This is a genomic window from Bacillus sp. PK5-006 (genome assembly GCF_054161415.1).
The window spans coordinates 2,010,516-2,068,186 of record NZ_CP096414.1 but is presented as its reverse complement, the minus strand read 5'-3'; the positions used below and the strand labels follow the sequence as shown (position 1 = coordinate 2,068,186).

The following is a 57,671-nucleotide window of genomic DNA, read 5'->3' as shown; positions in this document are numbered from 1 at the left end:
CGTTCTATGTTCAAAGGGAACATATGTGAGGACCTTAGCGGTTGATATCGGGAAGAAACTAGGGTTTCCAGCCCACATGTCACATCTCATTCGTACAGGGTCTGGTGATTTTACACTTGATGAATGTATCACGCTGGATGAGCTGCGAGATATAAGCGAGGAAGGAACTGTAGATGAGCACCTTGTCCCGATCGAGCGTGCGCTCAATCATTTGCCGAAATGGGAGATAAATGATACATTAGCAAGTAAAGTGGAAAACGGTGCAGTCCTGCCAATGCCTGATGAATTTGCTCATTTCGCAGAGTCGGATCGTGTCGCTGTATTTGCTCCTTCAGGCCGTTGTCTGGCGATTTATATGAAGCACCCGACCAAACAGAACCTGATGAAGCCGGCGAAGATCTTATCTCAGGACAAGCAATCTTAAAGAAAAGGTGACATCTCGTGAAGACTATACATATTTCACACCCACATACATTGAATCAAAAGGATCAAGTCCCGTCTGTCATGGCTTTAGGGTACTTTGACGGTGTTCACCTTGGGCATCAAAAAGTCATTGACAAAGCAAAAAGCATTGCGAAAAAAGAAGGATTGGCCTTAGCAGTCATGACCTTTCATCCGCATCCATCACATGTTTTGCAAAAGGCACGGGAACCAAAAGACTTAATTACACCGCTTGAGGATAAAATTGATTTTATCGAACAGCTGGGCGCTGACTATTTATACATCGTACAATTCAGCGAGAGTTTTGCAGCTCTATCTCCTCAAGAGTTTGTGGATCAATATTTGGATGAATTGAATGTGAAGCACGCAGTAGCGGGGTTTGATTTTACGTTTGGCCGTTTTGGTGCAGGCACAATGGAAACGTTCGACGAATACGGAAAGGGCCGTATCAATGCAACCATCGTACCTAAGCTGTCCAATCAAGACAGAAAAGTCAGCTCCACTCTCATCCGTTCCGCATTAAAAAATGGGGATGTTGAATATGTGAGCGAGCTTTTAGGCAAACCTTATCAGCTTCGCGGTATTGTCATCCATGGAGACAAACGCGGACGGACGATCGGGTTTCCGACAGCTAATGTCGGCTTATCTGCTGAATACATTATTCCGCCAACAGGGGTATATGCAGTAAGAGCAGAAGTAAAAGGTAAAGTATATGACGGTGTTTGTAATGTCGGCTATAAACCAACATTTTATGAAAAACGTCCTGATCAGCCTGCCATTGAAGTAAACCTCTTTGATTTTAACGAAGAAATATATGGCCAGCCGATTAAATTACAATGGTTCAAACGCATTCGCAGTGAACGAAAATTTAACGGAATCCAGGAGCTGACGGCTCAAATCAGTCAAGATAAAGAAGAAGCGATTCAGTTTTTTCAAGATCAGCATAAGCAAACAAAAAAATCATAGAAAAACTGCTCTACCATTTGCAAATTCAGCATATTTTTAGTATGATTATTCCTGTAGCTTTAAAACCACTTACTTGGCAGGCCGACTTCACCGACGGCTGCGAGGTAGATGGGGCTAACATGATTTGGAGGTGAAACAGGATGGCAATTACTCAAGAGCGTAAAACGCAATTAATTAATGAGTTCAAAACACACGAATCTGATACTGGATCTCCAGAAGTTCAGATCGCTGTCCTAACAGAATCAATTAACAACTTGAACGAGCATTTACGTACTCATAAGAAAGATCACCACTCACGTCGCGGTCTTTTGAAAATGGTAGGTAGACGTCGTAATCTTCTTACGTATCTACGTAATAAAGACGTAACTCGTTACCGTGAGTTAATTAACAAACTAGGCTTACGTCGATAATCGTAAAAAGCGGGAGGATTCCCGCTTTTTTATCGTATAATCACTAATATTTTATGGTTAAAATGTTGAAAGAATGGCAAAAACCCTTCTACATACAGCTTTCACATTGATATGTGAAAATCATTTTGTTCATAATAAGAACTAACTAAAATTTTTCGATAAGAGAGGAGTTTTTCTCAGAATGGGACAAGAGAAACATGTCTTCACCATAGACTGGGCTGGACGTCAACTGACAGTTGAAACTGGCCAGCTTGCAAAGCAAGCAAACGGAGCGGTCCTCGTACGCTACGGAGATACGGCTGTGCTTAGCTCAGCAACAGCTTCTAAAGAACCAAAACCACTTGATTTCTTCCCGCTCACTGTGAACTACGAAGAAAGACTATACGCAGTAGGTAAAATTCCTGGCGGCTTCATTAAAAGAGAAGGCCGTCCAAGTGAAAAGGCTATCCTTGCGAGCCGCTTAATTGACAGACCAATTCGTCCGCTGTTTGCAGATGGATTTAGAAACGAAGTACAAGTCATTAGTATCGTCATGAGTGTGGATCAAGATTGTTCATCTGAAATGGCTGCAATGTTTGGCTCATCTTTAGCTTTATGTGTGTCTGACATTCCATTTGAGGGACCAATCGCCGGCGTTACAGTAGGACGAGTGGATGGAAAGCTGATCATTAACCCAAATGTGGAGCAGCTTGAACAAAGTGACATCAATCTTGTGGTTGCCGGAACAAAAGATGCGATCAACATGGTAGAAGCTGGTGCTGATGAAGTACCGGAAGAGACAATGCTTGAAGCGATCATGTACGGTCACCAAGAGATTAAACGCTTAATCGAATTCCAAGAAGAAATTGTGAAGGCAGTCGGTAAAGAAAAAATCGATATTCCTTTATATGAAGTAGATCAAACGTTAGCAGACGAAGTAAAAGCACTTGCTGAAGCTGACCTGCTGAAAGCGATTCAAGTACATGAGAAGCATGCGCGTGAGGATGCGATCAGTGCTGTGAAAAAAGCTGTAGTTGAGAAGTTTGAAGCAGAAGAACGTGACGAAGCAACGATTAAACAAGCGAAAGATGTATTAAACAAGCTTGTCAAAAACGAAGTTCGCCGTCTGATCACTGAAGAGAAAGTACGTCCAGATGGACGCGGCGTAGATCAAATCCGTCCACTTTCTTCAGAAGTAGGACTTCTGCCAAGAACGCACGGTTCAGGCCTATTTACAAGAGGACAAACACAGGCGCTCAGTATTTGTACATTAGGTGCACTTGGCGATGTGCAAATTCTTGATGGTCTAGGTGTTGAAGAATCAAAACGCTTCATGCACCATTACAACTTCCCGCAATTCAGTGTTGGTGAGACAGGTCCAATGCGCGGTCCAGGCCGTCGTGAGATCGGACATGGTGCACTAGGTGAACGTGCACTAGAACCAGTCATTCCATCCGAAAAAGATTTCCCTTATACGGTTCGCCTCGTTTCAGAGGTATTAGAATCTAACGGATCTACTTCACAAGCAAGTATTTGCGCAAGCACACTTGCGATGATGGATGCGGGTGTTCCAATTAAAGCACCAGTTGCAGGGATTGCAATGGGACTTGTGAAATCTGGGGAATACTACACAGTGCTGACAGACATTCAAGGAATGGAAGATGCACTTGGAGATATGGACTTTAAAGTGGCAGGTACATCAAAAGGTGTCACAGCCCTTCAAATGGACATCAAAATCGATGGCTTGTCAAAAGACATCTTAGAAGAGGCTCTTCAACAAGCGAAAAAAGGAAGAATGGAAATCTTAGACAGCATGCTGTCAACGATTCCTGCTTCTAGAGGAGAATTGTCTCGTTATGCACCTAAAATCTTAACGATGACAATCAATCCGGATAAAATTCGCGATGTCATTGGACCAAGCGGTAAACAAATCAATAAAATTATTGAAGATACCGGTGTGAAAATCGATATTGAACAAGATGGTACAATCTTCATATCTTCTACAGAAGAAGATATGAACCAAAAAGCGAAGAAAATCATTGAAGATCTTGTGAGAGAAGTTGAAGTAGGACAGCTTTACTTAGGTAAAGTCAAACGCATTGAAAAATTCGGTGCCTTCCTTGAAATCTTCAGCGGAAAAGATGGACTTGTTCATATTTCTGAGCTTGCGCTTGAGCGTGTGGGCAAAGTAGAAGATGTCGTGAAACTTGGCGATGAATTACTTGTCAAAGTCACTGAAATCGATAAACAAGGCCGTGTGAACCTTTCTCGGAAAGCTGTTTTACGTGAAGAAAAGGAAAAAGAAGAAAAGCAGTCTTAATGAGATCAAATAAAATGTGTTAGAAGCCAGGTATCCGTGCCAGGCTTCTTTCTTTTCTTGCGCTAACAATAGTTCTAGCTTGTTTCTCCCCGTCATAATTTGTGGTAAAGGGGAGGGACAACCATTGAAAAAAACGTTACCATTCATTGTGTTTGTATTTTTACTGCTCGTGTCATATCAAACGATGAAGCAGCCGGCTGCTGTTACATATATTGAATCAATGAAAGAGCATGCCGAGGTTGCATCTGTTTCAAAAGATATTTTATTTCAGGAAATTGAATCGAAGTCTTCTGACTATGAAGTAAAGGCGCAAAATGCTAAGATTGATAAAGTGTGGAAAAAGATGCCTGGCTTAAATGGACAGACAGTTGATATCGATGCCTCTTATGAAAAAATGAAGAAACAGGGGTCATTCGATGAAAAGCTGCTTGTTTTTAATGAAACAAAACCATCTATTCATTTACATGAGCTTGGTCCAGAGCCCATTTATAAGGGACATCCAGATAAAAAAATGAATGCATTCCTCATCAACGTAGCTTGGGGTGACGAGCATTTAATCAACATGTTAAAGACGCTGGAAAAGCATCAAGTCAAGGCGACCTTTTTCTTAGAAGGCAAATGGGTGAAAAAAAGCACAGAGCTTGCTAAAAAAATCGTGGCAGATGGTCATGAAATTGGAAATCATTCATACAATCACCCAGATATGCGCACACTGACAAGAGAACGAGCATTAGAGCAGATAACGAAAACAAATCGCCAAATTGAAGAATCCCTTGGGAAGAAACCAAAATGGTTTGCGCCTCCAAGCGGCAGCTTTAAAGAAGAAACAGTCAAGCTTGCCAAACAAGAAGGCATGGAAACCATTATGTGGACAGTAGACACCATCGACTGGCAAAAGCCATCCCCGGCTATTTTACAAAAGCGGGTGCTTGGGAAAATTCACAATGGGGCGATGATATTAATGCATCCAACAGATGCAACAGCGAAAAGTCTTGACGCACTTATCACTCAAATCAAGGAAAGAGGATATGAATTAGGGACGGTTTCTGACCTCCTAAGTGAAAAAAGACATCCGTGATGCGATCTGTTTGTTGAATAGGAGGAGCAAAACTTGGTCAAAACGTATACATGCCAAAACGGAGTAAGAATTGTACTCGAAAACAATCCCACTGTAAGGTCTGTCGCAATTGGCGTCTGGATTGGAACAGGCTCTAGACATGAGACACCTGAAATTAATGGGATCTCACACTTTTTAGAGCATATGTTTTTTAAAGGGACAAAGACAAGATCTGCACGTGATATCGCAGAATCCTTTGACCGCATTGGTGGTCAAGTGAATGCCTTTACATCAAAAGAATACACTTGCTACTATGCGAAGGTGCTTGATTCACATGCTGGCTACGCCCTCGATGTATTAAGCGACATGTTCTTTCACTCAGCTTTTGATGAAGAAGAGCTGAAAAAAGAAAAAAATGTGGTGTACGAAGAAATTAAAATGTATGAGGATACTCCTGATGACATCGTTCATGATTTATTAAGCAAAGCCATTTATGGTGATCATTCATTAGGATATCCGATTTTAGGAACAGAGGAAACACTCTCTACCTTTAACGGAGACTCACTTAGAAAATATATGGATGAATTCTATACGCCGGACCGCGTCGTGATCTCTGTTGCAGGGAACGTAGATGAGACCTTTATTCGTGAGGTTGAAAAGCTGTTCGGTTCTTATGAAGGAAAAGGGAAGAAGCAGCCTGTAGAAGCTCCAACATTTCATTATGACAAGCTCACACGCAAAAAGGAAACGGAACAAGCGCACCTATGCCTGGGCTTTAATGGCCTTCCAGCTGGAGATAAGGGCATCTATGACTTAATCGTCTTAAATAATGTTCTTGGCGGAAGCATGAGCAGCCGATTATTCCAAGATGTAAGAGAGGACAAAGGACTTGCTTATTCCGTCTTCAGCTATCACAGTTCATTTGCAGATAATGGAATGCTGACGATTTACGGCGGGACTGGAGCGAAGCAGCTAAACCTGCTCTCTGAGACCATCTTACAAACATTAGACGTCTTAAAGCGTGAGGGAATCACGCAGAAAGAACTAGAGAACTCTAAGGAGCAAATGAAAGGCAACCTTATGCTCAGCCTTGAAAGCACAAACAGCAAAATGAGCCGAAACGGTAAAAATGAACTGCTCCTTGGCAAACATCGGACACTCGATGAAATTATTGATGAAATCAACAGCGTCACATTAGATGGCGTGAATAACTTATCTAAACGCATCTTTACAGAAGATTATGCGCTTTCGCTTATTAGTCCGACGGGTGATCAGCCATCATAATGTAAACAACACGGCAGACTCAAAAAAGTCTGCCGTTTTATTGTAGGTAAAGAAGAAAGGGGTTCTGCTTTCATGGAACATGAAAAGCTGAAACAGCTCTCTCCACTTCTGACACAAGCTATTTCCTTCCAAGCCATGACATCTGGTTTTTCGGGAGATCGCACCTTTTTGGTTACAATATCATCTAGTGAAAAGCTGGTGCTTAAGTTATCAGACATTCAAACGTATTCGCGCTATAAAAGAAAAGCATCATTTCAGCGGAAGTTAAAAGATCGAGGGATTCTTTGTTCTGAAGTGATTGAGATTGGAATGAGTGCTGAACTAAACTGTACCTATCGTATTTTCTCCTTTATCGAAGGCGAGAATGCTAGAGACTCCATCCATCTACTTACAAATGAAGAGCAGTATGAAATCGGGAGGCGGGCAGCCAGAGAGCTAAGTTTGATGCATACATGCCGTGCACCTTCTCATGTTCGTCCGTGGGATGAGAAAGTCATGGCAAAACATGAACGGTATGTACATGCCTATCAATCAAGTGGCGTGACGTTTTCCAATGATCAGTTTGTATTAGATTTTATCAAGTCGAATGTTGATGCGGTAAAAGAGAGGCCTAACCAGTTCCAGCATGATGATTTTCATTTAGGGAATATTATCATACAAGGTAATCAATATGCCGGTGTGATTGATTTCGATCAATCCGACTGGGGCGACCCGGTTCATGACTTTTATAAATTGTCCTTATTTAGTCGAGAAAGCAGCATTCCGTTCTCAGCTGGACAACTGGATCAATACGTGAGTACGCAGTCCACAAACGATTTTTGGCTTCTTTTTTCCATCTATACAGCAATGAGCTGCTTTTCTTCTATCATCTGGACGCTTTCCTATGATCCGGGACATGTAAAAGACATGGTGAAACGAGTGGAGAGAATGCTAAAAGATCATAATTGCTTTCATCAACTTAAGCCTGTTTGGTATACCAACTCACATCATACATAACTTGAAAAGAGCAGGACGGTCTATTTCTTCCTTTTGCTGCATATATGATACGGAAGGGAAGTGATGCGATTTTGAGGCTGAGTGAACTGTCAGGAAAAGAGATCGTCGATATTAAAAGAGCGGAGCGGCTTGGCGTGCTTGGACAAACCGACCTTGAAATCAATGAACAGGACGGTCAAATTACAGCACTCATTATACCTTCCGTGAAGTGGTTTGGCTTTCGAAAACAAGGAAATGACATCCGCGTCCCGTGGAATCACATTCAAAAAATAGGATCAGATATGATCATTCTCGATGTGCCTGAAGAACTTCAGCCGCACGGAGAAAAAGAGCACCCGCAATAATGGGTGCTCTTTTTCTTTTCTCTCTCTGATTCGTTCACAGGCTGAATCCTCTCCTCATATGCTGAAAGGGAGATTCAGAAAATATTACAGACTTTTTTAAATAAAGAAGGTGAACGGTCAGTATGTTGAGCGGTTTAACGGTTGCGGTGATCGGGGGAGATGCAAGGCAGCTTGAAATTATTCGCAAGTTGTCACAGCAGCATGCCAAAGTATTTTTGGTTGGATTTGACCAGCTGGATCATGGATTTATCGGTGCTGAAAAGCTGAAAATGTCTGAACTTCCATTCGAACAAGTAGACAGTATGATCCTGCCAGTATCTGGGACAACGGATGAAGGCGCTGTTGCTACCGTTTTTTCAAACGAGCAGGTCTTGCTGGAAGCTAAATATTTAGAAAGAACCCCTGCCCATTGTATCTTGTACTCAGGTATTTCAAATACGTACTTAGACAATCTGGCAAAGCAGGTGAACCGGAAGCTTGTGAAGCTGTTTGAGCGAGATGATATTGCCATATATAACTCTATTCCAACAGTTGAAGGAATTATCATGATGGCCATTCAGCAAACGGACTATACGATTCACGGGTCTCATGTCGCTGTTCTCGGACTTGGAAGAACAGGACTCACCATTGCCCGCACATTTCGGGCACTAGGGGCAGACGTAAAAGTAGGGGCGGCAGACACAGCACATTTAGCGCGGGCATTTGAGATGGGGCTTAATCCATTTTCAATGGACCAGTTAAAAGAGGAAGTAACGGATGTTGATATTATCATCAATACCATTCCAAGTCTTGTATTAGATTCATCTGTCATCGTCAGCATGACACCAAAGACACTCATTTTGGATATCGCCTCACGCCCAGGCGGAACAGACTTTGACTTTGCACAAAAGCACGGAGTGAAGGCACTTCTTGCACCAGGACTCCCGGGGATTGTTGCACCAAAAACAGCAGGACAAATCATTGCAAAAGTGCTTTCCGGGCTTTTATGTAAACTTGCGGAGGAAAAAAGGGGGATGGAATCATGACAACATTAAAAGGGAAAAGAATCGGCTTTGGTTTAACAGGTTCCCACTGTACGTATGAAGCTGTTTTTCCGCAAATCGAAGCGCTTGTAAAAGAAGGGGCAGAGGTGCGTCCAGTGGTGTCGTACACGGTGCAGAGCACGAATACGAGATTTGGAGATGGAGACGAGTGGATCGAGCGGATTGAGAAGCTGACTGGATTTCAAGCGATTGACTCAATCGTGAAAGCAGAGCCGCTCGGACCTAAGCTGCCGCTTGATTGTATGGTCATTGCTCCTTTAACTGGTAACTCGATGGCGAAATTTGCAAATGCCATGACAGACAGTCCTGTTTTAATGGCTGCTAAAGCAACCATACGGAATCATCGACCAGTCGTTTTAGGTATCTCAACAAATGATGCGTTAGGTTTAAATGGTACAAATCTGATGAGGCTGATGTCGACAAAGAATATTTTCTTTATTCCGTTTGGTCAGGATGATCCATTCAAAAAACCGACCTCTATGGTCGCGAACATGGATCTGCTATCTCAAACAGTAGAAGAGGCACTCCAGCATAGACAAATTCAGCCAATTTTAATTGGACCAAACGAATAATAGATTCACTAGAAAATCATGAAAGATTCAAAAAAGATGCTTCAAGCCTTGCTTTTCTATGGTAAAATAAAATGTAAAAAGTCATAGGATGGCCATCCGAAAGAAAAGAATCATGGATGGGTCGGAAGGAGTTTTACTGATGGGAAGAGGATTGCATGTAGCTGTAGTTGGAGCGACTGGAGCTGTCGGTCAACAAATGTTAAAAACACTAGCTGACAGAGATTTTGAAATGGATACACTTACTCTACTATCCTCAAAACGTTCTGCTGGAACAAAAGTGACATTCAGAGGTCAAGAGTACACTGTTCAGGAAGCAACACCTGAAAGCTTTGAAGGAGTGAACATCGCATTATTCAGTGCTGGAGGAAATGTTTCTAAAGCGCTGGCTCCTGAAGCAGTCAAACGAGGTGCGATTGTTGTTGACAACACAAGTGCTTTTCGTATGGACGAAAACATCCCTCTTGTCGTACCAGAGGTAAACGAAAAAGATTTGCATGATCATCAAGGGATCATTGCAAACCCTAACTGTTCAACGATTCAAATGGTAGCGGCATTAGAACCGCTTCGTCAGGCATATGGAATGAAAAAAGTCATTGTCTCTACGTATCAAGCAGTATCAGGTGCGGGACATGAAGCCATTGACGAACTATACAGCCAATCACAAGCCATTTTAAATAAAGAGGATGTAACACCAGAAGTCATGCCTTATCAAATTGCATTTAATGCGATCCCGCAAATTGATAAATTCCAAGACAACGGTTATACATTCGAAGAAATGAAAATGATCAACGAAACGAAAAAAATCATGCATATGCCTGAGCTGGAAGTAGCGGCAACATGCGTAAGGCTTCCAATTGAAACAGGCCATTCAGAATCTGTCTACGTCGAACTAGAATCAAATGATGCAACAGTGGAAGACCTCAAATCAATTCTAAAAGATGCACCAGGAATTACGCTGCAAGATGATCCGTCTCAGCAAATTTATCCAATGCCTGCAGATGCTGTTGGGAAAAACGACGTATTTGTCGGCCGCATTCGGAAAGATTTGGACCGTCCAAACGGGTTCCATATGTGGATTGTATCTGATAACCTGCTTAAAGGCGCTGCATGGAACTCAGTTCAAATTGCAGAAAGCTTAAAAGCATTAAAATTAGTTTAACATTCAATGGATGATGAGGACGAACAGAAGAGAGTTAGGCATCTTTCGCCTGCTCTCTTCTGTTACGTCAGAATGAACTTGGAGTGAAAACAGTGAAAATAATTGTCCAAAAATTTGGCGGTACATCTGTCAAAGATGATCAAGGTAGAAAAAGGGCACTTGCACATATCTTATCTGCAAAAGAGAAAGGCTATAAGTCGGTTGTTGTCGTTTCTGCAATGGGACGAAAAGGTGATCCCTATGCGACAGATACGCTGCTTGGTCTGCTTTACGGCAGCGCGCAGAACATGACAAATCGAGAAAAAGACTTGCTTGTTTCCTGCGGAGAGAATATCTCAGCTGTTGTGTTTTCAAGTATGCTGAATGAAAATGGGCTAAAGGCTGTAGCGATGACTGGAGCTCAGGCGGGCTTTGTGACAGATAAGGAGCATACAAGTGCGAAAATTATTGACATGAAGTGCGAACGTCTTGAGGCAGCACTCTCTGAACATGATGTTGTCGTTGTCGCTGGGTTCCAGGGAGCTGCGAAAAATGGAGACGTGACAACAATCGGACGAGGTGGCAGTGATACGTCCGCTGCTGCTTTAGGCGCTGCATTGCAGGCGGACTTTATTGATATTTTTACAGATGTAGAAGGCGTTATGACAGCAGATCCCCGCATTGTTGAAAATGCAAAACCGCTAAGAGTCGTGACATATACAGAAATTTGCAACCTTGCATATCAAGGGGCAAAAGTCATTCACCCGCGAGCTGTCGAAATTGCGATGCAGGCAAAAGTACCAATGAGGGTCCGTTCAACATACTCTGATGATGAGGGCACACTCGTTACATCACACTACTCCGATAAAATGAGCCATGATGTGTATGACCGCCTCATTACGGGTATTGCACATGTCAATGATGTGACACAAATCAAAGTCCCTGCAAAAGAAGGTCAGTACAGCGTACAAACAGAGGTCTTCAAAGCAATGGCAAACGCACAAATCAGTGTCGACTTCTTCAACATCACACCGAGTGAAATTGTGTATACAGTGACAGGTGCAATGACTGAAAAGGCAACGTCGATCCTAAAAGATCTTGGCTATACACCAATTGTGACAACAAATTGTGCGAAAGTATCAGCTGTTGGCGCAGGCATTATGGGTGTACCAGGTGTCACATCTAAAATTGTAACAGCTCTATCCGAGCAAAACATTCCGATTTTACAATCGGCTGACAGTCATACGACCATTTGGGTGTTAGTGAACGAAGAAAACATGAGAGCGGCTGTCAATGCCCTGCATGAAGTGTTTGAACTTTCAAGATAAATGTGATTGAATCATGATGAGGTGAAAAAAATGAATTTCGGAAATATCGCAACAGCTATGATTACACCTTTTGATAAAAAGGGCAACATCGATTTCCAAAAGCTATCAATTCTCATTGATTACTTGTTAAAAAACGGCAGTGACTCCTTAGTCGTTGCAGGGACAACAGGCGAATCGCCAACTTTATCGAATGAAGAAAAAGTCGCTCTTTTTCAGCAATCGGTCAAATTAGCAAATGGTCGTTGTAAAATCATTGCAGGAACAGGCAGTAATAATACAAATGCGTCTATTAAACTAACGAAAAAAGCAGAAGAAGCGGGCGTTGATGCAGTGATGCTTGTCGTACCTTATTACAACAAGCCATCACAGGAAGGCATGTACGCACACTTTAAAGCCATTGCCGAGTCTACATCTCTTCCTGTCATGCTTTACAATGTACCAGGAAGAACGGCAGCTTCATTAGCACCAGAAACAACGATTAAGCTTGCGCAAATACCTAACATTGTTGCCATTAAAGAAGCAAGCGGCGATCTTGATGCTATGACAAAAATCATTGCAGAGACGCCAGAAGATTTCGACGTATATTCAGGGGACGACAGCTTAACACTTCCGGCTGTATCTGTTGGTGCAAAAGGAGTTGTCTCTGTTGCGTCTCATATCGTAGGACTGGATATGCAGCAAATGCTGAAAAGCTATGCTTCAGGCCAAACAGCGAATGCAGCATTGATCCACCAAAAGCTGCTTCCAATCATGAAACAGCTTTTCTCAGCACCAAATCCAACGCCTGTCAAAACAGCCCTTCAGCTGAAAGGACTAGACGTCGGATCTGTTCGTCTTCCGCTTTTGCCTTTGTCAGAAGAAGAGAGACTGGATTTAAGCAGCGTTTTAAACAGCTGATCAAAACAAAAGATTTCGTAAGCGGTCATTCTCAGATGTCCCTGAGTATGACCGTTTTTTATACATAAACACTTTCTTAAAATGTGACTTCATCTTGTTTTCTAAAATTAGATTCAGTTATAATAGCATTAAGCGATGATGGACGGGCTTGAGACTAGGAGGATAAGAATTTTGAAAAAGAAAAATACAGAGAACGTAAGAATTATTGCACTCGGAGGCGTTGGAGAAATCGGAAAAAACCTATATGTCATTGAGATTGATTCGGACATATATGTAGTAGATGCAGGTTTAATGCATCCAGAAAATGAAATGCTGGGCATTGACGTCGTCATTCCTGATATCTCTTATTTAACAGAGCGTGCTGATCGGGTGAAAGCAATTTTTCTTACCCACGGACATGATGAAGCAATCGGAGGCGTATTCCATTGCTTGAGCAAATTGTCTGTACCAGTCTACGGAACGAAGCTGACCCTTGCGTTACTTCGAGAAAAATTAAAGCAGTATGGCTTCAATCAAAAAGCTGATTTGCGTGAGGTACATGCAAAATCAGTTATTACTTTTGAAACAACAAAAGTATCGTTCTTTAGAACGAATCACAGCATTCCTGATTCAGTTGGGATCAGCTTCAAAACCTCTCTTGGTTCAATCGTATGCACAGGTGATTTTAAATTTGATCAAACCCCAGCGCTTAACCAAGCCTGTGACATCGGAGAGATTGCGAAAATTGGAAACAACGGCGTTTTAGCACTACTTTCAGACAGTGCAAATGCTGAAAAACCAGGCTATACACCTTCTGAGGCGCTCGTCCAAGACGAAATCTCAAATGCGATGTACAATGCTGAAAATCGTGTGATTGTTGCTGTGTCTTCATCTAATATTAACCGCGTGCAGCAAATCATTAATGCAACAAATCAAAATGGCCGTAAGCTTGCCGTTGCAGGGAAAAATATGATGACAACCCTTCAGCTGGCGATCAAGCTTGGTTATGTTACAGCAGACGAAGAATTATTTGTACCCGTTCAAGAAGTGAAGAAAATGGCGAAAAACGACGTGGTTATCCTGACCGCTGGAAGCCACGGAGAGCCGCTTGCTGCTTTAACAAAAATGGCGAAGCAAAATCACAAACAGCTTCATATTGAAAAAGATGATACAGTTGTGATTGCATCTACACCTCTTCCTGGACAAGAACTCACATACTCTAAAACAGTGGATTTCCTTACAAGAAGCGGAGCACAAGTCATTTTTGCGCAAAAACGTGTACATGTATCTGGACATGGCTGCCAAGAAGAGTTAAAGCTAATGCTGAACTTACTAAAACCGAAGTATTTAATTCCGGTGAATGGCGAATATCGTATGCAAAAAGCACATTCTCGTATTGCTGAAGAAGTAGGCATGAAACGCAGTGACATTTTCTTGATTGATAAAGGAGATGTTGTTGAGTTTAGAGGACAGAATGTCAAAATCGGTGAAAAAGTTCACCAAGGAAACATTTTGATCGATGGTCTTGGCGTTGGTGATATCGGAAACATCGTGTTACGCGATAGACGTCTATTGTCTCAAGACGGCATCTTGATTGTTGTCATTACGCTCGATAAACAAAAGAAACAATTAATTTCTGGACCTGAAATCATCACAAGAGGATTTGTCTATGTAAGAGAATCCGAAGAGCTGATTGTGAAAGCAACAGAAATGGTCAAAGGGATTGTCAAAGAGCAAACGGAAAACTCAATTGTTGAATGGTCAACATTGAAACAATCCATGCGCGATGTGCTAAATCAATTCCTTTATGAAAAAACAAAACGTAAGCCGATGATCATTCCAATTATTATGGAAGTGTGATGAGAAAAGCCCAAGGAGCATAAGCTCTTTGGGCTTTTTTGATGTGGCATGAGGAATGCGGATGGAATATGCCCTATTTGTTCATAATAGGAGAAGAGTTTGAGGAAAGGATGGAGACAAATGGACGAAAAGAATGAACAGCAGCCTGAGCGAAAGCAAGAAGAAAAAGACAGCATTATGAGCAAAATACAGCAGCTTGGTGAAACAGCCGTTCCGCAGCTGCCGCAAGATACAAATATCCATTGCCTCACCATTATTGGACAAATTGAAGGCCATATGCAGCTTCCACCGCAAAATAAAACAACCAAATACGAACATGTCATTCCACAAATCGTAGCCGTTGAACAAAACCCTAAAATAGAAGGTCTTCTGATCATCTTAAATACAGTAGGGGGAGATGTTGAAGCGGGACTTGCGATTGCAGAAATGCTTGCTTCTTTATCAAAGCCAACTGTCTCGATTGTGCTTGGCGGCGGCCACTCGATAGGGGTCCCGATTGCTGTATCGTGTGACTATTCGTATATTGCAGAAACAGCTACGATGACCATTCATCCTGTGCGTTTAACAGGTCTTGTGATTGGTGTTCCGCAAACCTTTGAATACTTAGATAAAATGCAGGAAAGAGTCATTAACTTTGTCACAAGCCACTCCAACATTACAGAAGAGAAGTTTAAAGAGCTCATGTTCTCAAAAGGCAATTTGACGAGAGACATCGGAACAAATGTCGTTGGTCATGAGGCAGCAGAATACGGACTCATGAATGAAGTGGGCGGTGTAGGACAAGCGATTAAAAAGTTGAACGAACTTATCGGAGACAGGGCATCTCAAAACGAGGGGCTGATCCAATGATTTTATATACGCCTATGCCATATGAAGCCATTTACGCTGAGGAACAGGGAGAACGCAAACTCCAACAGGTAAACATTCAAGGTGTGCCAGTGATGGTTGAAATGAAAGAAGATGAAGCAGAAATCGTTCAAGTCATGAGCACCAATCCAATGGATTTTCTCAATCAAGAGCTTGCACCAGGCAAGCGATTGAAGTTACATTTAGGCACCAATCAAACCGACTCATATGAATGATTCTATGCTATAATAAAGGGAAAACTTACAACAAGATGCAGCCAAAACCAGGCTGCTTTCTTTCTGATCTTTCGGTAGGTTATATTTTCTTTCGTAGTAAGGTGATGAGTATGGCTAAAAAGAGAAAACGGAAAACGAGAAAAAAACAAAATAAACAGCTAAAACTGAAATATGAATTAAATGGGTTAGTCTGTATTGCCATAGCGATCATTGCCATTTTACAGCTGGGCGTTGTTGGACAAACCTTTGTACATCTATTCCGATTCTTTGCAGGTGAATGGTTCATTCTCTGCCTTATCGGATTATTTCTTTTTGGTGTGACGATTTTCTGGAAAAAACAAATCCCAGATATTTTAACAAGAAGAAAAGCAGGTCTCTACTGCATCATTGCGAGCATCTTGCTTTTGTCACATGTGAAGCTCTTTCAGCATCTTTCATCTGCTGGCGTCATTGGCTCTCAAAGTGTGATTAGAAATACATTTGAGCTTTTCTTGATGGATATGAAAGGTGAAACAGGATCGCCTGATTTAGGGGGCGGCATGATCGGAGCCGTCTTGTTCGCTGCTTCTTATTTCTTATTTGCACAAGCAGGCTCGCAAATCATGGCGATTGTTCTGATGCTGATTGGAATTGTCCTGATTACAAACCGATCCCTTCAGGAAATGGTGAAAAAAGTGACGATTCCTGTATCACAATTTATGGTGAGGCAGTGGAAAGCGTTTGTTGAAGATATGAAAGGAATCAGGCAGGCCAAAAAGAGCGCGTCCTCTCAGAAAACAGGTGAAAAGAAAAAACGTTCACGCATTCAAGAAGAAGACGAGGATGATCTGATCTTGATCGAAGAGGAAACGCCGTCTTCTGATAATAGCCAGCCGATTATTTCAAGCTTTGCAGACAGAGATGACATTCTCACCCCGACGGTTCAAAAAAAGCAGGCGGAAAAAGAGACAGCGCCTCTTCAGGACTCTGTGCAAAGTGCACCAGTTCAATCAGATACAGCCGATGAACCAAAAGAGGCGCCTCCGATGACATTTACAGAACTTGAAAACAAAGATTATGAATTGCCGTCACTTGATATTTTGGCAGAGCCTCAGCATTCAGGTCAGCAAACAGATAAGAAAAATATTTATGAAAATGCCAGAAAACTTGAAAAAACATTCCAAAGCTTTGGTGTGAAAGCAAAAGTCACACAGGTTCATTTAGGTCCAGCTGTGACCAAATATGAAGTATATCCAGATGTCGGCGTGAAGGTCAGTAAGATCGTCAATCTAAGTGATGATTTAGCCCTTGCCCTTGCAGCAAAGGACATTCGTATTGAGGCGCCGATTCCTGGTAAATCAGCCATCGGCATCGAAGTTCCGAATGCAGAAATTGCTATGGTTTCATTAAAAGAGGTATTAGAATCGAAGCAAAATGACCGTCCAAATGCTAAGCTCCTCATTGGACTCGGCCGTAATATCTCGGGTGAAGCTGTGCTTGCTGAAATGAACAAAATGCCGCATTTGCTTGTAGCAGGTTCGACTGGAAGCGGAAAAAGTGTGTGTATCAATGGTATTATCACAAGCATTCTCATGAGAGCGAAGCCTCACGAAGTGAAAATGATGATGATTGATCCGAAAATGGTTGAATTAAATGTGTATAACGGCATTCCGCATCTTTTGGCTCCTGTCGTAACAGACCCTAAGAAAGCATCGCAGGCCCTTAAAAAAGTAGTCAGCGAAATGGAACGCCGCTATGAATTGTTTTCGCATACGGGGACAAGAAATATTGAAGGATACAATGATTACATTAAACGGATGAATCAAACAGAAGATGCTAAACAGCCAGAGCTTCCTTATATTGTTGTCATTGTAGACGAGCTTGCAGATTTAATGATGGTCGCTTCCTCTGATGTGGAAGATTCCATTACACGACTTTCTCAAATGGCTCGTGCTGCGGGAATTCATTTGATTATCGCCACACAAAGACCTTCTGTCGATGTCATTACAGGTGTCATTAAAGCCAACATCCCATCCCGCATTGCCTTTAGCGTATCCTCTCAAACAGATTCAAGGACGATCCTTGATATGGGAGGCGCAGAAAAGCTACTGGGAAGAGGAGACATGCTGTTTTTACCTGTTGGTGCAAACAAGCCGGTTCGTGTGCAAGGCGCCTTTTTATCAGATGAAGAAGTGGAACATGTTGTGGATCATGTGATCACACAGCAAAAAGCACAATACCAAGAGGAAATGATTCCGAGCGAAGAAACGCAGGATCAGCTTGCGGCTGTGGAAGATGATCTATATGATGAAGCAGTAGAATTGATTATCGGCATGCAGACGGCTTCTGTTTCTATGCTGCAAAGAAGATTTCGCATCGGTTATACCCGGGCGGCACGTCTCATTGACGCAATGGAAGAGCGGGGCGTGGTAGGCCCATATGAAGGAAGTAAACCGAGAGAAGTTCTTCTCTCAAAAGAACAATATGACGAGCTCTCTTCATAAATTGAAGAGAGCTTTCCTGAAAAACAGTGAACAATAGTATGATTATGTTAACTGGATGTCAGACTATTTATTTATTTGCAAAAACATGATATAGTTATGTTCAACTTATCTCGGAATAGAGATTTCTCATCTTATCATTTGCATTGATTAGACGGAGGGAAAACATGTCGACCAAAACAGACAATCGCCATTTATATTTGAAAGTGATTGACCGTATTAAAGAAGATATTCAAACAGGTGTATATGCTGAAAAAGAAAAACTGCCTTCTGAGTTTGAGCTCTCAAAACTTCTAGGTGTGAGCAGAGCGACACTGCGTGAGGCCCTTCGTATATTAGAAGAAGAGAAGTATTTAATTAGAAGGCATGGGGTAGGGACTTTCGTCAATTCAAGACCGCTTTTTTCGACAGGCATAGAACAGCTGACAAGTGTTACGAAAATGATTGAGCAGGTCAATATGACGCCTGGCACCATCTTTTTATCCTCGCAAGAAGGGGAGCCGACAGAGAATGATGTCATTCGTTTTCAGTGTGATAAATCTGATGGGATTTTTTCAATGGAACGCGTTCGAACGGCAGATGGGCAGCCAGTTGTTTATTGTTTAGATAAAATTCCGGTCAAACATCTTCCCGCTTCTTTTACACATGAAGAAGAGTCTCTTTTTGAGCTGTTTGGAAGAGAACCGCACAGCGGGATTAAATATGCAGTTGCTGACATTGAACCAATTGGCTACCACGATCAGGTCTCACCGATTCTAGATTGTGACCCTGAAACGGCGTTATTATTACTGAAACAAATGCACTATGATCAGGATGATCAGCCGGTCTTATACTCCCTCAATTATTTTCGAGCGGATAAATTCAGTTTTCATGTCATACGCAAACGATTTTAATAAGCAGTCGCTTCCATAGGCGGCTGCTTTTTGTTTGCCCATACATAATACTCGTCAAACTTGCCACACTAATACGTAACAGTATATAGAATTGGGTGAATGATGTTGGGCGAGAAAACAGTCAGTAAAAAGAATATCATTGCATTATCATCAGTGCCTCTAATCATGACACTAGGGAACTCGATGTTAATACCAGTATTGCCAGAGATAGAAAAGAAACTCTCGATTACTTCCTTTCAAGTCTCTCTCATTATTACGGTATATTCGGTTGTAGCCATCTTATGTATTCCAATCGCCGGTTACTTATCAGACCGGATTGGGCGGAAAAAGGTACTGCTGCCGTGTCTTTTAATCGCTGGACTTGGAGGAGCTGTGGCAGCAGTCGCCTCAACGATCATGAAAGAACCTTATATGTGGATTCTGTTTGGCAGGGTCCTTCAAGGGATTGGTTCAGCTGGAGCCGCACCTGTCGTTATGCCGTTTATTGGAGATTTGTTTCATGATGATGAAGAGGTCAGTGCCGGACTTGGCGCCATTGAAACCTCTAATACAGCAGGTAAGGTACTAAGTCCTATTATTGGGGCACTTCTTGCTTCATGGTTTTGGTTTGTGCCGTTTTGGTTCATTCCGTTCTTTTCGATCATCAGCTTTCTCATGGTACTGTTCATGGTAGAGTCGGCGAAAAAAGAGGAGGACCCGCCTACATTTAAAGAATTTTTAAAATCAACAAAGACCATTTTTAAGCATGAGGGACGCTGGCTTTATGCCATTTTTGCTATTGGCGGTTTTATTATGTTTCTTCTTTTTGGTGTGCTTTTTTACTTATCCGATAACCTCGAGGCAGCTTATCAAATAAAAGGCGTTAAAAAAGGGCTCCTGCTGAGTATTCCGCTCCTTTTTCTATCAATCAGTTCCTACATTGCTGGAAAAACGATTGGAAAAGAAAAAGGAAAAATGAGAATCTTTATAATCGTAGGGATGGCTTTGTTATCACTTTCTTATATTTTTTTATGGTGGAATCACAGCTTTTTCGTATTGTTTATCTGTTTAAGCATTGGCGGAGTGGGCATCGGTATTGTGCTGCCTGCACTTGATGCGCTGATTACAGAAGGAATTGAAAAAGAGCAGTGCGGTACCATTACGTCATTTTATAGCAGTATGCGTTTTATCGGTGTTGCTTTAGGACCTCCGATTTTTGCCTATCTAATGGATAAAGGGGACTCCATTGTTTTTATTCTCTCGACCATTTGCAGTCTCATTTCACTATTTTTGGTCCTCTTTTTCATCCAGCCAGATGAAGAGGATGAGAGTGAACAATTGAAAACGGTTTAAATATAGAAAAAAGATGGTATTTTGCCATCTTTTTTCTTTTTTATAAATTGACATGTAAAATTTTGATAGTTAAACTAATGTATAGTAATATCTTTTAAATTATCCCAAATTGGAGGTGTTCAAAAACATTCATTTTCTGTCTTTCTTTAGGCAGAAATTGAGCTCGCGTGCTGATGATGGAGATATGCTTCTTCAACACGAAAGGACAATTGAATAGGTCATCCTGCCATTTGAAGGAGACGCAGTCAGCACTTCAGACACGCTCAAATACAGCAAATTGATTGAAGAAGTAGAAGGAGCTTGAAGCAGCTATGTTGCAAATAATTAAAGCAAGATGGATTGTATTAGTGGTGTGGATGATAACAGCTGTGATTCTGTTTATTACTGCGCCCGATTTAGAGGAATTAACAAGAGAAAAAGGGCAATTAAAGGTTCCGGAGGGGACACCAACAGCTGAGGCACTTCACCTATTGGATAAGCTGTCAGATAAGAACGGGAAGAAAGATACAGGTGTGCTTGTATTCTCCGAACAACATCTGTTCCCTGCGAAAGAGCAGGAATTAAAAAAGGCTTTAGCTGCACTCATGTCAAATGCCCCAGAACTCCACATTGACGGAATTACTTCGTATTTTCATGTAGATCCGGACATTCAAAAACAACTTTTATCAAAGGATAAAAGTACACTTCTTGTTCCATTCAAATTCGACCACTACGAAACAAAAGCTGTGAAGATTAAAGAACAAATTGAGGAAGTTTTAAAGCCCTATCATGTCTCATATGAAATAACGGGTCAAAAGTTTGTGGATTCAGATGTCATTCAAAGCTCTCAACAAGGTCTGAAGAAAACTGAACTTATCACGATGATTTTTATTTTCTTTATTTTAATCATTGTTTTCAGATCGATATTGGCACCTGTTGTTCCGCTCATTACGATAGGCATTTCTTACGCTGTCAGCCGGTGTATTGTGGCTTTTCTCGTAGAATATACACAATTTCCTCTATCTAATTTTACTCAGATTTTTATGGTAGCCATTATGTTCGGTATCGGAACGGATTATTGCATCCTGCTGTTAAGCCGTTTTAAAGAGGAGATCGGGCAAGGCCGTGATGTCAAAGAGTCGATTATCGTCACATATCAATGTGCAGGGAAAACGGTATTTTTCAGCGGCTTAGCCGTGTTAGTCGGCTTCTCAAGTATTGGATTTGCTAAATTCCAATTGTATCAATCAGCCGTTAGTGTTGCCGTTGGAGTAGGCATTCTGCTGATTGCCCTTGTCACCATCGTTCCCTTTTTTATGTCTGTTTTCGGAAAATCTCTATTCTGGCCATCTAAAAGAGAAAACATTCGGCATCCGCAAAGTAAAATGTGGGAATGGGCTGGGCGTTTTTCATTTAAAAGGCCGCTGATCAGCTTAGGGTTAGTCGCTCTTATTACGGTGCCTCCTATTCTGATGTACGACGGCACCCTATCTTATAACAGTTTAAATGAAATTGGGAATAAGTATGAGTCGGTGTCAGCATTTAATACGATATCAGAGCAATTTGGCTTTGGTGAAGCGCTGCCGCTGAATGTGCTTGTCGAAAATGATCATAAGCTGGATAATCAGGAAAACATTGTCATGATTGAAAAACTAACTCGTAAATTAAATGACATTGACGAAGTCAAAACAGTCCGCAGTGTCACGCGGCCTGTTGGGGACGGGCTGAGCCAGCTTTATGTCACATCTCAAGCGAAAGAGCTTGGAGGAGAACTCGGCAAAGGCCATGAAGGAATCGGGAAAATTTCAGATGGCTTGACCGAAACAAATCTCGCTCTTCTCAAACAAAAACCAAAAATTGAAGAATCCGCTCAAGGCATTGACCAGCTGATTGATGGAACAAAAGCAATCAAAAGCGGTATCGGAGAAGTTAGGGAATCCTTAATCTCTTTAGAAGATGGAGTGAGACGCAGTAAGGAAGGCGTCGGCACCATTCGAAGTAAAATCAAAAAAGCGAAAAAAGAATTAGAGCAAGAATATCGCAGCAGCGAAACGATGCTTCAAGAGCTAGAGCGAGTGGTGAATACACTTGAACGCCATGCGAAATCGAATCAGCAGCTGATGACAACCATTAAGAAAGTAAGGGCATCCTATGAAAATCTTTCATTTGAAGCACTAGAAAATCGTCTTCCAGAAGTAAAAGACATGGATGAATATAAAGAAATCAAGAAGGTATTCAAAGAAACAAAAGGAATGCTTGATCAAGCAGGGGATCAAATGAGTGTATATGAAGAGGAAGCCGCTCACTTTAAGCAAAAGATCAAGCAGGCAGATCAAGTGATTCAAACCTTATCAAGCAAGCAAAAAGAAGTAAGACGCCAAGTGCAAGCGCTCATGGATGGGCTTGATCAAATTTATGACGGCCTTGACCAAACAAATGAGGGCCAAAAACAATTGATTAAAGAAATGCCTAAAATCGAAGATGGTGCAGATCAGCTGACAGACGGCCAAAAAGCCATCAAAAAAGGATTTAGCCAGCTTTCATCAAAACTTACATTGTTAACAGATGGATTAGGTGAAAGTATTGAAGGGCTTGAGCAGGTCAAAAGCGGCTTCACCGAGGCTGACGGCTACTTAAAGCAGCTTCAGCAAGCGCCAGATGAAGAAATAACGGGCTGGTTTATTCCAGAAGAAGTGCTGAAACGCCAAGAATTTAAGCAAATCTTTCATACGTATATGTCTCCAGATCGTAAATTAACGACTTTTGAAGTCATCTTAAATGTGAATCCATACAGCAATGAAGCGATGAAAGGTGTCGCGAAAATTGAGGAAACCCTTGATCAATATTTACCTGTAAGTGGACTCAAAAATGCCAAATACGGTGTATCTGGTATCTCAAGCTTAAATGTGGACTTAAAAGAAACGTCTGACGGTGACTTTATTCGAACTGTTATCTTCATGTTAATTGGTATTTTTATTATTTTAATTATTTTATTACGGTCAATCGTCATGCCGATATACTTAACACTTTCACTGATTTTAACGTACTTTACATCAATCGGGTTAACAGAATGGATCTTTAAAACATTTTTTGGCTACGATGGTGTCAGCTGGGCTGTCCCATTTTTCAGCTTTGTCATTCTTGTGACGCTCGGGATCGATTATTCCATCTTCCTCATGGATCGTTTTAATGAATGGAAGGGAGAGCATGTACAAGCATCGATGATATCAGCGATGAGAAATATGGGTTCTGTTATTATTTCTGCAGTGGCCATTTTAGCAGGTACGTTCGCTGCTATGCTGCCATCAGGAGTATTATCGCTTGTTGAAATTGCAACAGTCGTACTCATTGGACTTTTATTATATGCTTTTGTTGTATTGCCCCTCTTTATTCCGGTCATGGTTCGTATTTTTGGTAAATGGAATTGGTGGCCGTTTAGAATGAAATAACGACTGGCGTCTCTGCTATGAGCAGAGGCGTTTTTATTTCCTATCCTTTCCTCTGATTGATATAATGTCTATTAAATGGCTGTTTCACGTATATATCAGCTATGTTCTAATACATAATAAATAGGATGAACAAAGGAGGTTTCTCATGACGTACTTACAAGAGAAGACACTGGACACACCGGGTCTTCATACTCATATTGTCAAAACAGAAAAATTTAAAACCGTGACAATCCTTTTTAAAATGCTTGCACCGCTATCCAAAGATGACGTCACCATGCGTTCTCTTTTCCCGCATGTGCTGTTAAGAGGAACAGAAAAGATGCCGAAAACAGGCGCACTGCGTGCCTATTTTGATGATCTCTATGGAGCAACCGTTTCGGCAGACATGGCGAAAAAAGGTGAGAATCACATCATTACCTTTCGCCTAGAAATGGCGAATGAAAAATATTTAAAGGATCAAACCCCTTTACTAGAAAAAGGGATTGCCTTACTATCTGACCTATTATTCCGCCCTTATGTTGAAGAAGGAGTGTTTAGTCAATTATATGTAGATCAAGAAAAACGCACATTAAAACAGCGAATTCAGGCAGTTTATGATGACAAAATGCGTTATTCGAACTTAAGACTCGTGCAGGAAATGTGTAAAGGTGAACCATATGCGTTGCACGTCAATGGTGAAATGGAAGACATCGAAGCAATCACACCTCACTCGCTCTTTGAAGCTTATGAGCATGCGCTTCATTCAAACCAGCTTGATCTTTATGTTGTCGGAGATGTTGACGAACAAGACATCAGCCGCATGGTCTCCCAATACTTTAAAACAAGTGAAAGAGAACCAGTCAAACAGCAGGCTGAATCAGCAAGACCTCAAAATGAACCAAAAGAAGTCATTGATGAAGAGGACGTGAAACAAGGCAAGCTGAATATTGGCTTTCGTACACATACAACGATTGCAGATAAAGATTATCCGGCGCTGCATTTGTTTAATGGCATATTCGGCGGTTTCTCGCATTCTAAGCTATTCATTAATGTTCGTGAAAAGGCAAGTCTAGCTTACTACGCTGTGTCTAGACTTGAAAGCTTTAAAGGCTTGATGATGGTCATGTCAGGGATTGAAGTCGGCAACTACCAGCAGGCAGTGGACATCATCAAAGAACAATTTGAAGCGATGCAAAAAGGTGATTTTTCAGATGAAGCGATTGATCAAACAAAAGCAGTCGTCAAAAATCAGCTGCTCGAAACGATCGATACGTCTTATGGGACAGCAGAATATTTGTATCAGCATGCCGTTGTACCAACTGGGGAAACCCTTGATTCCTTTTTAGAAGCATTAGACCGTGTGACAAAAGAGGACATCATCAATGTGGGTCAGAAAATTGAATGGGATACGACCTATTTTCTTAAAGGAACGGAGGGTGCTTCATGACAGTGAAAACAATTCATTTCGATCAGCTGCAAGAAACGGTCTATCACGAAAAAATGGAAAGCGGACTTGACGTCTATGTGCTGCCAAAGCAAGGGTTTAACAAAACCTATGCGACCTTTACAACAAAATATGGCTCTGTCGATAACGAATTTGTGCCGCTTGGCAAAGAAGACATGATTCGAGTGCCTGACGGAATTGCCCATTTCTTAGAGCATAAGCTGTTTGAAAAAGAAGATGGAGACGTGTTTCATACTTTTAGTAAACAGGGAGCATCCGCAAACGCCTTTACAACGTTTACGAGAACGGCTTATTTATTCTCAAGCACCTCAAATGTCGAACAAAACCTTGAGACACTCATTGATTTTGTTCAAGAGCCTTATTTTACTGAAAAAACAGTCGAAAAAGAAAAGGGCATCATTGGTCAAGAAATTAACATGTATGATGACAATCCGGACTGGCGTTTATTCTTTGGTCTGATTGAAAATTTATATCAAGAGCATCCTGTGAGAATAGATATTGCTGGAACAGTAGAGAGCATTGCCCCTATTACAAAAGATCATTTGTATGAATGTTATGAAACGTTCTATCACCCGAGCAATATGCTTCTATTCGTCGTCGGGCCTGTTGATCCGAAGCAAATTTTAGATCAAGTCAGAGCGAATCAGGCGAAAAAGCCATTTACAGATCAGCCGGAGATCAAACGAAAAGACATCAATGAGCCAGAAGGTGTGTACCGGAAAGAATACGAACTTCCAATGAACGTACAAGGCTCTAAATGTATGTTCGGTTTGAAAACAAAGAATCCGCATAAAAAAGGAAATCAGCTGCTAAAGCATGAGCTTGGGATGAACCTCATTTTAGAGACGCTGTTTGGCAAAAGCTCCTTACAATATGAACAGATGTATGAAAAAGGCTTAATTGATGAAACATTCAGCTACGATTATACAGAAGAGGGCGGCTTTGGCTTTACTTCAGTTGGCGGGGATACAAATGATCCTGATCAACTCGCAAAGGTATTAAAAGAAACCCTTCTTCAAGCAAAAAGCCTCATGACAGAAGAGAAAATTGAACTTGCACGCAAGAAAAAAATCGGCAGCTTTTTAAAAGCCATGAATTCTCCAGAATATATTGCGAACCAATTTACTCGATATGCATTCTTAGACATGAGCTTATTTGATGTCGTCACAATGCTGGAACAAATTCAATTGACTGATATTCAGCAAATTTTAGATGAAGAAATTGATGAAGAACGGATGTCTGTTTTCAAAGTCGTCCCAAAAACAAAATAAATGTAAAAAGACAAACTCATATCGGCAGAGTTTGTCTTTTTTATGTTCATTGAAAAAGCCGTTTTATTTGGGAGGATATTCATTGACAATTGTTTTGGTCATTAGTTAAACTCTTTAATAGTTAAACACTTAAACTAAAAAGGAGCAGCGTATGGAACAAAATAAAATTGCCCAGCTCATCCAGAGATACGCAGATGTCTATCTCATGATGGAGAAAAAAGTATCGAGTATGATCACGGAAAAGCTTGATAAAGAGCTGACGCTTGATCAATATTACTCGCTTCGATACATCAATTTACATCCAGGGTGTACATCTACGGACCTTGCTAATGTATGTAATGTAAACAAAAGTGCTGTAACATCGATGACCAACCGTCTTTTTACGAAAAACTATATTTTTCGTGAACATGATCAAGCTGACAGAAGAAATGTTCACCTGTACGTCACGCCAGAGGGCAAAGATGTGGTCAGCCGAATGGAAAAGCAGCTTCAAGACCTGGTTCGATCTTATTTTGAAAAGCTTGAAGAAAAAGAAATGGAATCATTTATTCAAACATATGAAAAGATCTATCAAGTGATCATCGAAGAGGAGGCACAAAGTACTAATGAGAGCAATCATAAAGGGTAGATGGCTGATCACGATCCTGTGGGTCGTATTAGCGGCAGTGTTACTCATCACCGCTCCTAATATGGCGCAGTTAACAAAAGAAAAAGGGCAAATTTCTGTACCAGACGGCTATCCGTCTTCATATGCCAATCAGTTATTAAAGAAAATGTCTGAAAACGGCGATACAGAAAAATCAATCGTCATTGTCTTTCAAGAAAAGAACATTGTGAAAGAAAGAGAAACATCTTTAAAAAAGGCAATGGACATTTTAGAAAAAGATCAAGATCTCCACATAGAGGACATCACTTCTTACTTTGAAGCCAATAAAGATATCAAAAAACAAATGCTCTCTAAAGATCAAACGACACTCCTTGTTCCAGTTACATATGACTCAAACAAAATCAAAGCGTCCGATTTTAAAGAAAGAGTCAATGAAAAGCTGAAAAGCTTAAACCTGAAATTTGAAATGACAGGGCAGCCGTTAATTGATGATGATGTTATCACAAGTTCGCAGGAAGGCCTGAAGAAAACAGAATTCATTACGATTGGGTTTATTCTCGTTGTCCTTATTCTTGTTTTTAGGTCAGCTGTGGCGCCTTTCGTTCCGTTAGTCGCAGTGGCACTGTCTTACTTGGTGAGTCAATCGATCGTGGCTTATTTAGTAAAATATGTAGACTTTCCGCTCTCGACCTTTACTCAGATCTTTATGGTCGCGATCATGTTTGGAATTGGAACGGACTACTGCATACTGCTTCTCAGCCGCTTTAAGGAAGAGATCGCACATGGTAAAGATAAAATTGAGGCGATTCTGATTACGTATAAAACAGCAGGAAAGACCGTCTTATTCAGCGGAATTGCGGTTCTGATCGGTTTTACATGTATTGGTCTCGCACAATTCCAGCTTTATAAATCAGCTGTTGCAGTAGCAGTTGGGGTTGCTGTGCTCATTGTGGCTCTTCTCACGATTGTGCCGTTCTTTATGGCAGTTTTAGGAAAGGTGTTATTTTGGCCGATTAAAGGCGATATTGCCCATCCGCAGTCAAAAATGTGGGAAACAGCAGGCCGTTTTTCATTTAAGAAACCGCTTTTCAGCTTATTAATTGTAGGAATCATTACGCTTCCGCCAATTCTCATGTATAAAGGAACTCTTTCTTATAACAGCTTAGATGAAATTGGTAATAAATACGAATCGGTTAACGCATTCAATACCATTTCTGATAAGTTTGGACCGGGTGAAGCACTTCCGGCAACAGTGGTTGTGAAATCATCTGACCTTTTAGACAACAATGAAGGGCTGATTGCCATCGAAAAACTCAGCCGTGCAATTGAACAAACAGATGGGGTCAGTAAAGTGAGAAGTGCCACCCGTCCTGTCGGTAAAGGGCTGAGTGATCTGTACGTGAAATCACAAGCCAAAGAATTGAACACAGGACTTGATAAAAGCAATGAAGGCTTGAAAAATATCCAAGATGCACTGACGACAATGAGTCAATCCATTGAGGATCAAACACCGCAAATCAAATCATCAGGAAAAGGCATTAACAAATTGATTTCTGGTACAGAATCTGTGCAAACAGGGATTCAAAATGTTGAAAAATCCTTAAGAAAATTGCAAAATGGCATCGACCAAAATAAAAAAGGTGTAGCAGCCATTAAAGATGAAATCAAAGGTGCAAAAAAGGAATTAATGGCTCAAGTCGCACAAGTGAATCAGCAAGTTTCACTGTATAAAAGCATTTCCAAAGAATTAAAGGCAGCATTAGCGCAAGTAGATACGTCATCCTCTGCCGCAGCAGATGTAAAAGCGTTAATCAAACAAGCAAATACACAATTTAGTACCCTTGAAAAGCAAATCCCGCAGGTAAAAGAAAATCAATCGTATCAAGCGATTAAAGCTTCGTACAATGAACTTTCTGCGACCTTGCAAGAAGGGGCGAAACAGGCAGACAGCTATGCCAAACAAGCGAAAGAAGCTAGAAAGCAGCTTGAAGCAGCTGATGCCTTTATCGCAAAAGCTTCAGAGCAGCAAAAAGTCTTGACGAATCAAATCGATGAACTCATTGCTGGCTTAGATGCAGTTGAAAATGGACTGGATCAAACGTCTAAAGGTCAAGGACAACTAGCTGATAATATGCCAAAGCTTGCAAATGGAGCGGGGGACATCATTAATGGCCAAAAGCAAATGAAAGAAAAGATTGGCGGCTTTGGGGATAACCTGACCAAGCTGACAGACGGCCTGAACAAAAGTGTAAATGGACTGGAGAAAATTTCGAGCGGCTTAATGGGTGCAGGTGACTACTTAGACGAACTGAAAAATGCACCAGATCAAGACATGGCCGGCTGGTTTATTCCAAAAGACGTCTTGAAAAATAAAGCATTTAAGCAAGTATTTGATTCATACATGTCAGATGATCGCAAGATGACAAAGATTGATGTCATTTTAGAGAAAAATCCATATGGAAATGACGCCTTGTCGACGATTAAACAAGTGGAAGCTTCTGTCGAGCGGGCACTTCCTGAAACAAACCTAAAAGATGCGTCATTTGGCGTCTCAGGTGTATCAAGTATGAATGCTGATCTGAAACAACTGTCAGACCAAGATTTCAATAAGACAGTGCTTTATATGATGATTGGTATTTTCCTTATTTTGGTTATTTTGTTCCGTTCGCTTGTCATGCCGCTTTACTTGGTAGGTTCACTCATATTGACTTACTTTACAGCAATCGGTGTAACAGAATTTATTTTCACCCATTTCTTCGGATATCCTGGCATTAACTGGGCTGTACCATTCTTTGGATTTGTCATATTAATGGCGCTCGGAGTCGATTATTCGATTTTCTTAATGGAGCGGTTCAATGAATACAAAACAAAAGACATCCAGTTTGCCATGACTGAATCAATGAAAAATATGGGGTCTGTCATTATGTCTGCTGCTGTTATTTTGGCAGGAACATTTGCCGCCATGCTTCCATCAGGTGTGCTGTCTCTCCTGCAGATTGCAACACTTGTCCTTACAGGACTTTTACTGTACGCACTCGTTGTGCTACCATTGTTCGTACCTGTAATGGTGAAATTGTTCGGATCAGCCAACTGGTTCCCATTTAAACGAAAAGAATAGGTATTCTATATAGAAAGAAGGAATCAATGTGATGAGTCGTTGGGCGCTGATAACAGGTGCCAGTGGCGGGATTGGGCAGGCAGCAGCGAAAAAGCTTGCCCAAGAAGGCTGCCATGTGATGCTCCATTATCATAAAAATGAACAGGCAGCTGTGCGCCTCGCTGCTCATTTGGATGAGGCATATTCCATTCAAACGCACGTCGTTCAAGCCGATTTATCTAAAATGGGCGGAGCAGAAGAGCTTGTCAGCCGTCTGCCGCTCTGTCCAGATATTCTTGTTTTAAATAGCGGCAGAAGCCATGTCGGCTTGGTGACAGACACAGAAAAAGACGTATTAGCCAGTATGGTGCAGCTTCATGTCACAAGCCCATATGAGCTTACCCAATCCCTTTTACCCGCCATGATTCGAAAGAAAGCAGGCCATATCATTGCGGTCAGCTCGATATGGGGAGAAACGGGAGCATCGTGTGAAGTGCTGTACAGCATGGTCAAAGGTGCGCAAAATGCGTTTATCAAAGGATTAGCAAAAGAGCTTGCTCCAAGTGGAATTAGAGCAAATGCTGTCTCGCCAGGTGCTGTCAAAACAGACATGATGAATCGTTTTACGCAGGAAGACATCGCTATGCTGGAAGAAGAAATTCCGCTTGGCCGGCTTGCATCGCCTGAGGAGGTTGCAGATGTCATTTGGTTTCTCGCGTCAAAACAGTCAAGTTATATCACAGGTCAAATTTTATCTGTTAATGGCGGCTGGTACTGTTAAAAAACGTGTATAATTCGTCTCTCCATGACAAAAGCTATGGCTGTAATTCATCTTTTCGAATGGAGGAATCGACATGTCTGTACTTGAGAACTGGGACCATTGGAAAAACTTTTTAGGTGATCGCTTAAATCATGCGCAGGATAAAGGTTTAGAAGATGAGACTATCAATAACCTTGCGTATGAAATTGGCGGATATCTAGCTAACGAAGTTGAGGCAAAGAACGAGCAGGAAAGAGTACTTGCTGACCTTTGGAGCGTTGCATCAGAAGATGAGCAGCGTGCCATTGCAAATATGATGGTCAAGCTAGTTGAAAATAATAGCTCGCACTAAACAAAAAGAGAGGTCGTTTGTGCCTCTCTTTTTATTTTAACCGTTTCACAACATTGTGCTTTCTAAAAATGTGAAAATGCTTTATGATAAAGGAAGGTAAAAATTTGCCACAATGAAGGGGGTAATATCATTTGGCAAAGCTCGAATGGTATTTTGAATATGAGATACAGGTAAACCGTCCCGGACTTTTAGGAGACATTTCTTCTCTAATGGGGATGCTTTCAATTAATATTGTGACAATTAATGGTGTTGATGTATCAAGACGCGGAATGCTTTTACGCTGTGACCACACAGATCAAATTAAGCGGCTTGAATCAATTTTAAATACAATGGAAACGATAAAAGTAACGAAATTAAGACAGCCAAAGCTTCGTGACCGCTTAGCTGTTCGTCATGGAAGATACATACAGCGTGATGCCGATGACAAAAAGACGTTCCGTTTTGAAAGAGACGAGCTCGGTCTTCTTGTTGATTTTATGGCTGAACTCTTTAAAAAAGAAGGACATAAATTGATTGGGATTCGCGGAATGCCGCGTGTCGGAAAAACAGAATCAATTGTGGCTTCAAGTGTTTGTGCAAGCAAGAGATGGCTGTTTGTATCATCAACTCTTTTGAAACAGACGATCCGAAGTCAGCTGATCGCAGATGAATACAGCCCAGATAACGTCTTTATTATTGATGGGATTGTATCGACAAGAAGAGGTTCTGAGAAGCATTTGCAGCTTTTAAGGGAAATTATGAGACTGCCGGCAACGAAGGTGGTCGAGCATCCAGACATCTTTATTCAAAATTCAGAATATACAATGGATGATTTCGACTATATCATTGAATTGCGGAATAGCGCAGACGAAGAGATTACATATGAACACGCTGAAGAACCACAAGTGTTTGATCATTCTGGTTTTTCTGGCTTCGATTTTTAATATGGTAATGGTAGGTGTTTGTTTTGACTGAATTGGGAAAACGGCTCGTTGAGGCCAGAGAGGAAAAAGGAATGTCGCTGGAGGATCTTCAGACGGTGACCAAGATCCAAAAGCGCTATTTGCTAGCAATCGAACAAGGAAACTATGATATTATTCCAGGTAAATTTTACGTCAGAGCGTTTATTAAACAATATGCCGAAGCCGTTGGACTGAATCCTGAACAATTGTTCGAAGAATTTCGTAAAGATGTTCCAAGCACGTATAACGATGAAGTATCTGATAAATTATCGAATATTAAGCCGCAAAGAGAGCTGCCAAAGCCTGCCTCGAAAGTGCTTGAACTATTGCCGACAATTTTAATTATTGGAGGCATCATTGTGGTCATCGCCATCATTTATGTGATCGTGCAGGCGGTCAATCATGATAGCGGACAGAAGAATAATCAGGCGGCCCCTCAGCAATCAGAATCTAAATATGAAGTATCTAAGGATTCATCTCTTGCAAAAGATCAAAAGAAAAAAGAAAAAGCTTCGTCAGATGATAAAGAAAAATCATCTAAAAAAGATGATTCATCAAAAGACGATGAAACTGTATCTTTAAAGGCGACGAATACAGAAGGCTCGACAACAACGTATGAAGTATCAGGTGCAGACGAAATGGAGTTAAAAATTTCTGCCTCTCAAGCTTCATGGCTGCGCGTAAGAGACGAATCTGGAAAAGTGCTGAAGATGGGTGAACTAAAAGATGGCGAATCGTTTAAAACAGACCTGGCTGATCTTTCTCAGGTCGATATCCGTCTAGGCAATGCGTCTGGAATAGATATCAAGGTAAATGACGAGACACTTAAGTACGAATTAGACCCTAAGGACACCATGACACAAAACATTGTGATTGTGAATAAAGGAAAGGAAAAGTCATCTTAAGCAAGTAGATGACTTTTCTTTTGTTCCTACTATTATATACATAATAAAATTGCATTATTGGAGGATTGGATTTCATGTTTAACTTACCGAATAAAATAACCCTTTCTAGGATCGCCTTGATCCCTGTTTTTATGATTATTATGCTTGCACCGCTAGATTGGGGTGTTGCGCGCTTTGGCGACGTCAGCATCGAAGTGACGCACCTTGTTGGAGCGATCCTGTTTATTGTTGCTTCAACAACTGACTGGATTGATGGATACTACGCACGTAAGCTTAATTTAGTGACGAACTTTGGTAAATTTTTAGATCCGCTTGCAGATAAATTGCTTGTTTCAGCTGCTTTAATTATACTTGTTCAATACAACCTCACACCGGCATGGATGGCGATTGTGATCATCAGCCGTGAATTTGCTGTAACAGGTCTAAGGCTTGTATTAGCCGGAGGCGGTGAAGTAGTGGCAGCGAATATGCTTGGAAAGGTGAAGACATGGGCGCAGATCATTGCGATTTCTGCACTTTTACTGCATAACCTGCCGTTTGAACTTGTGTCATTCCCGTTTGGTGATCTAGCGATGTGGGTAGCGGTGTTCTTCACTGTTGTCTCAGGCTGGGATTACTTTGCAAAAAACTGGGAAGCTTTAAAGAATTCTAACTAAAAAGGACGTGTACGCTTTGAAGTCAGAGAGAAAAGCAGAAATTATTGCAGTCGGTTCCGAACTATTGCTAGGGCAAATTACGAATACGAATGCACAATTCATCAGCAAACAACTAGCTGAAATTGGTGTGAATGTTTATTACCACACAGCAGTTGGTGACAATCCAGAGCGTTTAAAACAGGCCATTCAGGTGGCGCAGGAAAGATCTAATTTTATTATCTTCTCAGGTGGTCTTGGACCAACCAAAGATGACTTAACAAAAGAAACCATTGCGAGCACGCTTGGCAAAGAGCTTGTACTAAATGAAGAAGCATTTGAATCGATTCAAGACTACTTTCTAAAGACCGGACGCGTTATGTCACCGAACAACCGTAAGCAGGCACTCGTTCTAGAAGGGTCTGATGTGCTCGTGAACCGTTTCGGGATGGCCCCGGGTATGTTTGTTCAAGAAGACGATACGTTTTATATGCTTCTTCCTGGACCGCCAAGTGAACTGCACCCGATGTTTAAAAACGAGGCAAAGCCGCTGATTTCTGAGAAACTTGGCTTAAAGGAAAAGATCGTGTCTGTTGTTCTGCGCTTCTTCGGAATCGGTGAATCGCAGCTTGAAACAGACCTAGAAGATTTAATTGATGCTCAAACCAACCCGACGATTGCACCACTCGCATCTGACGGTGAAGTGACGCTAAGGCTGACTGCTAAGCATGAGGATGAAAAAGAAACAGAGCGTCTGTTAAAAGAAACAGAAGCGCAAATTTTAGCGCGGGTAGGAGAGTACTTCTACGGATATGGGGATACATCACTTGTCCGCGAAGCGTCCAAAGCTTTGCACGAGCACGGGAAAACAGTAGCAGCAGCAGAAAGCCTGACTGGCGGAATGTTCTCCGAATGGCTGACAGATCTCGAAGGAGCATCATCCATTTTGAACGGAAGTGTGGTTTGTTATACAAACCAAGTCAAGCAGCAGGTACTTGGCTGCCGGGAAGAAACATTGTCTTCTCATGGTGCTGTCAGCAAAGAGTGTGCTTTAGAGCTTGCTGAAGGGGTGAGAAAGCTGACCGGAAGTGATATTGGCATTAGCTTTACGGGTGTAGCAGGACCTGATACCCAAGAGGGTCAGCCTGTTGGAAAAGTGTTCATTGGACTATCTACGAAAGACCAGACGGACGTGTTTGAATGGATGTTTACAGGCAGCCGGTCAGGCATTCGAAAGCGCGCTGTGAAATATGGTCTGCATCACTTACTCAACTTATTAAAAGAGAGTTAATTTTGTTTTTTGTTAGGTTTACTCCTTTATAAAAGAGCGTTTTTTCTAATAGAAAACACTCTTTTCTTAAGAAATCTGCCAAGAAAAAAATCGAATATGTGTTCGTTTTTTTCTTGGCAAATGACGTAAAACAAGGTATAGTATAGATAGTGGAATTGATAAAGGAGGAAACAATAGAATGAGTGATCGTCAAGCAGCCTTAGATATGGCTCTTAAACAAATAGAAAAACAGTTTGGTAAAGGCTCTATTATGAAACTAGGAGAGCAAACAGATACACGTATTTCAACAGTACCTAGTGGTTCGTTAGCACTTGATACTGCGCTTGGAATAGGCGGATATCCCCGAGGCCGTATTATCGAAGTATATGGTCCAGAGAGTTCTGGTAAAACGACAGTAGCCCTTCATGCCATTGCTGAAGTTCAGCAGCAGGGAGGACAAGCTGCATTTATTGATGCAGAGCATGCACTCGATCCAGTTTACGCTCAAAAACTAGGTGTCAACATTGATGAACTGTTACTTTCTCAGCCGGATACAGGAGAGCAAGCACTTGAAATTGCAGAAGCTCTTGTCCGCAGCGGGGCAGTTGATATTGTTGTTATTGACTCTGTAGCTGCTCTTGTACCAAAAGCAGAGATTGAAGGAGATATGGGTGATTCACATGTTGGTCTTCAAGCACGTTTGATGTCCCAAGCACTTCGTAAACTATCAGGTGCTATCAATAAATCAAAAACAATTGCCATCTTTATTAACCAAATTCGTGAAAAAGTTGGGGTCATGTTCGGTAACCCTGAAACAACGCCAGGTGGACGTGCGCTGAAGTTCTATTCGTCTGTTCGTTTAGAAGTGCGCCGTGCTGAACAGCTGAAACAAGGCAATGACATTATGGGGAATAAAACGAGAATTAAAGTGGTCAAAAACAAAGTAGCACCGCCATTCCGTATTGCCGAAGTAGACATTATGTACGGTGAAGGGATCTCAAAAGAGGGAGAAATCATCGACCTTGGAAGCGAGCTAGATATCGTACAAAAGAGCGGTGCTTGGTATTCTTACCAAGAGGAACGTCTTGGACAAGGCCGTGAAAATGCGAAACAGTTCCTAAAAGAAAATAAAGATATCATGCTGATGATCCAGGAGCAAATTCGCGAACATTACGGTTTGGATAATAACGGAACAGTGCAACAGGAATCTGAAGAGGCGCTAGAACAATTAGAATTAGAATAAAAATTAAATCAGTATGAAATGATAAAAAAGGCTGGGTGAAAAAACTCAGCCTTTTTTATTTTGCAAAAAACTTTCGACAACTTTTTCAGTATTTCATCCGTCTAAAGTGTACAAAATGGCATTTATTTTGGGAGGAAAAACTAATGACAAGCCCGACCCGCAGAAGAAATGCAAAACACAGCCGGAAACAACCAAGTCAGAGGGGAAAACTTGTGCTTGTTTTTTTAGCAGCGATGATTTGCTTAACGATGTGGAATGTGCTTCATCGAAATAGTGAAGAGAAGAACCCGTTTCAAAAAACTGCAGTAGCTTTAGAAAACAGCCAGAATAAAGAAGTTAAAAGGAAAACCGCTAAAATATCAGAGAAACAAATCAAAACAGTGGACCGTAATCACAAAATCAGCAGTTATTTAAATGGGATCGGTTTCAGCGGAACAGCCATGATTGTTAGAAATGGAGAAATCGTAACAAATAAAGGTTTTGGTTATGCAGACCGTAAACAAAAAGTTCGAAATAATCCTTTGACATCTTTTTATGTCGGTTCGTCACAAAAAGCGCTGATTGCAACCGCTATTTTGCAGCTTGAGGAAAAGGGGAAACTTCAGACAAGTGATTCGGTAAGCACGTATTTACCTCATTTCCCTAACGGACAAGCGATTACTTTGAAAAATCTGCTGACACATACATCGGGAATAAACGGACATATTGAAGGAAACGCCGTAATTACTCCGGACGAATTAATAAAAGACATAGAACGTCAGGGAATTAATCGTCAGCCGGGTGTATGGGGCTACAAGGATTCAAACTATTCTGTTCTTGCTTATATTGTTGCTGAAGTGAGCGGTGAGTCCTATGAACAATATATAAAGAATCATATTTTTAAACCGGCGGGGATGACGCATGCAGGCTTTTACAAAACATATGAAAAAGAACCTTATCCTGCTGTCGGGTATAAGCTGAAAGGCAGCAAAGCGGTTACACCGTATATGCCCGATCTATCTCAGCTTTACGGTGCTGGAGATATTTATATGAGTGCTATAGATATGTACAAATTTGACCAAGCCCTGATAGACGGCAAACTGTATTCGCAGAAGAGCTATAAAAAAATGTTTACGCCAGGAAGCAGTTCCACATACGGAATGGGATTTTATGTTGCTCCCGGTAGCTATTCAAGCCATGGTGTCGTGCCGGGCTTTAACATTTTGAACAGCTTTAGCAAATCTGGACAAACCATCGTTGTTTTGTTCTCAAATATACAAAATAACACTAAACTGGGCCAAGTGAACAATAAAGTATATCAGCTGCTGAATCAAGAATAATTCTGATCTGCTTTTGCAAACGCTAAGATGGCTAGCTTGACAAGTATTTCCGACACAATTACAATGGGAATGTATCACTTGTTTTTCTTAACATGATTGATAACTAATTTAAACTTGACAAGGGCAGTGAGGATCTCATTCCCTGTGAAGGCCCTGTATGTTGAGACACAAAACAATGTACATGCCGACACTTTATTTGTAAAACCAAGTTCATAGCAAGAGGAGGTGAAAATATGTCGCCTACGATGTTTACGATCATCTCCATTTTGCTGAGCCTAATCTGTTTAGTTGTTGGCTACTTTGTTCGTAAAACCATTGCAGAAGCAAAAATATCCGGCGCAAGAAACATGGCCGAACAAATTGTTGAGGATGCAAAGCGTGATGCGGAAGCATTGAAGAAAGAAGCGCTCTTGGAAGCGAAAGATGAAATTCATTCGTTTCGTGTAGAGGCGGAGCAAGAAGTTCGTGAAAGACGAAATGAGCTTCAAAGACAAGAAAACCGTTTACTTCAAAAAGAGGAAAATCTTGATCGCAAAGACGAATCTTTAGATAAACGGGAGTCCCTGTTGGAGAAGAGAGATCATTCTCTGAATGAACGACAACAACATATTGAAGAGATGGAAAGCAAAGTGGATGATATGATTCGTTTGCAGAAAGCCGAGTTGGAACGTATTTCAAGTCTAACTCGAGATGAAGCGAAACAAATCATTCTGGATCAAGTTGAAAATGAGCTTTCCCACGACATTGCAGTCATGACGAAAGAATCTGAAAACCGAGCGAAAGAAGAGGCTGACAAAAAGGCGAAAAATATTCTTTCACTTGCGTTACAGCGTTGTGCAGCTGATCATGTGGCTGAAACAACGGTATCTGTAGTCAATCTTCCAAATGATGAGATGAAAGGTCGTATTATCGGACGTGAAGGACGAAATATCCGTACGTTAGAAACGTTAACAGGTATTGACTTGATCATAGATGATACACCTGAAGCTGTTATACTATCGGGCTTTGATCCGATTAGACGTGAAACAGCGAGGATAGCTCTGGACAAGCTAGTCCAGGATGGCCGCATTCATCCTGCACGAATTGAAGAAATGGTGGAAAAATCACGCCGTGAAGTCGATGATTATATCCGCGAGATGGGTGAGCAAACGACATTCGAAGTCGGAGTTCACGGTCTGCATCCGGATCTGATCAAAATTCTCGGCCGCTTAAAATTCCGTACAAGTTATGGACAAAATGTCCTGAAGCATTCAATTGAGGTTGCACATCTTGCAGGTCTCATGGCTTCAGAGCTTGGAGAAGATGCAAAGCTTGCAAAACGAGCAGGTCTTCTGCATGACATTGGAAAAGCCATTGATCACGAAGTAGAAGGAAGCCACGTAGAAATTGGCGTTGAGCTTGCGACGAAATATAAAGAGCATCCTGTTGTCATCAACAGTATTGCCTCTCACCACGGTGACCAAGAACCGACATCTATTATCGCTGTTCTTGTTGCGGCAGCTGATGCATTATCTGCAGCACGCCCTGGTGCAAGAAGTGAGACGCTTGAAAATTACATTCGGAGACTTGAGAAATTAGAAGATATCTCTGAATCTTATGAAGGTGTTGAAAAATCGTTTGCGATACAGGCTGGACGTGAAGTACGTATTATGGTGAAGCCAGATTCAATTAATGATCTTGAAGCTCACCGTCTAGCAAGGGATATTCGTAAGCGAATTGAGGACGAGCTCGATTACCCTGGTCACATTAAAGTGACAGTCATTCGAGAAACTCGCGCAGTAGAGTATGCAAAATAGAGCGGTGCGCTTAGCGCCGCTTTATTTTTTTGTGTAAATATGCAACACTGATAAGAAGATCAATTTAAAAGAGAAAGGGTTCAAAAGCGCATGAAAATTTTATTTGTTGGAGATATTGTCGGTTCACCTGGCAGAGACACACTGAAAGAATATTTGCCAAAGCTAAAGAAAAAATATCAGCCGCACTTTACCATTGTCAACGGAGAAAATGCTGCTCACGGGAAAGGTCTAACTGAAAAAATCTATCATGAGCTGCTGCAAGCAGGAGCTGATGTGCTCACAATGGGCAACCATACATGGGATAAAAGAGACATTTTCGATTTCATCGATGATGCAGCTAATATGGTCCGTCCAGCTAACTTCCCAGAAGGCACACCTGGAAAAGGTCTCACGTTTATTAAAAAACAAGGAAAAGAATTGGCGGTCATCAACCTGCAAGGACGTACGTTTTTACCGCCAATTGACTGCCCATTTCAAAAAGTAGATGAATTAATTGCGGAAGCATCCAAACGGACACCGTTTATTTTTATTGATTTTCATGGTGAAGCCACAAGCGAAAAACAGGCGATGGGCTGGTATACAGACGGCCGTGCATCATGTGTTGTTGGCACGCATACACATGTTCAAACAGCAGATAACCGCGTATTGCCAAAAGGAACTGCGTATATTTCAGATGTCGGGATGACAGGGCCTTATGATGGCATTTTAGGTGTTGACCGAGAAACGATCATTAAACGATTCAAAACAAGTCTCCCAGTCCGGTTTGAAATTGCAGAAGGCCGCACGACGTTAAGTGCAGTAATCGTAGAAATTGACGAACAGTCGAAAAAAGCTGTCAAAATTGATCGAATTTTGATAAATGATGACCATATTTTCTTTGAATAAATGTTCACATATTTATTTCAGAAAAATATTAATCAGAAAGAAGGAATATGCGCCCTCTATCGTGAATATAGTAAAAATGGTAGGTAGCCTGCTATTTTTGAAAAACATTTTGGGGATGGATTTTCAAAAAAATAGCATCATCTAACAAAGATTGTTCTAATGAACACTCACTTATCCATTGTAAATTTAAGGGGGAGCAGAAATGGAAATTTTAAAAGTTTCAGCAAAGTCAAATCCGAATTCAGTAGCAGGAGCATTAGCCGGCGTTTTACGTGAACGCGGTGCAGCGGAAATACAAGCAATCGGCGCTGGAGCACTGAATCAGGCGGTTAAGGCTGTCGCCATTGCAAGGGGATTTGTCGCGCCAAGCGGAGTGGATTTGATATGCATTCCAGCCTTTACTGACATTCTGATCGATGGAGAAGAAAGAACAGCCATCAAATTGATTGTTGAACCACGATAATTCTAATTTTATTATTTTCAACCTGCTTACATCATGTAAGCAGGTTGTTTTTGTTTACCGCTATACATTTCTTATATAACATATTCAGTTTGTGAAATAGATAAAATGACATATTAGAGCTTGCATTTTTTCACCGTGATGATAAATTAAGATTAAGTTGAATTTACTTCATCAAAAATAAATATTTAAGTAGGTGAAATAATGTTTGAAGCTTTTTTGAAAAGAGGAAAGCTTGTTTTTATTTTATTTTTTATCGTTCTCATTGCTGGCGGCTATTTATTCGCGCAGCTTCCTAAACGAGAACTTCCAGAATTCGAGGCGAATCTCGTCACGATTTCTACCGTTTTTCCTGGTGCAGATGCAAAACAGGTGGAAAGAGATGTCACCAATAAACTGGAATCAGCCCTATCAGATATCAATGGTATAGAGAAAACGAGCTCGGTTTCTGCCATTGGTTTCTCAAATATTGTGCTTGAAATTGAGGACCAAGCCGACTTTCAAAAGGTGGCAAGTCAAATTAAGAATGAAACCACAAGTGCTGCGTCGTCTTTTCCTGACGGGGTGATGGAGCCGGAAGTAAAGGATGAATTCGGCAGCGTGCCGGTTGGCTCTTATATGATTGTGTCAAGTGAATCATCGGACTTAGCAAAAAGTCAGCAATCGCTGCGTGCATTGAAGGAAAAAGTAGAGGACATCAAAGGGGTAGACAGTGTCATTATCAAAGGCTTCAATGACAAACAAGCAATATTAAACTTAGATTCAAACAAGCTCGAGGGTGAAGGGCTCAATGTAACTGATGTCACAAATGCCATCAATCAGGAATTTGACACATCTCCACTAGGCGATATTCGGGCAGGCAAAGAGAAGGTGAAGCTGTCCATCGATACATATGACCGCTTAGATCAAGTTAAACAAATTGAGCTTTTCTCAAAAACAAAAAGAGAGCCGGTCACAATTAGTCAGCTTGGCAGTTTAAAAGAAGTAGAAAAACAGAAAAGTGATATTGTGTCGTATAACGGAAAGCCCGCTTATTCATTTACTGTGAATATTAAACAAGGGCTTGATATTCCTAAAATGTATGACAAAGTCAGTGATGTCATTGAGAAAGAAAAGCAGCTGCCAAATGGGGTGGAGTGGGTAGACTACTATTCACAAAAAAGTGAAGTGGATACCATTTTCAATGATTTAATAAAAGAAGCCATTGTTGCTGTCATTGCTGTCATAATTGTTACCACACTTGGACTCACGATTGGCGGGGCGTTTATCGTTTCACTCGCCATTCCGCTATCCATTACAATTGGAACGATTCCGCTGCCATTTTTACAAGTGGACCTCAATCAAATTTCGATCATCGGCTTTATCATTGCTTTAGGGATACTTGTCGATGATGCCATTGTCGTCAATGATAATATTTTAAGACAAATGAAAAAATACGAAAGTCCGCTTAAAGGAACAATTGCAGGGGTGAAAGAAGTCGCAGGGTCCATTTTGACATCAACACTAGCTGTTGTGTTTGCCTTCCTGCCGCTTGTATTCCTATCAGGTGCAAACGGTTCATTTATTCGGGCATTACCGTCTGTTCTAGTGACGACTGTGCTTGCGTCCATGGTGATTTCTCTGACACTTGTACCGGTCTATCAATATACTGTGAACCGGAAAAGAAAGAACAAAAACAGTCAAAAAGAGCCGGGATTCCTAGGGAAACCATTAAAAAGGCTGGCTGATTTCTATGCAGACCGTGTGCTGACAAACATTGTGAAGCGGCCGCTCGTTATTGGACTAAGTGGTTTGCTCGTTGCAACACTTGCTTTTTTACTTATTTTCGTCACACCATTTGAATTTTTCCCTGCGGCGAATAAGAAAGAAGTGGTCGTCACTGTCACGCTTCCAAGTGAAACAACTTTAGACAAAACAAATGAAACATTAAAGAAAATAGAACAAGAGATCAAACAGCAAAAAGGCATTGAAGAAACGGCGATTTTTGCAGGCGGCGGTGTGCCGAACCTGTTTAATGAAAGTATTTCAAATGCAAGTGACCACACGGGTCAGGTTGTCGTGAGAGTAGACAATGATCAGATGACAAGTAAGGCATTAATAGATCGTATGACCGAGCCTTTGCGAGAGACATTCAAAGAGGCTGAAATCTTTATGAAAACCATTGTACAAGGACCGCCAACTGGAGCGCCAGTGACAGTAACGGTTGCGGGTGACTCTTTTTCAAAGCTCATTGATGTCAAAGAAACGCTGACAAATGAAATGAAAGACAAAGGAGCAAGCTTGATTACGGATGATGTCAATCAGCCGGTGAAAACGATCTCTTTTGAATTAAACCGTGAGCGGATGGCAGAGGATGGGCTCAGTGCTCAGTTTGTCAGCAGACAGCTTGGTCTTGTGACAGAAGGGATGCCATTAGGTACCTTTCAACAAGGAACGAATGATATCGATTTAGTGGTGAAACAGGATATAGGCACACATCAAAATGGTTTAAAGCTAAAGGAAATGAAAGTGCCTGTGAAGACAAATGAGGACGGTATGCCTCAACTTGAGCCGCTTAGCCGATATGTAAAAGAAAAAGAAACAGAGCAGTACGAAAGCATTCCACATGAGAATGGAGTTCCGACCATTACGCTGAAGGCGTATCCCGGCGCATCAGATTCGTTTAAAGACGATATGAAAGAAGTCGTCAATCAAGTGGGGAAAAGCGCTGCAGCGAAGGATTTGACCATTTCACAGGGTGGAGAAAATGAAAATCAGACCCAGTTCTTTATTGAAATTAGTCTCTTATTTGCAGTAGTCTTGCTGCTCATTTACGTGACCATCGCTTTCCAGTTCAATTCCTTAATGCTTCCGCTGTTAGTTCTAGGAACGGTTTACTTAGCCGTATCAGGAGCCATTATCGGACTGTTTGTCACACAAACACCATTCAGCTTTATGGCAACAATGGGGATTGTCTCATTGGCTGGTATTGTCGTTCGAAATGCGGTCGTCCTATTCGAATTTATTGAACAGCGGCGCAAGCAAGGGTTTGATCAACAGACAGCTGTCATTGAAGCAGGAAGAGCAAGGATTAGACCGATTCTCTTAACAGCATTTACGGCACTTGTTGCACTAATGCCTGTTGCATTAAGTCATGATCCACTCTTTAAGCCGCTGGCCATCTGTATTGTATCAGGTGTGTTTTTCTCAACAATACTGACATTATTCATTGTGCCAGCACTATATGTTGCCGTTTCAAAGAAACGCTGATGATGAAAGCAAATCTCCGATCGAAAGGAGATTTGCTTTTTTTTTAGGAAAATATCCAAAAAAATATGTGGGGTGTTCATTTGTCTTTTTCTGGTGGACAGTGGTATTTACGGCTAAAATAAGTCGTGTTAAAATCTGATTGGGAGAAGTTTTTTAACAAAGGGGTTGTACGTCATGTGTGGAACGATGAAAGCAATTGTTAAAAAAGAAAGCGCTTACGGAGCGGTGATGATGGAGATGCCGATTCCAGAAATCAGAGATCATGAAGTTTTAATCCAAGTGAAAGCCACTTCGATATGCGGAACAGACGTGCATATTTATAATTGGGATGACTGGGCTAAGGGAAGAGTCAAAGCGCCTTACATTTTTGGACATGAATTTACAGGGGAAGTTGTTAAAGTGGGGAAGCAGGTCTCACGAGCAAAGGTAGGGGACTTTGTATCGGCTGAGACGCATGTTGTATGTAATCAATGTTATATGTGCTTAACAGGGCAGCAGCATTTGTGCAGTGAAACGAAAATTTTAGGGGTAGACATTGATGGCTGTTTTGCTGAATATGTCAAAGTACCTGAACAAAATGTGTGGCATAATCCAGCTCAAATGCCGGTTGAGCTTGCCTCTATCCAAGAGCCGCTAGGAAATGCAGTCCATACTGTACTGCACACACCTGTATCAGGTAAATCAGTGGCGATTTTTGGCTGCGGACCAATCGGTTTAATGGCAATCGCTGTCGCAAAAGCCTCCGGGGCTGTTCAAGTGTTCGCTGTTGATAAAAATGAATACAGGCTCGATCTTGCCCGAAAAATGGGTGCAGATCATATCGTGGATATTGGAAAGGGTGATCCAGTCGCGATAATTAAGCAGCTCACGCGGATGGAAGGGGCAGATGTGATGTGTGAGATGTCAGGTCATCCAGCTGCCATTAATCAAGCACTCGAAGCTTGTGCAAATGGGGGGAAAGTCAATATACTAAGCTTGCCAGAACGGCCAGTAACAATTGATATTACGAATCAAATTGTTTTTAGGGGATTAACCGTGCAAGGGATCACGGGGAGAAAAATGTTTGAGACGTGGCGTCAAGTATCTGAGCTATTAAGAACGAATACCATTGATGTAAAGCCGGTTGTCACTCATACACTGCCATTTGAAGAGTTCGAAAAGGGATTTGAACTTATGCAAAGCGGTACGTGCGGGAAAGTCGTACTGATGATGCCATCATATCAAAGGGGGAAGAAATGATGAAAGAATTCACGTATTTACAAGATGAATTGGACACAATGAAGCAGCAAGGCACCCACCAAACTTTGAAAGAGATCGACTCAAAACAATCATCCACTGTGACATTAAATGAACAATCTGTCATACAACTCTCCTCAAATAACTACTTAGGCCTCACCTCACACCCAAGGCTGATGAAAGCAGCAAAAGAGGCAATCGATGAATTCGGTGCGGGTACAGGATCTGTACGTACCATCGCCGGCACAATGACGATGCATGAACGTCTTGAAAAAAAGCTTGCTTCATTTAAAAAGACAGAAGCAGCACTTGTGTTCCAATCAGGCTTTACGACCAATCAAGGGGTCTTATCCAGTATCTTGACAAAAGATGATATTGTCATTTCGGATGAACTGAATCATGCATCAATTATTGATGGCATCCGATTAACAAAAGCAGATAAAAAGGTATACGGTCATTCCAATATGGAAGAGCTGGAGAAGATTTTGAAAAAATCAATGAATTACCGCGTCCGCCTCATCGTTACAGACGGTGTATTCTCGATGGATGGAGATATCGCGCCACTTCCTGAGATCGTCAGGCTCGCAGAAGCATATGATGCATTTGTAATGGTAGACGATGCGCACGCCTCGGGCGTGCTTGGTGAGAATGGCCGCGGGACGGTCAACCATTTTAAACTCGACGGCAGAGTGCACATTCAGGTCGGGACACTTAGTAAGGCTGTCGGAGTGCTCGGCGGCTATGTGGCTGGTTCAGCGGTTTTAATTGATTATTTAAAGCATAAAGCAAGACCGTTTTTATTCAGCACCTCTCATCCGCCAGCTGTGACTAGAGCGTGTGAAGAAGCGATTGAAGTGCTGTTAGATGAACCGGAACGAATCGATACACTTTGGGAGAACGCCGCTTATTTTAAAGAAAAGGTCATCAGCCTAGGATTTCAAGTCGCCCCAACAGAGACACCGATTATCCCAATCATGATTGGAGACGAAGCACTTACTTTTCGTTTCTCAAAGGCATTAATAGAACGAGGCGTGTTTGCCCAAGGCATCGCCTTCCCAACTGTAGCAAAAGGCAAGGCAAGAATTAGAGCCATCATCACAGCTGAGCACACAAAAGAAGAACTAGACCGGGCACTGACAATCATTGAAGAAGAAGCAAAAAAACTAAACATACTTGATTGAGAGAGCGCAGGCTCTCTTTTTTCTTTTTGTGAAAAATGGTTATGACTAATAGGCAATTTTCATAGAAGAACCGTATATGATTTATTTTCAATTCATCACAAAATAGTCTATACTGTAGGGTGGAACTTGGTTTGAAAGGAGTACAAATTCATGAATGAAGAGCAGAGAAAAGCGAGCGGACAAGTAAGTTCATCGGACAAAAAATCCGAGAAGGACTACAGCAAATATTTTGAAGCTGTGTACATTCCGCCTTCCTTAAAAGATGCAAAAAAACGGGGTAAAGAAGAAGTCGAATACAATCAATTTCAAATTGACGAGCAGTTTCAAGGGTTAGGAAACGGCCGCAAGTTTTATATTCGCACATATGGCTGTCAAATGAATGAGCATGACACAGAAGTGATGGCTGGTATTTTTATGGCGCTTGGCTATGAACCAACAAACTCAACGGAAGATGCAAATGTCATCTTATTAAACACTTGTGCTATTCGTGAGAATGCAGAAAATAAAGTGTTTGGAGAGCTTGGTCATTTAAAAGCATTAAAGCGTGAAAAGCCAGATTTAATTTTAGGTGTCTGCGGATGTATGTCACAAGAAGAATCTGTCGTGAACCGTATTTTGAAGAAACACCCATTTGTTGACTTGATTTTTGGCACGCACAACATTCACCGCCTGCCAGAGCTGTTATCTGAATGCTACCTTTCAAAAGAAATGGTCATTGAGGTTTGGTCAAAAGAAGGCGACGTGATTGAGAACCTTCCAAGAGCCCGTCAAGGTAAAATCAAGGGCTGGGTGAACATTATGTACGGCTGTGATAAATTCTGTACATACTGTATCGTGCCTTACACGCGCGGCAAGGAAAGAAGCCGCCGCCCAGATGAAATTATTCAAGAGGTCAGACGTTTAGCGGCAGAAGGATATAAGGAAATTACCCTTCTTGGTCAAAACGTGAATGCATATGGAAAAGATTTTGAAGATATGGAATATGGTCTTGGCCACCTGATGGATGAGCTGCGAAAAATTGATATTCCGCGTATCCGTTTTACAACAAGTCACCCGCGTGATTTTGATGATCACTTAATTGAAGTGCTTGCCAAGGGCGGAAACCTTCTCGATCATATTCACCTGCCAGTTCAATCCGGAAGTTCTTCTGTGCTGAAACTTATGGCGAGAAAATATGACCGTGAGCGTTACCTTGATCTTGTGCGCAAAATCAAAGAAGCTATGCCGAATGCTTCATTAACAACGGACATTATTGTTGGGTTCCCAAATGAAACAGATGAGCAGTTTGAAGAAACACTTTCGCTTTATCGCGAGGTTGAGTTTGATGCTGCTTATACATTCATTTATTCTCCAAGAGAAGGAACGCCGGCAGCGAAAATGAAAGACAACGTGCCAATGCGTGTGAAAAAAGAACGTCTGCAGCGCCTAAATGCACTTGTGAATGAAATTTCTGCGAAAAAAATGAAGGAATATGAAGGGCAGATTGTCGAAGTATTAGTAGAGGGTGAAAGTAAAAACAACCCTGAGATCCTAGCCGGATATACAAGTAAAAGCAAGCTTGTGAATTTTAAAGCACCAAAAGAAGCGATTGGCAACATCGTCAAAGTGAAAATCACACAAGCCAAAACTTGGTCTCTTGACGGAGAAATGGTTGGAGAAGCTATCGAGGTGAATTAAAATGACACTTTATTCAAAGAAAGAAATTGTCGAGCGTGCAAGAGAGCTCGCTAAAATGATTTCTGAAACGGAAGAAGTTGATTTCTTCAAAAAAGCAGAAGCGCAAATCAATGAAAATACAAAAATTTCAACGATTATTAATCAAATTAAGGCGCTTCAAAAACAAGCTGTGAACTTAAAGCATTACGGCAAACATGAAGCCTTAAAACAAGTCGAAGAAAAAATCGATGCCCTGCAAGAAGAACTGGATGACATCCCAGTGATTCAAGAATTCAAAGAATCACAAATGGAAGTCAATTCCCTGCTTCAACTTGTAGCGCACACGATTTCGAATCAAGTAACAGATGAAATCATTCTTTCAACCGGCGGTGATCTCTTATTAGGAGAAACCGGTTCAAAAGTAAAAAACTCATCACCAAGTTGCTCCATTAAATGAGAAAACCCCGCAGATGCGGGGTTTTTATTATATAGAATATATGTTATTTGTATTTTGCTACTGCATCAACAACAAAATGTTGATGCAGTAGCCCTTATATTTCGTAAAAAATAAATATTATATTGAAGTGTTATCAACTAAAAATGAATTGATTCTACAGATTAAAAGATTTGAACTGAAGCTCAATGCTTAATCCAAAAATGTTTATTATAATATTAAATTGTTTCATAATATCTCCTCCTTATATAAAGAAGGGCTACTATCTTTATTACATCAAATGACACCATTTCAGTCAACCCCAATCTCTCACTCTCCAACTTTTCCAATTTTCAAGGCAAGTTTATGGGCGACCATGCATACACTGAAACAGAAATGAATTTAATTGAACATGAAGTTCAAAATCGTGACACACTAGACGAATGCCCAGCATAAGATAAAACGATCAAGAACAAGGAGGCATGCCGGAATGTCTGAATACAGAGAAATTATTACAAAAGCGGTGGTTGCAAAAGGGAGGAAATTCACCCAAAGCACACACACCATTTCTCCATCGCAAAAACCAACCAGCATCCTAGGTGGTTGGATCATTAATCATAAGTATGATGCTGAAAAGGTCGGTAAAACCGTTGAGATCGAAGGAACATTTGATATTAACGTATGGTACTCTTACGCCGACAACACGAAAACAGAAGTCGTCACAGAGCGTGTGAAGTATGTAGACATCATTAAACTGAGATATAAAGATAAAAATTTCCTTGATGATGAGCACGAAGTAATTGCGAAAGTATTGCAGCAGCCCAATTGCTTAGAAGTGACCATTTCTCCAAATGGCAATAAAATTATCGTTCAGGCAGAGCGTGAATTCATTGCTGAGGTAGTCGGTGAAACAAAAATTGTCGTAGAGGTCGATTCAAGCTGGAAAGAAAAAGATGATCACGAGTGGGAAGAAGAAGTGGATGAGGAGTTAGAGGATATTCATCCAGAATTCCTAGCAGGTGAGACAGAAGAGTAAGGAATGACTAGGGCGCATATCCCCCTAGTTTTTTTGTGCCTGATCTAGGAGAAAAAAGGTGATTTTTTATGCTATAATTAGAGATGGTATGAATTCGAAAGTAATATAGTGAGGGATTAGAAATATGGCAAGTTATACGCCCATGATACAGCAATATTTAAAGATCAAGGCAGATTATCAAGATGCCTTTTTATTTTTTCGCCTAGGCGATTTTTATGAGATGTTTTTTGATGATGCAAAGGAAGCGGCGCAAGAACTAGAAATTACGTTAACAAGCAGAGACGGCGGCACAATTCCAATGTGCGGCGTTCCTTATCATTCTGCTTCTGCATACATAGAACAGTTGATTTCAAAAGGCTACAAGGTCGCCATTTGTGAGCAGGTGGAAGACCCTAAAACGGCAAAAGGTGTAGTCAAAAGGGAAGTCGTTCAACTGATTACACCAGGAACCGTCATGGATGGTAAAGGTTTAAGTGAAAACGAGAACAACTTTATTGCGTCTGTTACCAGCTTTCAAAATGGGTACGGTCTTGCGCTGTCTGATTTATCTACAGGTGAAAACATGGCGGCTTTCATCGATCGATTAGATGAAGTCGTATCAGAAATTTATTCTGTCGGTGCAAAAGAAATTGTGGTGTCAAAGCAGCTGGATGAGGAAACAATCAAAACCCTTAAAGAACGCTGCCAAGCGACCATTTCATACGAAGATAGTGATCAATTATTAGATGAAGCTGAACGGCTCGTTTCCCATCTAGACGAAAAGTTAAAAACGTCATTTTTAACACTATATGCCTATTTAAGAAGAACGCAAAAAAGAAGTTTGGATCATCTTCAGAAAGTTCAAGTGTTTGAACTTGAACAAACGATGAAAATCGATCTTTACTCAAAACGAAACCTTGAATTAACAGAAACGATTCGTTCAAAAAGCAAAAAAGGCTCTTTATTATGGCTGTTAGATGAAACAAAAACAGCGATGGGCGGCAGACTGCTCAAGCAATGGATTGACCGGCCGCTCATTCGCCTTTCGCAAATTAATGAGCGTCAGGAAATGGTGCAAATCCTAATGGATCATTTCTTTGAGCGAGAGGATCTGCGCGAACGATTAAAGCAAGTATATGATCTTGAGCGTTTAGCGGGCCGCGTGGCATTTGGCAACGTGAATGCCCGTGATCTCATCCAGCTCAAAGAATCCTTAAAACAAGTACCGGATATTAAACAACTCGTTCATTCATTACCAGAGGAAATGGCGAAATCAAGAGCGAATGAGATTGATCCTTGTGGTGACCTCCTTGATTTATTAGAAGATGCACTTCATGAAAATCCGCCGATGACAATAAAAGAAGGCAATCTGATTAAAGATGGCTACAATGCAAAATTAGATGAATACCGTGATGCCAGCCGAAACGGAAAGGACTGGATTGCACGGCTTGAACAGCAGGAAAGAGAATATACCGGCATTCGCTCCTTAAAAGTCGGGTTTAATAAAGTGTTTGGTTATTATATTGAAGTGACACGCGCAAATACACATCTGCTGGAGGAAGGACGTTACGAAAGAAAACAAACGCTTGCCAATGCAGAGCGGTATATCACACCTGAATTAAAAGAAAAAGAAGCACTGATTCTTGAAGCAGAATCAAATATTAACGAATTGGAATATGAACTATTTACAGCTCTCAGAGAGCAAGTAAAAGGCTATATTCCTAGATTACAGCTGCTTGCAAAACAAATGAGCGAGCTTGATGCGCTTCAATGCTTTGCGACTGTCAGTGAAAAGCGCCGTTATATCCGGCCGGAATTCTCAGAGGATGACGTGGATGTCAAAGATGGCCGTCACCCTGTCGTTGAAAAAGTGCTGGATCACCAGGAATATGTACCGAATGACTGCCATATGGGAAAAGGCAGACAAACCTTACTCATCACTGGACCGAATATGTCAGGGAAAAGTACGTATATGAGACAAATGGCGCTCATCTCGATTCTTGCGCAGATTGGCTGCTTCGTTCCTGCGTCAAAGGCGACGCTTCCAATCTTCGATCAAATCTTTACACGTATTGGTGCAGCAGATGATTTGATTTCTGGTCAAAGTACTTTTATGGTAGAGATGCTCGAAGCAAAAAATGCGATGGTGCATGCTACGAAAAACAGCTTGATTTTATTTGATGAAATTGGACGCGGGACAAGCACCTATGATGGAATGGCTCTTGCGCAGGCGATCATTGAATTTGTTCATGATCATATTGGGGCCAAAACCCTATTTTCTACACATTACCATGAGCTCACTGTCCTTGAATCCCAATTAAGCGAGCTGAAAAATGTTCATGTGCGAGCTGAAGAGCATGAAGGCACTGTCGTTTTCTTACATCAAATCAAAGAAGGTGCAGCTGATAAAAGCTATGGTATTCATGTAGCGCAGCTTGCTGAATTGCCTGATGCCATCATTAATAGAGCCCAGACTATTTTAACGGAGCTTGAGAGCGGATCACATGACGTGACCCCAACCGTATCTACAGCACCAAAAGCAGAAAAGACTGTAGAAAAACAGCAGCTTTCTTTCTTTGAAGTAGAAGAAAAACCGCAGCCGAAAGCTGCGCTAAAACAGAAGGATCAAGCGGTCATCGACGAATTAAAGTCTTACAACCTAATGGATATGACGCCGCTTGAAGCAATGACAAAGCTGTATGAATTGCAAAAGAAATTATAATGTAAGGTGAGGTGAGCAGAAATGGCAAAGATTATTCAGTTATCCGATGACCTATCCAATAAAATTGCTGCAGGTGAAGTGGTCGAGCGTCCGGCTTCTGTTGTAAAGGAGCTTGTGGAAAATGCGATCGATGCAAAAAGTACAGTCATTGAAATTGATGTAGAAGAAGCAGGTCTTTCTTCTATCAGGATTATTGATAATGGTGTTGGAATCGATGCTGAAGATTGTAAGCTCGCCTTCCAGCGCCATGCAACGAGTAAAATCAAAGATGAAAATGATCTGTTTCGTGTTAGAACGCTCGGATTCAGAGGAGAGGCGCTGCCAAGTATTGCATCCGTCTCTCACCTAGAAATGAAAACAAGTACTGGCGAAGGAGCTGGGACACACTTAGCTTTGCAAGGCGGGAAGATTATTTCAGAGAAAAAAACCTCTGGCCGCCGCGGCACTGAGATTGTGGTCACCAATTTATTTTACAATACGCCAGCCCGCCTAAAATACATGAAAACCGTTCATACGGAACTTGGCAATATATCGGATGTTGTCAATCGAATTGCGCTAGCTCATCCCGAAGTATCGATCCGTTTGCGTCATCAAGGGAAAGTCCTGCTACAGACGAATGGAAACGGAGATGTGCGTCACGTACTTGCGGCTATTTACGGGACAGCTGTGGCTAAAAAAATGCTGCCGCTTCACGTACAATCACTTGATTTTGAAGTGAAAGGATATATTTCCTTACCAGAAGTGACGAGGGCATCACGGAATTATATGTCTTCTGTTGTAAACGGCCGATATGTCAAACATTTTCCGCTCGTGAAAGCGATCCATGAAGGGTATCACACGCTGCTTCCGATTGGCCGTCATCCAATTACATTCATTGAGATGAAGATGGATCCCATTCTAGTGGACGTGAACGTTCATCCATCGAAGCTAGAAGTGAGGCTAAGTAAAGAACAGGAACTTCATGATCTGATTAAACAAGGAATTAAGGAAGTATTTCAAAAGCAACAGCTCATTCCAAGTGCTTCAGTACCAAAAAAAGCACCAATGCCAGCTGTGAAAAATGAGCAGCAATCCTTAACCTTTGATGCGAAACAAAGGAACGCAAGCCCAGCGGAAACACCGCTAACCTATCAGCCGGAGCCGCACGAGTCGGTCGTATACGAGACAAGTCATACCGATGCATACGGAATGCCTAAACAAGAGAAGGCAGAAGCATCATCACCAGTATTTTATGAAGAAGCCTCATCTGAGCGTGTTCATTTAGAGGAATCCGCCGCTTCACTTGAATATGAAGAGACGGTACTGCATGAAGATGTGACAGAAACGATTCCTGAAAACGAACGCGTCCCTGTGATGTATCCAATTGGGCAAATGCATGGCACATATATTTTGGCTCAAAATGAACGAGGGCTTTATATCATCGACCAGCATGCGGCTCAAGAGCGAATCAAGTATGAGTATTATCGTGAGAAGGTAGGAGAGATCGAACAGGAAGTGCAAGAAATGCTCGTCCCCTTAACATTTCACTACTCTAAAAACGATATGCTGATCATTGAAGAGCATAAGGATATTCTCGCGAAAGTGGGGGTCTTCTTAGAGCCCTTTGGTTCAGGTAGCTACATCGTTCGGTCGCATCCGCAGTGGTTTCCAAAAGGTGAAGAGGCTGAATTGATCGAAGAGATTATAGAGCAAGTGCTTGATGAAAAACGTGTTGATATTAAGAAACTAAGAGAAGAAGCGGCGATTATGATGAGCTGTAAAGGCTCAATCAAAGCAAATCGTCATTTGCGTCATGATGAAATCAAAGCCTTATTAGATGAACTTCGGCAAACGAAGGACCCATTTACCTGTCCGCACGGCCGGCCGATCATCATTCATCACTCCACTTATGAAATGGAGAAGATGTTTAAACGGGTGATGTGATATAAAAAAAGCGCTCTAATCAGAGCGCTTTTTTATTTAGCATCCGCAAGGATCTGGCGGTGTGACCACAACTGGCCGTGTATTAATATCAATCGTATCTTCTGCATAAAATGTGGAACCGATGCTGATGGCTCGATTTTCTGCACGGAACGTGTATGTACCTGCAGCAGGAAGTACTTTATGTGAAAGCTTTAATGTATATTTGGAAATTCCAAGTAAATCCAGTCTGAGCGGAATACGAACGGTTTGTCCGTTGTTCAAAATATAGCTGTCTTTTAATGCTTTGCCGTTCATAATGTCTTTAGTTGTTGCCTGGAAACCCTTTGGCAGAGTGAACTCAACCGCACCAAGACTTAGAACAGAATTTGGGCTGTATGTCAGCTCAATGTCAGAAAAAGACCATTCCTGCTTACTTGCTCCTGTAATTTTTGCGTAAAGTGCAGCTGGTTTTGCATTGGTTGTTGCTTTGCCGGCTTCCTCAGCAGATGCAGAAAGCGGTACTGACAGCGCCATAACCAATGTGAGCATCCCCATCATAAGAATCGTCCATGTTTTTTTCATTTTTTCCTTCCCCCTTGTTGAATATAGGTAAATAATAGATGATTACACCCATTATTTACCTATAATGTTACCATATTACCATATGGTATTAAATGGGATATTATACCCTTATTTTGTCATTCTTTAGTAATAGCGGGGAAATAGCGCATTTGGTTGATTCATTCCGTAATAATGGCCTGGCATTTGCTGGTTTGTTGGCATCATCATATGCATATCTTGATAACCATATGGATGGTGTGGCATCATCCCATATCCACCATAATGGCCTAGATGATGGTGATCCTTCATTGGAACATGCTTTGAAAAGGTATCATGCTGATTTGGGAACGGTGAATAAACTGAATGATGATGTGGATGGTGCGCGTTATACACATCTTTTTTGCCGCTATGATAATGGTTTGGCATATTCATATGATCATGCATGTTTGGCGCGATCATATGCTCATGATTGGCTGTATACACATTTTCAAATGTGTGATAGGGATTTTCTTGGTGATAATGATTCATTTGGCTGTTCATATCGTTCATGTATATCTCATCCTTTATGTCAGGTTGCCATATCCTATGAGACAGATCTGCTTCATGAGCCTATCCATATGAAAGAAAAAAACCGGCTTTTCAGCCGGGAAAAGGAAAAGCAGGTAAAGCGTCAAGCGTTAAATTGTGTAGCTGTGTCTTCTTCTGCGACGCTTTTTACATCTGCTGCAGACACTTTTAGGAAAATAACAGGGATCGTAGCTTCGAGAGGTATCCCAAAAATCGCTCTCAAACCATTTATCTTTTTTATGACAAAACTTTTTTTCTTTACATGGATCCTCATGGCAATGATCGTCATGCTTTTTATGGCAGTGTGAGTGGGAATGTTTGCACTTGCATTTGCACATTGTCATCCCTCCTAAATGTGACTCAATGCTAGTATATGCAAGAAAGAGTCATGAGGACTGGATGCTCATGCTTCTTTTATAAAAAAAGGCTTTTTCTAAAAAAACTCAAATAAAAAGAATTGACTAGTGCTAAATTAACATGATAAAATATAAATTTTTATCCTCTGACGAAATGTGTTATAATGATATTGTGAATACTTTCGGAGGTGGCGGATTTGTTTCAAATAGGTGATAAAATTGTTTATCCAATGCATGGAGCCGGTGTGATTGAAGGAATGGAAGAAAAAGAGATTTTAGGTAAGACACAGGAATATTTCCTGATTCAAATGCCGAATATGCAGATGATGGTCCCAAAAGGCAGAATCAATCAACTAGGTATACGTCCGGTAGCAGATCAAGCAACGCTGAAAGTTGTGATGAACAATTTTGCAGAAGAAACAAACGACGACACGCTTACTTGGAAGCAAAGATATGATGAAAATCTGAAAAAGCTAAAAACAGGTGCGATCGAAGATGGTGCAGACGTTGTGAAAGATCTAATGAGACGAAATCAGAAGAAAGCGTTAAATTCAAGTGAAAAGAAGATGCTTGAAGATGCAAGAGGCATGTTAGTGAGTGAGATTTCACTTGCACAGGGACTGACGCAAGATGAAGTGATGACAGCTTTAGAGAATGAATTAAGAATGTAATGATGATATACAGAGACTAGCTGTAAACTGAAGGGGACTACTTCTTTTGTTTACAGCTTTTTTGTTTGAAAAAAAGAGTAATATTGCCATTTTTGTAGGTGGTTTTAACTAAAATTGAAATGAGGTCATACGATTTAGTTTTTACGTTCACAACAAAAATTTAAAGACCTCTGAAATACCTAGATCATATGAAAAACAGGTAACTTCTCCTGATTCATTCAAATGAGCCGGACAACCTTTGAATTTTCTAAGCCATTGATAGTAAAATATTGCGGTAAGATGACACCTAAGAGAAAAAAGGAGCGGTGAAATGAAAAGGCTACTAATATGTGGATTCATCTTTCTTATTCTGTGTACTCTTTTAATGGTGAAATGCAGCCATTCTGTTCAAGAAAAAAAAGAGCAAAAGCAGCATCATCAAGAGGTAGAAAAGTATCGAAAAGAGCGAAAACAAGGCGATCAATATGAAAGCTTTAAACAGCTCATGCGATATGAAAGAGACGGTTATGAGATAGAATTTCACGAAAAGGGCGGAAGTGATTTACTTGTATTTTCTCCTCATGGAGGTGACATTGAACCAGGAACAAGTGAAATTGTAGAAGCCTTTCAAGAAAGCTACTCTACGTATTTGTTTGAAGGTACAAAGCAAGACAATAACCGGGACCTGCATATCACGAGTACCAATTTTGATGAACCCATTTTGGTTCAAATGATTAAAACGTATCCTTTTTCAATTTCCATCCACGGCTATAAAAGTGATAAAAGACACACGCTCGTTGGCGGCACAAATGAAAAAATGCAAAGAGCAGTTGTACGAGAACTAAAAGATCGGGGATTTTCCGCAGAAATGGTACAAAAAGGCGAACGGCTTTCTGGTACAGATCCCAAAAATATAAATAATCGAAATGCGAGTGGTGAAAGCGTTCAGCTCGAAATTAGTACAGCGCAAAGAGAAGCTTTTTTTGATAATTTTGAGACGAGAAAAGGAAAGAAAAAAGCATTTAGACGCTATATTAATGCATTAAAAGAAGTACTAAGAGAATTCGATCCGTCTGCGTAAAAAAGTTTGATGGGCAAAAGTACTCTATTTAAACTTGGTAAAAAAGATAGGAATATGCGATTTGAACATAAAATATGTAATAACTTACAATTTGCCTTGAAAACATAAATTATGTAAAATAATAGTTATCAGTTTGATATGATAGAATGGGGCTGAAGTGGATGGCACACAAAATACCATCTTCCGAAGTAGGTGTAAAGATCAATCAATGGTACACGCATATTTGCAAATTTGAAGTTGAACAGGCAAAC

Annotated in this window: 49 protein-coding genes (2 of these 49 cut by a window edge); 47 read left to right on the top strand and 2 right to left on the bottom strand. The window is 41.2% G+C overall.

All coding sequences use genetic code 11. The features are described 5' to 3' along the window. The 43 genes from truB to mutL all read left to right on the top strand — a co-directional run. Positions 1 to 424 carry the end of a tRNA pseudouridine(55) synthase TruB gene (truB, locus tag M1D84_RS10715; protein ID WP_024424136.1) on the top strand. 506 nt of this gene lie to the left of the window's left edge, so the window shows 424 of its 930 coding nt (coding positions 507-930); the start codon falls outside the window, past its left edge; it ends in the stop codon at positions 422 to 424. Positions 425 to 441: 17 nt separating this feature from the next. Then, on the top strand, positions 442 to 1,407 hold the full coding sequence (gene ribF / locus M1D84_RS10710) for a bifunctional riboflavin kinase/FAD synthetase (RefSeq protein WP_024424135.1): 966 nt from the start codon (positions 442 to 444) through the stop codon (positions 1,405 to 1,407). 140 nt (positions 1,408 to 1,547) lie between these two features. Then, on the top strand, positions 1,548 to 1,817 hold the full coding sequence (gene rpsO / locus M1D84_RS10705) for a 30S ribosomal protein S15 (protein WP_008354438.1): 270 nt from the start codon (positions 1,548 to 1,550) through the stop codon (positions 1,815 to 1,817). Between the two features lie 181 nt (positions 1,818 to 1,998). Then, complete coding sequence (pnp, locus tag M1D84_RS10700) at positions 1,999 to 4,116, top strand: polyribonucleotide nucleotidyltransferase (protein ID WP_024424134.1); 2,118 nt, start codon at positions 1,999 to 2,001, stop codon at positions 4,114 to 4,116. A gap of 124 nt (positions 4,117 to 4,240) precedes the next feature. After that, on the top strand, positions 4,241 to 5,194 hold the full coding sequence (locus M1D84_RS10695) for a polysaccharide deacetylase family protein (protein ID WP_024424133.1): 954 nt from the start codon (positions 4,241 to 4,243) through the stop codon (positions 5,192 to 5,194). Between the two features lie 33 nt (positions 5,195 to 5,227). Next, the gene (locus tag M1D84_RS10690) at positions 5,228 to 6,457 is read left to right on the top strand and encodes a M16 family metallopeptidase (RefSeq protein ID WP_024424132.1); all 1,230 of its coding nucleotides are present in this window, start codon (positions 5,228 to 5,230) and stop codon (positions 6,455 to 6,457) included. A gap of 72 nt (positions 6,458 to 6,529) precedes the next feature. Further along, entirely contained in the window at positions 6,530 to 7,453 is a 924-nt protein-coding gene (locus M1D84_RS10685; protein WP_024424131.1) for an aminoglycoside phosphotransferase family protein, read from the top strand. Positions 7,454 to 7,524: 71 nt separating this feature from the next. Continuing rightward, complete coding sequence (locus M1D84_RS10680; RefSeq protein ID WP_024424130.1) at positions 7,525 to 7,797, top strand: YlmC/YmxH family sporulation protein; 273 nt, start codon at positions 7,525 to 7,527, stop codon at positions 7,795 to 7,797. Positions 7,798 to 7,919: 122 nt separating this feature from the next. Further along, positions 7,920 to 8,822 carry a dipicolinic acid synthetase subunit A gene (gene dpaA / locus M1D84_RS10675; RefSeq protein WP_149126651.1) on the top strand — a complete coding sequence of 301 codons (903 nt, stop codon included), beginning with the start codon at positions 7,920 to 7,922 and terminating at the stop codon, positions 8,820 to 8,822. Continuing rightward, positions 8,819 to 9,412 carry a dipicolinate synthase subunit B gene (dpaB, locus tag M1D84_RS10670; RefSeq protein ID WP_149126650.1) on the top strand — a complete coding sequence of 198 codons (594 nt, stop codon included), beginning with the start codon at positions 8,819 to 8,821 and terminating at the stop codon, positions 9,410 to 9,412. Before dpaA ends, dpaB begins: the two co-directional genes overlap by 4 nt. Positions 9,413 to 9,551: 139 nt before the next feature. Beyond that, entirely contained in the window at positions 9,552 to 10,571 is a 1,020-nt protein-coding gene (gene asd, locus M1D84_RS10665; RefSeq protein ID WP_024427010.1) for an aspartate-semialdehyde dehydrogenase, read from the top strand. A 92-nt stretch (positions 10,572 to 10,663) separates the two neighbouring features. Beyond that, positions 10,664 to 11,878, top strand: a complete 1,215-nt coding sequence (gene dapG / locus M1D84_RS10660; protein WP_024424126.1) for an aspartate kinase — start codon at positions 10,664 to 10,666, stop codon at positions 11,876 to 11,878. A gap of 30 nt (positions 11,879 to 11,908) precedes the next feature. Next, entirely contained in the window at positions 11,909 to 12,775 is an 867-nt protein-coding gene (dapA, locus tag M1D84_RS10655) for a 4-hydroxy-tetrahydrodipicolinate synthase (RefSeq protein ID WP_024427012.1), read from the top strand. 171 nt (positions 12,776 to 12,946) lie between these two features. After that, positions 12,947 to 14,614 carry a ribonuclease J2 gene (gene rnjB, locus M1D84_RS10650; RefSeq protein WP_012010007.1) on the top strand — a complete coding sequence of 556 codons (1,668 nt, stop codon included), beginning with the start codon at positions 12,947 to 12,949 and terminating at the stop codon, positions 14,612 to 14,614. Between the two features lie 120 nt (positions 14,615 to 14,734). Next, positions 14,735 to 15,463: a ClpP family protease gene (locus M1D84_RS10645; protein WP_206533848.1), complete on the top strand. Its 729-nt coding sequence runs from the start codon at positions 14,735 to 14,737 to the stop codon at positions 15,461 to 15,463. Next, positions 15,460 to 15,696, top strand: coding sequence for a YlzJ-like family protein (locus tag M1D84_RS10640; RefSeq protein WP_008344712.1), 237 nt, complete (start codon positions 15,460 to 15,462; stop codon positions 15,694 to 15,696). Before M1D84_RS10645 ends, M1D84_RS10640 begins: the two co-directional genes overlap by 4 nt. Before the next feature lie 110 nt (positions 15,697 to 15,806). Next, positions 15,807 to 18,179, top strand: coding sequence for a DNA translocase FtsK 4TM domain-containing protein (locus M1D84_RS10635; RefSeq protein WP_458106249.1), 2,373 nt, complete (start codon positions 15,807 to 15,809; stop codon positions 18,177 to 18,179). Positions 18,180 to 18,343: 164 nt separating this feature from the next. Continuing rightward, positions 18,344 to 19,069 (top strand): GntR family transcriptional regulator, encoded by a 726-nt coding sequence (locus M1D84_RS10630; RefSeq protein ID WP_024424122.1) that lies wholly within the window; start codon positions 18,344 to 18,346, stop codon positions 19,067 to 19,069. 102 nt (positions 19,070 to 19,171) lie between these two features. Beyond that, entirely contained in the window at positions 19,172 to 20,401 is a 1,230-nt protein-coding gene (locus tag M1D84_RS10625; RefSeq protein WP_225315495.1) for an MFS transporter, read from the top strand. A gap of 311 nt (positions 20,402 to 20,712) precedes the next feature. Then, positions 20,713 to 23,829, top strand: a complete 3,117-nt coding sequence (locus M1D84_RS10620) for an MMPL family transporter (protein WP_044330517.1) — start codon at positions 20,713 to 20,715, stop codon at positions 23,827 to 23,829. Positions 23,830 to 23,974: 145 nt separating this feature from the next. Further along, positions 23,975 to 25,255 carry an EF-P 5-aminopentanol modification-associated protein YfmF gene (gene yfmF, locus M1D84_RS10615; protein WP_458106248.1) on the top strand — a complete coding sequence of 427 codons (1,281 nt, stop codon included), beginning with the start codon at positions 23,975 to 23,977 and terminating at the stop codon, positions 25,253 to 25,255. Beyond that, positions 25,252 to 26,544, top strand: a complete 1,293-nt coding sequence (gene yfmH, locus M1D84_RS10610) for an EF-P 5-aminopentanol modification-associated protein YfmH (RefSeq protein WP_044330513.1) — start codon at positions 25,252 to 25,254, stop codon at positions 26,542 to 26,544. Before yfmF ends, yfmH begins: the two co-directional genes overlap by 4 nt. Positions 26,545 to 26,695: 151 nt before the next feature. Next, positions 26,696 to 27,172 carry a MarR family winged helix-turn-helix transcriptional regulator gene (locus M1D84_RS10605; RefSeq protein WP_044330511.1) on the top strand — a complete coding sequence of 159 codons (477 nt, stop codon included), beginning with the start codon at positions 26,696 to 26,698 and terminating at the stop codon, positions 27,170 to 27,172. After that, a complete protein-coding gene (locus tag M1D84_RS10600) occupies positions 27,150 to 30,269 on the top strand; it encodes an MMPL family transporter (protein WP_185854408.1) in 3,120 nt (1,039 codons plus the stop codon). Before M1D84_RS10605 ends, M1D84_RS10600 begins: the two co-directional genes overlap by 23 nt. Positions 30,270 to 30,300: 31 nt before the next feature. After that, positions 30,301 to 31,029 carry an elongation factor P 5-aminopentanone reductase gene (gene ymfI, locus M1D84_RS10595; RefSeq protein WP_024424115.1) on the top strand — a complete coding sequence of 243 codons (729 nt, stop codon included), beginning with the start codon at positions 30,301 to 30,303 and terminating at the stop codon, positions 31,027 to 31,029. Positions 31,030 to 31,102: 73 nt separating this feature from the next. Further along, positions 31,103 to 31,360, top strand: a complete 258-nt coding sequence (locus M1D84_RS10590) for a DUF3243 domain-containing protein (protein ID WP_024424114.1) — start codon at positions 31,103 to 31,105, stop codon at positions 31,358 to 31,360. 131 nt (positions 31,361 to 31,491) lie between these two features. Then, positions 31,492 to 32,283, top strand: coding sequence for a DUF3388 domain-containing protein (locus M1D84_RS10585; protein WP_003211480.1), 792 nt, complete (start codon positions 31,492 to 31,494; stop codon positions 32,281 to 32,283). A gap of 23 nt (positions 32,284 to 32,306) precedes the next feature. Next, entirely contained in the window at positions 32,307 to 33,206 is a 900-nt protein-coding gene (locus tag M1D84_RS10580) for a helix-turn-helix domain-containing protein (RefSeq protein ID WP_122631375.1), read from the top strand. 74 nt (positions 33,207 to 33,280) lie between these two features. After that, a complete protein-coding gene (gene pgsA, locus M1D84_RS10575) occupies positions 33,281 to 33,862 on the top strand; it encodes a CDP-diacylglycerol--glycerol-3-phosphate 3-phosphatidyltransferase (RefSeq protein WP_008358030.1) in 582 nt (193 codons plus the stop codon). Between the two features lie 16 nt (positions 33,863 to 33,878). Beyond that, complete coding sequence (locus M1D84_RS10570) at positions 33,879 to 35,129, top strand: competence/damage-inducible protein A (protein ID WP_185854409.1); 1,251 nt, start codon at positions 33,879 to 33,881, stop codon at positions 35,127 to 35,129. A 178-nt stretch (positions 35,130 to 35,307) separates the two neighbouring features. After that, positions 35,308 to 36,351: a recombinase RecA gene (recA, locus tag M1D84_RS10565; protein WP_024424111.1), complete on the top strand. Its 1,044-nt coding sequence runs from the start codon at positions 35,308 to 35,310 to the stop codon at positions 36,349 to 36,351. Positions 36,352 to 36,494: 143 nt separating this feature from the next. After that, complete coding sequence (locus M1D84_RS10560) at positions 36,495 to 37,670, top strand: serine hydrolase domain-containing protein (RefSeq protein ID WP_024424110.1); 1,176 nt, start codon at positions 36,495 to 36,497, stop codon at positions 37,668 to 37,670. A gap of 233 nt (positions 37,671 to 37,903) precedes the next feature. Then, a complete protein-coding gene (gene rny / locus M1D84_RS10555; protein WP_003211958.1) occupies positions 37,904 to 39,466 on the top strand; it encodes a ribonuclease Y in 1,563 nt (520 codons plus the stop codon). A 90-nt stretch (positions 39,467 to 39,556) separates the two neighbouring features. Next, positions 39,557 to 40,351, top strand: coding sequence for a TIGR00282 family metallophosphoesterase (locus tag M1D84_RS10550; protein WP_024424109.1), 795 nt, complete (start codon positions 39,557 to 39,559; stop codon positions 40,349 to 40,351). A 202-nt stretch (positions 40,352 to 40,553) separates the two neighbouring features. Next, positions 40,554 to 40,814 (top strand): stage V sporulation protein SpoVS, encoded by a 261-nt coding sequence (spoVS, locus tag M1D84_RS10545; protein WP_003211281.1) that lies wholly within the window; start codon positions 40,554 to 40,556, stop codon positions 40,812 to 40,814. A gap of 201 nt (positions 40,815 to 41,015) precedes the next feature. Next, complete coding sequence (locus tag M1D84_RS10540; protein WP_332284373.1) at positions 41,016 to 44,060, top strand: efflux RND transporter permease subunit; 3,045 nt, start codon at positions 41,016 to 41,018, stop codon at positions 44,058 to 44,060. Between the two features lie 174 nt (positions 44,061 to 44,234). Continuing rightward, positions 44,235 to 45,299 carry an L-threonine 3-dehydrogenase gene (gene tdh / locus M1D84_RS10535; protein ID WP_332284371.1) on the top strand — a complete coding sequence of 355 codons (1,065 nt, stop codon included), beginning with the start codon at positions 44,235 to 44,237 and terminating at the stop codon, positions 45,297 to 45,299. Further along, positions 45,299 to 46,477: a glycine C-acetyltransferase gene (locus tag M1D84_RS10530; protein ID WP_257802848.1), complete on the top strand. Its 1,179-nt coding sequence runs from the start codon at positions 45,299 to 45,301 to the stop codon at positions 46,475 to 46,477. The genes tdh and M1D84_RS10530 overlap by 1 nt, the downstream gene beginning before the upstream one ends. 150 nt (positions 46,478 to 46,627) lie before the next feature. Continuing rightward, positions 46,628 to 48,154 carry a tRNA (N6-isopentenyl adenosine(37)-C2)-methylthiotransferase MiaB gene (gene miaB / locus M1D84_RS10525; RefSeq protein WP_024427027.1) on the top strand — a complete coding sequence of 509 codons (1,527 nt, stop codon included), beginning with the start codon at positions 46,628 to 46,630 and terminating at the stop codon, positions 48,152 to 48,154. Between the two features lies 1 nt (position 48,155). After that, positions 48,156 to 48,590 (top strand): RicAFT regulatory complex protein RicA family protein, encoded by a 435-nt coding sequence (locus M1D84_RS10520; protein WP_008358013.1) that lies wholly within the window; start codon positions 48,156 to 48,158, stop codon positions 48,588 to 48,590. A gap of 466 nt (positions 48,591 to 49,056) precedes the next feature. After that, positions 49,057 to 49,602 (top strand): outer spore coat protein CotE, encoded by a 546-nt coding sequence (gene cotE, locus M1D84_RS10515; RefSeq protein WP_024424105.1) that lies wholly within the window; start codon positions 49,057 to 49,059, stop codon positions 49,600 to 49,602. A 124-nt stretch (positions 49,603 to 49,726) separates the two neighbouring features. Further along, the gene (gene mutS / locus M1D84_RS10510; RefSeq protein ID WP_332284369.1) at positions 49,727 to 52,303 is read left to right on the top strand and encodes a DNA mismatch repair protein MutS; all 2,577 of its coding nucleotides are present in this window, start codon (positions 49,727 to 49,729) and stop codon (positions 52,301 to 52,303) included. 21 nt (positions 52,304 to 52,324) lie between these two features. Further along, positions 52,325 to 54,226: a DNA mismatch repair endonuclease MutL gene (gene mutL, locus M1D84_RS10505; protein WP_087978924.1), complete on the top strand. Its 1,902-nt coding sequence runs from the start codon at positions 52,325 to 52,327 to the stop codon at positions 54,224 to 54,226. Positions 54,227 to 54,262: 36 nt separating this feature from the next. On the opposite strand, the gene bslA is transcribed toward mutL, so the two are convergent. Then, a complete protein-coding gene (bslA, locus tag M1D84_RS10500; RefSeq protein WP_024424102.1) occupies positions 54,263 to 54,787 on the bottom strand; it encodes a biofilm surface layer hydrophobin BslA in 525 nt (174 codons plus the stop codon). Between the two features lie 123 nt (positions 54,788 to 54,910). Next, entirely contained in the window at positions 54,911 to 55,315 is a 405-nt protein-coding gene (locus M1D84_RS10495) for a hypothetical protein (protein ID WP_024424101.1), read from the bottom strand. Positions 55,316 to 55,383: 68 nt separating this feature from the next. Between M1D84_RS10495 and M1D84_RS10490 the strand changes: the two genes are divergently transcribed. The 4 genes from M1D84_RS10490 to M1D84_RS10475 form a co-directional block, all read left to right on the top strand. Continuing rightward, positions 55,384 to 55,641, top strand: a complete 258-nt coding sequence (locus M1D84_RS10490) for a hypothetical protein (protein WP_024424100.1) — start codon at positions 55,384 to 55,386, stop codon at positions 55,639 to 55,641. Positions 55,642 to 55,886: 245 nt separating this feature from the next. Beyond that, positions 55,887 to 56,360 (top strand): CarD family transcriptional regulator, encoded by a 474-nt coding sequence (locus tag M1D84_RS10485; protein ID WP_024424099.1) that lies wholly within the window; start codon positions 55,887 to 55,889, stop codon positions 56,358 to 56,360. A 310-nt stretch (positions 56,361 to 56,670) separates the two neighbouring features. Continuing rightward, complete coding sequence (locus tag M1D84_RS10480) at positions 56,671 to 57,420, top strand: poly-gamma-glutamate hydrolase family protein (RefSeq protein ID WP_024424098.1); 750 nt, start codon at positions 56,671 to 56,673, stop codon at positions 57,418 to 57,420. Positions 57,421 to 57,581: 161 nt separating this feature from the next. Then, positions 57,582 to 57,671, top strand: the beginning of a protein-coding gene (locus tag M1D84_RS10475) for a Rap family tetratricopeptide repeat protein (protein ID WP_024424097.1). Its footprint extends 1,059 nt past the window's final position; only the first 90 of its 1,149 coding nucleotides appear in the window; it begins with the start codon at positions 57,582 to 57,584; the stop codon falls past the right edge of the window.

Excerpts from the sequence above, each read along its gene's own strand:
- M1D84_RS10495 (WP_024424101.1), bottom strand. The coding sequence starts at position 55,315 with ATGAACGATATGAACAGCCAAATGAATCATTATCACCAAGAAAATCCC.
- cotE (WP_024424105.1), top strand. The coding sequence starts at position 49,057 with ATGTCTGAATACAGAGAAATTATTACAAAAGCGGTGGTTGCAAAAGGG.
- M1D84_RS10550 (WP_024424109.1), top strand. The coding sequence starts at position 39,557 with ATGAAAATTTTATTTGTTGGAGATATTGTCGGTTCACCTGGCAGAGAC.
- M1D84_RS10490 (WP_024424100.1), top strand. The coding sequence starts at position 55,384 with ATGAAAGAAAAAAACCGGCTTTTCAGCCGGGAAAAGGAAAAGCAGGTA.
- M1D84_RS10620 (WP_044330517.1), top strand. The coding sequence starts at position 20,713 with ATGTTGCAAATAATTAAAGCAAGATGGATTGTATTAGTGGTGTGGATG.
- M1D84_RS10520 (WP_008358013.1), top strand. The coding sequence starts at position 48,156 with ATGACACTTTATTCAAAGAAAGAAATTGTCGAGCGTGCAAGAGAGCTC.
- M1D84_RS10635 (WP_458106249.1), top strand. The coding sequence starts at position 15,807 with ATGGCTAAAAAGAGAAAACGGAAAACGAGAAAAAAACAAAATAAACAG.
- asd (WP_024427010.1), top strand. The coding sequence starts at position 9,552 with ATGGGAAGAGGATTGCATGTAGCTGTAGTTGGAGCGACTGGAGCTGTC.
- dpaA (WP_149126651.1), top strand. The coding sequence starts at position 7,920 with ATGTTGAGCGGTTTAACGGTTGCGGTGATCGGGGGAGATGCAAGGCAG.
- M1D84_RS10630 (WP_024424122.1), top strand. The coding sequence starts at position 18,344 with ATGTCGACCAAAACAGACAATCGCCATTTATATTTGAAAGTGATTGAC.
- M1D84_RS10530 (WP_257802848.1), top strand. The coding sequence starts at position 45,299 with ATGAAAGAATTCACGTATTTACAAGATGAATTGGACACAATGAAGCAG.
- dapA (WP_024427012.1), top strand. The coding sequence starts at position 11,909 with ATGAATTTCGGAAATATCGCAACAGCTATGATTACACCTTTTGATAAA.
- pnp (WP_024424134.1), top strand. The coding sequence starts at position 1,999 with ATGGGACAAGAGAAACATGTCTTCACCATAGACTGGGCTGGACGTCAA.
- yfmH (WP_044330513.1), top strand. The coding sequence starts at position 25,252 with ATGACAGTGAAAACAATTCATTTCGATCAGCTGCAAGAAACGGTCTAT.
- mutL (WP_087978924.1), top strand. The coding sequence starts at position 52,325 with ATGGCAAAGATTATTCAGTTATCCGATGACCTATCCAATAAAATTGCT.
- rny (WP_003211958.1), top strand. The coding sequence starts at position 37,904 with ATGTCGCCTACGATGTTTACGATCATCTCCATTTTGCTGAGCCTAATC.
- bslA (WP_024424102.1), bottom strand. The coding sequence starts at position 54,787 with ATGAAAAAAACATGGACGATTCTTATGATGGGGATGCTCACATTGGTT.
- M1D84_RS10590 (WP_024424114.1), top strand. The coding sequence starts at position 31,103 with ATGTCTGTACTTGAGAACTGGGACCATTGGAAAAACTTTTTAGGTGAT.
- M1D84_RS10685 (WP_024424131.1), top strand. The coding sequence starts at position 6,530 with ATGGAACATGAAAAGCTGAAACAGCTCTCTCCACTTCTGACACAAGCT.
- rpsO (WP_008354438.1), top strand. The coding sequence starts at position 1,548 with ATGGCAATTACTCAAGAGCGTAAAACGCAATTAATTAATGAGTTCAAA.
- M1D84_RS10560 (WP_024424110.1), top strand. The coding sequence starts at position 36,495 with ATGACAAGCCCGACCCGCAGAAGAAATGCAAAACACAGCCGGAAACAA.
- M1D84_RS10540 (WP_332284373.1), top strand. The coding sequence starts at position 41,016 with ATGTTTGAAGCTTTTTTGAAAAGAGGAAAGCTTGTTTTTATTTTATTT.
- mutS (WP_332284369.1), top strand. The coding sequence starts at position 49,727 with ATGGCAAGTTATACGCCCATGATACAGCAATATTTAAAGATCAAGGCA.
- M1D84_RS10605 (WP_044330511.1), top strand. The coding sequence starts at position 26,696 with ATGGAACAAAATAAAATTGCCCAGCTCATCCAGAGATACGCAGATGTC.
- M1D84_RS10645 (WP_206533848.1), top strand. The coding sequence starts at position 14,735 with ATGGACGAAAAGAATGAACAGCAGCCTGAGCGAAAGCAAGAAGAAAAA.
- pgsA (WP_008358030.1), top strand. The coding sequence starts at position 33,281 with ATGTTTAACTTACCGAATAAAATAACCCTTTCTAGGATCGCCTTGATC.
- spoVS (WP_003211281.1), top strand. The coding sequence starts at position 40,554 with ATGGAAATTTTAAAAGTTTCAGCAAAGTCAAATCCGAATTCAGTAGCA.
- M1D84_RS10640 (WP_008344712.1), top strand. The coding sequence starts at position 15,460 with ATGATTTTATATACGCCTATGCCATATGAAGCCATTTACGCTGAGGAA.
- ymfI (WP_024424115.1), top strand. The coding sequence starts at position 30,301 with ATGAGTCGTTGGGCGCTGATAACAGGTGCCAGTGGCGGGATTGGGCAG.
- tdh (WP_332284371.1), top strand. The coding sequence starts at position 44,235 with ATGTGTGGAACGATGAAAGCAATTGTTAAAAAAGAAAGCGCTTACGGA.
- M1D84_RS10480 (WP_024424098.1), top strand. The coding sequence starts at position 56,671 with ATGAAAAGGCTACTAATATGTGGATTCATCTTTCTTATTCTGTGTACT.
- M1D84_RS10625 (WP_225315495.1), top strand. The coding sequence starts at position 19,172 with ATGTTGGGCGAGAAAACAGTCAGTAAAAAGAATATCATTGCATTATCA.
- dpaB (WP_149126650.1), top strand. The coding sequence starts at position 8,819 with ATGACAACATTAAAAGGGAAAAGAATCGGCTTTGGTTTAACAGGTTCC.
- M1D84_RS10600 (WP_185854408.1), top strand. The coding sequence starts at position 27,150 with ATGAGAGCAATCATAAAGGGTAGATGGCTGATCACGATCCTGTGGGTC.
- yfmF (WP_458106248.1), top strand. The coding sequence starts at position 23,975 with ATGACGTACTTACAAGAGAAGACACTGGACACACCGGGTCTTCATACT.
- miaB (WP_024427027.1), top strand. The coding sequence starts at position 46,628 with ATGAATGAAGAGCAGAGAAAAGCGAGCGGACAAGTAAGTTCATCGGAC.
- recA (WP_024424111.1), top strand. The coding sequence starts at position 35,308 with ATGAGTGATCGTCAAGCAGCCTTAGATATGGCTCTTAAACAAATAGAA.